Consider the following 57,671-nt stretch of genomic DNA (forward strand, 5'->3'; position numbering starts at 1 on the left):
AGATCTCATGTGACTTTCCCTGTTTAATATTGTGTTATGGTTATTTCTGCACCATCAGCAATCTGCTCGATGGAGAAGTTAGCACTGCCAAGTTGATTTAGATTAACCTGATTATTGTTTCCAACTTGCGTAATGGAAGCTTGGTTATCATCGCCAACTTGAATCAGTTCTACTTGATTATTCTTCCCATATTGAGCTACATCGGCCTCGTTGTTATCCCCTAACTGCAACAGATCGGTGTAGTTATGACTACCGAGTTGTATAATATGTGCAGTATTAAGGTTGCCTAGCTGGACTAGGTTAACGAGGTTTTCTCGCCCATTGCTTTCAAGAAGAGATTGTAGAGTGACAGGCAGTTCGTAGGTACTCGAGGTGTCTAGATCATCATCTGCCAACACCCAAGTGCTGAAACAAAGAGTGATAAACAGTAAGAATACAGAGTTAAGTATTGACACTTTAATACCCCTTTCTATTGATGATTATTAGGTTTTCTTGTTTTAAACCCAATCGAACTCGTTTTACTATCCCTAAGAGCTGCTGTCTTAAAGTTTGCGGCAACAGATCCAGATGAAGGTTCAAGTTACAGACATGTGAAAATGCCGCAATCGGAAGAAGGTCTATTTATCAAACTCTCACCAATAAAAAACTTTTAACAAGCTGTTTACTTTTTATCCATTTGTTTTTACTAGTTTTATTTGTTTTGGTTAGGTCGGGTTTTACTGTTTTTACTCTAGGTGATAAGGCAATGGGCGTAGTAGAAAGGTTGTAAAGCCCGTGAGCCAGCTTTCAAAACAGTGAGTGTTGTGGCAACAATCCTGATTGTGAAATGCACCGGAATTTACTTTGAGACTTTCTTGGGGAGAGGATTAATACCGACGAAAGGGTCTTAGTTGGATTTGGTTCCGGATGTTCCGGATATAGAATTTAGGGATAAAAAGGAAGTCAGAATATGTTTAATAAGATTTCACCGATTGCACTTGCCATTGCGGCAGCAATTACGGTCTCCGCAGCGCCAGTTCAGGCTAAAGTAACTCAACATGAATACGTCAAAGATTCGATTCTTGTTGTATATAAAGATAATGCCACTCAGTCTGAGCGCCTTTCTGCACAACGTTTAGTTCGCGGTTCAATCCGTGACGCTAATGCTGACGGTGTTGATGATAAGTTTGCCAATTTAATGAATGGCAAGCTAGCAAGTCTATCACTACGTTCAGGATCTGATGTATCAAAAGCAATTAAAATGATCAGTCAACATCCTGCGGTAAAATATGCTGAGCCAAACTATGTTATCAAGGCGCTAGGTACGCCTGATGATCCTCGTTACCCTGAAATGTGGGGACTTAATAATACCGGTCAAGATGGTGGTACTGCTGGTGCTGATATCAGCGCAGTAACGGCTTGGGACACTTCAACTGGTGACACCGATGTCATCGTTGCAGTTATCGATACCGGTGTTGATTACAACCATGAAGATCTCCAAGGTAATATTTGGACTAATCCGAATGAGATTGCCGGTAACGGTATAGATGATGATGGCAACGGCGTTATCGATGATGTCCATGGTTACAGTGCTATCGATGATGATGGTGACCCGATGGATGGTAACGGCCATGGTACTCACGTTTCTGGTACGATCGGAGCAAAAGGTAACAACGGTGTTGGTGTAGTCGGTGTTAACTGGGATGTGTCAATTATTGGTTGTCAGTTCCTCGATGCAGGAGGTTCAGGTTCTACTGAAGGGGCGATCGCGTGTATCGATTACTTGACTGATCTTAAAGTTAATCATGGTATTGATATCAAGGCGAGTAATAACTCGTGGGGTGGTGGTGCTTTCAGCCAAGCACTAAAAGATTCTATTGATGCCAGTGGTGATGAAGGCATTCTGTTTGTCGCTGCGGCAGGTAATTGTAGGAGTGGAGCACCTGCGCGTGATATCGATCAGGAGCCAAGCTACCCGGCTTCATACGACTCTGATGCCATTTTGGCTGTCTCCATGACTACCCGTAATGACGCTCTGGATAGCTGTTCTCATTGGGGGCCAACATCTGTGGATATGGGGGCACCGGGTAGCAGTATTCTGTCTACTACGCCGGGTAATAATTACTCTGTATTCAGCGGGACGTCCATGGCCAGTCCCCACGTTACCGGTGCTGCTGCATTAGTATGGTCAATTAATCCTGATCTTACGATTGATGAGATGAAGCAACTGCTGATGGATTCTGGTGATGCAAATGCAGATTTGGCGGGTAAGACCGTTTCTGGTGCTCGCTTGAACCTAGCAACTGCACTGGACATGGCTGATCCATCTCCAAGTTACCGCTTCACAGTCACACCATCTTCACAAACTATCATAGCGGGAGAGTCTGCTAGTTATGACTTTAGTGTTGGTAGTGTTGCTGGGTGGGATGAGTCTGTTGCGTTAAGTTTTGAAGTGACTCCAGCCCTTGCTGGTGTGTCTCTATCTGCTGACACAGTGATGGATGGCGATAGCTTTACACTTGATGTTATGACCGAAGGTTCAACTGCTTGGGGTGATTACAGCATTACCGTTTCTGGTGATGATGGCACTATTCAGAAGAGCAAGACTGTTTCATTAGGCGTATTGCCGCAGGGTATTGAAGATTATCCTTATGGCAACGATGACCCAATGGATATTCCAGATAATGATTCTGCTGGTATCGTAAGTACGATTGAAGTGACTGATGATGTTCAAATCTTCGGTGTTAATGCTGATGTAGACATTACTCATACTTGGAGTGGTGACCTTATCGTTACGCTTACATCTCCAGAAGGAACGGAAAGTGTACTACATAACCGTTCTGGCGGTAGTGCAGATGACGTAGTGATGAGCTGGGATCTTGCTGACTTTAATGGTGAGATGGCGATAGGAACTTGGACTCTGGCTGTTAGCGATAATGCTGCAGCGGATCTAGGAACACTAAACAGCTGGGGTATCGTTATCTCAGGTGTAGGTGAAGGTACGGGGCCTGAGGCGCCAGTTGCCGGTTTTGAATCTAGTGTTGATGGCTTGAGTGTTAGCTTCACTAATACAAGTACCGATGCCGACGATGATATCGTTAGCTATAGCTGGGACTTCGGTGATATGGGCACTTCAGCTGATATGAACCCTGCTCACACTTACGCATCAGCGGGTAGCTATGCCGTATCACTTACCGTGACAGATTCAGAAGGTAACACTGATACCGCTAGCATGAATGTTGATGTGTTTGATAACGTCATTACAGCTGAAATACTCCGCGCTAAGTTGTCTCGTCGTGGTAGTGCGTTAGTTGACCTCGCTTGGGATGGCGCAAATGGTAACTCAGTTGCTATTTACCGTGATGGAGAGATGGTCGCGACAACCAACAATGATGGTCGTTACCGTGACCGTTTCAGAGATGCACCTGCATCAGTTGTTTATACAATCTGTGAAGCTGGAACGAGCTTATGCTCAGATCCAATCACTGCACAGTTCTAAGTAATTAATATTACTTGTCATTAGTGGCCTTAGGGCCGCTTTTTTTTATCTCTGTAGAAAGCCATTTCAATATATCTTCATGCATTAACTGTTTTAGAACTGCGTTTATGTATACCAATCAGTAATAAGAAGTTGATCTACTCAGAGTGTGCTATGGCAAAAATTCTGACTTGAAATGCAACGGAATTTACTTTGAAACTTACACGGGAAAGGATGTTTGTTATGAATTCATTTACAAAAATTTCAGCGTTAGGCGTTTTACTGCCCCTGCTAACCGCCAGCACATTGGTAATTGCAGAGGAGAAGAAAGTATGGATAACCATAGGCAGTGATGCGCAGTACCAAGCTACTCAGGTCGGCGCTCAACTCGCTCCCGCATTGCAGTATTCCAAGATAGATAAATTGCCTGTTCTTATCTATCAAGCTAATGAAACACAACTGCAAAACTTGACGCACATTATGCATGAACAAAAGAATCGTTGTGGCGGTTATATCGTCCATAGCAGTTATCAAGAGGCGGTTGACGCCATGCAGGGACCGAAGCAGAAGTTGGCGTTTAATGCGCCGCCAATTCAGCATAGTGAGAAGGTCAATGCACTTCTTCCCCTAATCGAAGCGGGAAAGATCAAAACTACCATTCAATCTTTGAGTGGCTTTACAAATCGATACTATACCAGCAGTACAGGAAAGCAGGCTGCCGATTGGCTTGCAAGCCACTGGGCTCAGCTGGCCAGTCAACACGCTTGGGCCAGTGTAGAGTCTTATAACCACAGTGGTTGGGGTCAAGACTCAGTTATTTTGAAAATAACGGGCAGCCAGTATCCTGATGAAATATTGGTGATGGGCGGGCATCTTGACTCTACCGCTGGTTATGGAACTGGGGAGGGAACGGTGGCCCCTGGTGCAGATGATGATGCGTCGGGCATTGCGTCGCTTACCAATGTTGCCAGTGCTTTATTGGAGAGTGGTGAGCAACCCCAGCGTAGTATCCATATTATGGGTTATGCCGCCGAAGAGGTTGGATTAAGAGGTTCAAGTGAGATCGCAGCAGCTTATAAAGCGAGTGGCGCGCAAGTATTAGCGGCCCTTCAACTTGATATGACTAACTATCATGGCTCAACTGAAGATATTGTGTTTATGACTGATTATATCGACAGCAACTTTGCTCTTTATATGAAGCAACTACTCGATACTTATCAGCCACAAATCGTTTACGGTGATGATAGTTGTGGTTATGCCTGCTCCGATCACGCCTCTTGGTATGACCAAGGTTATCCAACCACGATGCCATTTGAATCTAATTTAAATGACTATAACCCCAATATTCACTCAAGACATGACACATTAGCAAACAGCGATTCAGAAGCCGAAAACTCGGTGCCTTTTGCCCGTTTAGCGTTGAGTTTTGCGATCGAAATGGGGAATCCAGATGCTGGCGGTACACCTATTGAACCCGTCGCTAGTTTTACGACTCAATGCAACGAACTGAGTTGCCAATTCGACTCTTCACCTTCTAGCGGGGAGATCTCCAGCTATCAATGGAGTTTTGGTGATGGTAATGAAAGTAGTGCTACTTCCCCTGTTCATGCTTATGGCGTTGGAGGGCAATATCAAGTGACGTTGACGGTGACAGACATCAATGACTTATCTGATAGTGACAGTCAGTCGGTTTCTGTTTCCGAAGGTTCTGCGACGCCAGTTGCCGGTTTTGAATCTAGTGTTGATGGGTTGAGTGTTAGCTTCACGAATACAAGTACTGATGCCGACGATGATATTGTTAGCTATAGCTGGAACTTCGGTGATACAGGCACTTCAGTTGATACGAACCCGACTCACTCTTACGCATCAGCGGGCAGCTATGCCGTATCACTTACCGTCACAGATTCTGAAAATAACACTGATACCGCTAACATGAATGTTGATGTGTTTAATGGCGACATTACAGCTGAAATACTTCGCGCTAAGTTGTCTCGTCGTGGTAGTGCGTTAGTAGACCTCGCTTGGGATGGCGCAAATGGTAACTCAGTTGCTATCTACCGTAATGGAGAGATCGTCGCGACAACCAACAATGATGGTCGTTACCGTGACCGTTTCAGAGATGCACCTGCATCGGTTGTTTATAAAATCTGTGAAGCTGGAACGAGCTTATGCTCAGATCCAATCAGTGTGCAGTTCTAAGTAATTAAAATGACTTGTCATTAGCGGCCTTAGGGCCGCTTTTTTTATATCTATAGAAAGTCATATTAAGATGCTTTTACTTTGTTTATCAATTTATTAATATTTTAAAAACTACATTTACTTAGTCCCTGTTGCTCTCGTTAAGCATTCATTTCTAAACTTTAAATAGACATAAAAAAGCGTTAGAGGAGAACCCCTAACGCTTAATTAAATCTCAATGAGTATTATTTTATCTCTGCTTGAACAGCCACTCCTGAGCTTGCCACTTCACTTTGTAGCGTGACGTAGTACCAACCTGTGGTGGGATGACTGACAGTGAAGCTCTCGTGAGTGTTGTCTGGATTAGTCGAGGCTGCACCGTAGCTAGTGGCGTTAGGCCAAGATGTGCCGCCATAGAGGCTAACATCTCCATTACCATAAGCTGAACTGACGATAAGCTCGCTTGTGCCCTCATCGATCCAAAGCGAATAGTAGTTGATACCATCTGCGGCACAAATGGCTGTACCTGACGTTAGGCGGCCATCACTGACCGGATTGAGCGTCTGACAGGCATCGGTTATCGTGCCAGAGCTTGGTGGCGTGACTGGCGGTGTTGTATTCGAACTCAGGTCGACAGTGACTGTCACGCCACTAAATTCACTCTCCGAATCGACAGTAATATAACGCCAGCCTCTGTTAGCCGTGACCTGTAAGGTTTCATTATTCCCTGTACTCATTGAGCTAGCCTGATGGTTGGTGCTACTGGCCCAACTGTCGGCATGGAAATAGAGATTAGCATCGCCGTTTCCGCCTGCGGTGGTGATGGTTAGCTGGGTATTATCTTCTTCAACAAAGACGTAAAGACTATTTTTACCTCCGCTGACACACTCACTTTTTCCCAGTGTGAGTTGTCCATAACTGATGGTTGCAGCCCCGCAATCTTCAACAGGTACAGGTGGTGTTCCTCCTCCATTATCACCACCTTGGGCTGGATCTGGGTCGGCGACCACTTCTGTTGTGCTCACTAGCATGTCGACGCCACCAAAATCACCTGAGAGGGTAATATAGTGCCAATATTCATTGGGATTCATGGTGACCTTAATCACCTCATGGTTACCATCTCCAATCCCGTAGCCTTCATTCGACTCACCGCTCGCCCAGCCTGTACTGCTGTAATAGATGTCAGCATCCCCCCAGCCTCCGCCAACCTTGATCCAGAGTTCCTGACTGGAATTGTCTATATTGGCGACGGCAAAACTGGCTCGTCCATTTTGCGAGTCGATACACTCCATGGGGATGTCGAGCTTAAGACTGGCATCCTTGCTATAGCGGTTAGCTTCGTCGGTGACAATGCAGGGGGAGTAATCGGTACTGATGCTCGACTTAGGACCAGCCCAGTTGCCATCAGTTCCACTTGGGATCGCATCGGCATCGGAGGGACCGCGATCTATGATGCCGTTTTCGGCAGTGCTTAATCCGCTGGTGAGCCAGCCTGTCCACTCGTTGTCATAACGTGTGCCGATACTGTCCATAAAGACTTGGTACTCCTCGTATTGATCGTTACGAAGATAGGCTAAGATCTGATCCACATCTGACCTATGATTTTCGAACATGAAGCGTACAGCTAGGTATCCCCAGCGGTAGATACGATCTTGACCCGAGTCATAGTTGTTTTTGAAGATAGTCGAAAGAGGGAACTCCGCTGTTTCTCCCATGGTGATAGCAGTGGTATTTGCATCGCGATAGGAGATATATTCAGCCAGTCCCTCTATCCACCAGATGGTGTTTGCTGAGATCCCGCGACCGAAGTCACCATGCAGATTATAACGACCATCGAGGTAGTGGACGTATTCATGTTGTAGGTTCCAAATATGGAAGTCAGGCTGACGCCACTGTGCTTCATAGGCGATAAATCGTGCTTGATTTTTAATGCCTGCAGGTGAGCCTTCAAGGTACATTCCGCCATTATTGGTGTTGATGCCAAAAAAGGTACCCGCATAGGATTGGTAGTCACTGGAACTATCAAAAACGACCAACTCAAGGGCGGCGTTATTATCGTTACTGACTGGTGTGTTATTTGTGCCTAGTTTACTGTGGAAGTAGGTCTCTTGGTTGCCGAGTACTTCACAGGCCCATTGAGCCTGACTTTGATAAAGTGCCTGCGCTCTCATGGTTAAAGTGTCTGAGCATTGCCAGTTAAAGCTGAGGGTATCGGCTTCAAGTTGGGCTTTAAAACCACAGATATCGTAAAAATTACAATTGGCTCTGTCGTAATAGTCAGCCATCCCTGCTGCGGCTAGCCAAATCACTTTGGACTCATCGTTTTTATTGCTGCTATCAAGTACGGCTTTGACCAAAGTCTTGACCTTGCTGGTCATTGATGGAATATGATACAGACGAGCCATTTCACGCACGCCATTAAGCAGTACATATTCAGCATCGGTTCCGACTAAGTGTCGATTATTGAGTTGAAAGTTATTGAGAGAGTCGAGAATGCTATGGTCGGTAGCAAACAGTGTCTTCATGGCATCGTCCCACTGAGCGCGAAATAGGGTGGTAAAGACAGCGTTTGCTGCACCATTCATGCCCCAACTGGCCTGCCAATCGGCATTATACTCACTCAATACTTGTTTAGTGACATGGTTAAAATCGGCACCTAAGCCAGCGGAGTCAATTAAGATTAATGACTCTTTTAAGACCCCTGAATTCTCCTCAGAAACAGTCCAAATATTCGCATTGTTGAAAATACCAGTGACTGCTGTTTTGATATTTTCTTTAACTGCACCGCTGTAGGCAGGCACATCTTCTGGGCTGTAAAATTGCACATAAAGGGCAGCGCGTTGAAAATAGATAAGTGACTCGACGCCAGTGCTATCAACTCCCGTATATTCAGGGGCACGGGAGTTGATTCCCGTTGCCACGCTGATCATATTTGCTTCACTAAACAGAGCGGTAGCATCACTGCCCTTAAGGTTATAAAGCGGGCTAACACATTGTGGTGATGAGCTTGCAAGCTCACTGACAAGCGCAGCACCGCTTAATCCAATAAAGGCGCTGCAATCGTTTACAGCAACAGGCCCATTGGGTCCAGTTAATCCAGGAGCTGCACTAATGAGTTGCTCTGTGTTCCAAGGTGAAAGTGTTTGAGTTAAAGCGTTGGTCGGTGTAGGGACTTGGGCTCTTAGGTTTCCTAAGTGATGATCTTGAACGATATTTGTCTTGCTTACAGCGTTAAAACCCGTAGATAAACTTATTGCGGCGACCAGATAGGTTAATTTCATGGTTTCTCCATTTGTGTTTTACCTTGTGGCGTCATGCTACAAGGGGTAAAGCGTCTGCTGAACAGATCTTATTAAGCTAAGCAATTGTGTGGCCTCGTTTTAACTCGATGCTCACCTTTCCTCAGGAGAAAGCTGCTTAACATAAATGTAACCATATAGTTGCTGAATAATATATACAATATAAAGCCGATCTTTTTTTGAACGTTTTTATGACCAGAGGTACAGAGCCCTTTAAAAATCTGGCTTACAGGTGATATCTGCTGAATTTTGATATTACTGACGAGTTATGGCGCTTTTTATGATTGATCTGTGACAGTTTGAGGTGTATTTATAGGGGTATATTAATCCCATAAAGTCATTACATATGCTTGGTTATTCACTTCCACTCGATTATGCCCATATTGCTTTTGACGCACCTGGCTTGCCGCAAGTCATGCATATAAAACGTTCTTCATTACCTGTACTTGAATCGGATCAAGTATTGATTCAGGTGAAGACTGCTGGCGTCAACGGCCCTGATGTGGCTCAGCGTAAAGGCGTTTATCCTGCACCTCAAGGAGCGAGTTCTATTTTAGGGTTAGAGGTTGCTGGTGAGGTGGTCGCAATTGGTGCTCAGGTGAGTCAGTGGAAGTTGGGGGATAAAGTCTGTGCTTTGGTTCCCGGTGGTGGTTATGGTGAATATGTGGCGACTTATGCAGATCATTGTTTACCGATCCCTGAAGGTTGGCGTTATCAAGAGGCTGGAGCCATTGTAGAGACCTTCTTTACAGTCTGGGGAAACCTGTTTATGCGCGCTGGATTAAAAGCGGGTGAAACGGTACTTATCCATGGCGGTTCGGGAGGGATAGGTAGTGCGGCTATCGTGTTGGCTAAAGCGTTTGGTGCTCGGGTTATCGCAACCTCTGGCAGTGATGAAAAATGTGATTATTGTCGTGGTTTAGGTGCGGATTTGGCCATCAATTACCATGAGAATTTTGTTAAGCAAGTCATGGAATATACCCAAGGTATTGGTGTTGAGGTCGTGCTTGATGTGGCCGGTGGCGATTTTATCAATGAGAACTTAAAAGCGTTAGCTGTCGATGGTCGTATGGTGTCAGTTGCTATGCAACGAGGCCCTAAAGCTGAGGTTGATATTTTTCGTATTATGGCCAAGCGGCTTACTTGGACGGGGTCTACATTAAGGCCACAGAATGTTGCTGCAAAAACAGAGATAGCTGCACAACTGTTAGCGAAAGTTTGGCCCCTGTTAGTGAGTGACTCTGAAAATAAGTATCAGCTCAAACCACATATTTTTGCAGAGTTTGCCCTGAGTGAGTGTGCGAAAGCTCATGATTTAATGGAGTCTGGAAGCCATAGGGGGAAGTTAGTACTAGTGATTTAGATAGATAAAGATATAAGACAGAGACGTAAACCTGCTTGTTTTAGCTTACATTTTCGCTGGCATTTCAGTGATATTTGAAAAGAGGAATCTGTGGTACTGAGGTCGTTTACTGGCCGCAGGTATCAAATCCTCTCTTATCAAATGGTTTAAATTAGTTTTATTGGATTATTGCTTCACATTTGTGGTTTTCAACGTGAAAACTTGAATAATTCATGCTTTGAACTAAATTCGATCTCAGTTCAGAAACACACTTTTCTTGAGTGCCTTAAGCTGGACTGTGATGAATATTTTGATGAGCTGGTGCACATCAGTCGATGTGGCCTAATTTGAAATAGCATAGGTTGGTACGGTCTCTGCTTGTGTTTGTTGACCTTGTATCCCACCTGTATGTGTTGATTTAAGGATATTGGCATATATGTATAATACAGCGAAAACACCTATTTGGTATGGCGAACTAAGAACTGCCCGTGGCAACGCGATCGTCATTTATGATAAGCAGTTTCCAGAGGCTTCAGCGGGGCGTATCTACCTTTATAATGCTCAAAGAGATTCGATAATCGAATATGCAGAAGAGATAGTGAGAAACAACCTTCACGATCTCGATAGCGCGTCGGTTAAGAAAGCTGAAGAGACTTATGGTACTGCTTGGAGTTGTGCACGTAGTAAGTTCATGAGCAAGCATGAGGGCTGGGTAGAGGCAAACTCCTCTACGCCGAGACCGTTAGTCAAAAATAAGCCCATGAAAAAAGAGACTGACAAAGAGAAAGTCACGGATGATCTAGACAGCGGTTCAGAAAGCTTGGACAGGGAGTTTGCAGATGGTTGGTCCGGTGGGCTCGAAGAGTAGTCTGTTTAGTACAGTTAATATAGGCCTTAGATGCACTAAGTTTTAGATGAACTAAGGCTTATATTAATTAACAGCTCCCAAATTGGTAGCGGCTTATATGGTGGTAAACTTGGCCGGGGTTTATCCATGGGTCGCTGACCAACTTGGTTTTGTTAGGTCCATCGGGGATCTGTTGCGGCTCAATGCAGATAGCTTGATGGCTCGCTAACACTTGACCATTTCTTCCCTTTTCTCCCTGTAAAAAATTAGCCCCATATATCTGCACGCTTGGCTGATTGGTGTATAAGGTCATCGTTCTGCCGGACTTAGGTGCGCTAAGCGCTCCAAAACGAGTCAATTCAGCATGGTTAGCATTGGTTAAGTAACAGTGGTCTATCCCACAAGTTGCGGAAAACGCTTCATCTTCCTGCACTGGGCCCAATAATTTAGCCTGCCTAAAATCGAGTAAATGACCCGCGACATGACTTGTCCCAGTCGGAAGCCCCAATTGATTGAGAGTGAGTAGAGTCTGACTGTCAATTTGCAGCTTGTGGTCTCGATTGGAGTTTGATTGTGGGCCTTCTAAATTAAAATAGCTGTGCTGAGTTAAGCTGATGGGACATGCCTTATCAGTGGAGGCAAAAATCTCCATATAAAGGTTATTTCCCACTAAGCGATAATCCAGTTGCAGGTTACAGTTGCCAGGAAACCCCATATCTCCATCTGGACTGGTTAAACTGAGTCTGACGCCATCGGGGAGTGCGCCAATATGCCAATGTTTGCGGTTGAAGCCTTCGCTACCGCCATGAAGGCAGTTGGTAGCTTGATTGACATCCAGTCGGTAGGATTCGCCTTGGTAGCTCATCTGGCCATTAGCAACTCTATTCGCATAACGTCCAGCAATCGCACCTAAGTGAGCGCCTTGAGCTAAGTAATCCTCAGCCGAGTCACAACCTAAAACAATATTGCCTCGTTCGCCATTTTTATCAGGAGTCCATAATGAACGAATGATCCCACCTAAACTCAGTACCTCTAATGCGATGATGCCGTTATCAATTCTGACACGTTCAATGTGGCCCCCTCGGGGATCTTCCCAAGGTTCTAACGTGCGAAAACGTACCATAAAAGCATCCTTTTCTTGTGTAGATATTCTGAGTTTACTATTTGGGGTTAATAAAAGTCTTCATCGACTCGCGCAGCACCATCGCATGCAGAACATAGGTAAACCGTTGCTTCTAAGCCTGTTTTATCAGGGTATTGGTTTTCAATAGCCTCGACGACCGCATCGGTGAGTTCATGATCGACTAACGCGACAACGCAGCCACCAAATCCACCGCCGGTCATTCTGACCCCTCCACGTTGGCCCACTACGGCAGAGATAATGTCGACAAGTGTGTCAATTTCAGGCACTGAGATTTCAAAATCATCACGCATAGATGCATGGGATTGCGCCATGAGTTCACTGAGCTTGGCAATGTTGCCAGCTTCCAGAGCATGAGCTGCATTTTGAGTGCGTCGGTTCTCGGTTAAGACATGTCTTGCACGTCGGTAACACTCATCGCTAAGTTCAGACTTTGATGCTTCTAGCTGCGTGAGATCTAGATGCCTCAAGGTATCTAGGCCAAAATGCTCGGCGACACTTTCACACTGCTCACGTCTATGATTATATTCAGACTCCACCAATCCACGTTGTACGTTGGAGTTGACGATGATAAGACTTAGGCTATCGGGGATAGAGACAGATTCACTGTCGTAATCTTCACAATCGATAAGTAGCGCGTGATCTTGCTGACCTAAGGCGCTGATCATTTGATCCATGATGCCGCAGGCGCAGTCTACATATTGGTTTTCACCGCGTTGGGACATTTGAGCAACGGCAAGGGGGGATAATCTTAATTGACTGCAATCGTTAACAGCGGTACCGAATGCAAGCTCTAATGCGGCAGATGAAGATAGACCCGCGCCTAAAGGAACCGTACTCACTACTGAGATGTCGAGCCCTTTCGCGGGCAGGCCAGATGCTGCCATGGCAGCCGTAAACCCTTTAAGATAGTTACTCCAGCCATCTTCTGGGCTCATCAGACCTTCGTTGCCAAATTCCCACTCTTTGATATCACCAGGGAAGGCCTCTGAAATGGCGCGAAATTGTGCGTCTTCACGACGCTTTACCGCGATAATGGTGTGGAAATTAATGGCAGCAGGAAGCACAAATCCGTCATTGTAATCTGTATGTTCACCGATTAAATTTACTCGGCCAGGTGCCATATAAAGCGCATCTGCGGTGGTACCAAAAGTTTGCACAAATAACTTGTTTGCGCGTTGAGCAGGATTCGACATGCTATAAAACTATCCTAAATTGTTTTGATTGAACTTTTTATAATATGACCATGATTTAATTTATATCATGAGTTCATACCAATCGATATAAGAAAGTGATCGACTCAGGGGGATTTTTGGCAAACGAATGCTCGGAAAATCAGAGATTAAATGGAAGTTGAACGATTCTGTCGCTATTTAACAAGGAAACAGGCGGCCGAAAACACGTCTTAAAGTTGAATTCTGGCGCACCTGTTATTATATTAATCCTTTGATATCAAAAGGACTACCTGTGTAGCTGCACCTCAGGCTTATCAGCATTAATGTTGTTTTTGGCGAGCAAATCTTTGACAACATGATCAACAAAACCCGCACCGGCTGCTTCGTAAAGGTTATAGACGCAATGTACGCCACTTTCTCTTAAAGACTGAGCATCTTCGCTGTATTTGACGATAGCGCTCAACTTACCTTTGTAGTTAAGTCTGTTGAGTTGCTCTACTGCAAACTGATTACCCACATGATGTGGCATCGCTAACAGGACCAGTTCCAGATTTGGTGCGTGATCGAGTTTTTCCCAAAAGTCAGTATCAGAGGCATCACCTTGCACAACATTACGCCCCTGACTTTGATGAAAGTCCGCGAGATCTTGTTTATGTTCTATGCCTAAAATCTCACCATCGAATTTAGCCTTGAGTTCATCGTATGCCCCACAACCAATCCGCCCCATCCCTAAGATAAGGAATCTTGGGTTACCAACCGGAATGGGTCTGTCTTCAGGGTGCAAGGGGTGTTTTTCAAGCTTAATCAAACGTCGCTGATACTTCTGATATAGCCTGCTCGATACTGCATTCAGTGGTGCGGCTAAGAGAAAACTCATGCTTAGAGCAACGGCAAGGATCACCATCCATTGAGAGGGAAGCCAGCCTTTACTTGTCGCTACCGCTGCCACAATTAAGCCAAACTCACTGTAGTTACCTAAGCTAAACGAGCTCATTAACGCAGTACGAGACCTGAGTTTGAAATGGGTCAATAAGTAGAGGAAAAGCAAGATTTTAATCGGAATGATGAGTACTAGAATGGTGGCCAATCCGATATCGGAAAAACTGGGTAATCCATTAAGTCCAACAGTCAGGAAGAAGGCAACGAGGAAAAGCTCTTTAAAGTAGAAGAGAGACTTAGCCAGTTCTGACGATTTAGGGTGTCCCGCCAACAATATGCCGATAATCAGCGCACCAAGATCCGGTTTCAGACCAACAACTTCGAACAACCAAGCGCCTAATACCAATGCCATTACTAAGCCAAACAGCACAAGTAGCTCACCATGACCGACTCGATCAAAGGCGCGGTAAATCAGTGGTTTTGCGAGCGGCAACAGCAGGAGTCCAAATGCCCAGACCGACGGGATATCACCTTTGGAAATGGTGAGGAAGGCCACGGCAAAGATATCTTGCATAATCAAGATACCGATGGCGACACGTCCGTAAAGGGACTGCATGTCGCCTTTATCTTCGAGCACTTTAACGGCAAAGATGGTACTGGAGAAACTCAAGGCAAATGCTAATAATGCTAGCTGATTAAATTCCAGACCCGTTAATTGCTCAAGCCCCAGCATTCCCAAGAGTTTAAGGAGCGGGATAAAGAACAGCATGGAGCCCATTAGATGGAGACTGGAACCCGCCCAAACCTCAGCTTTAAATAGACTTTTAATATCCAGTTTAAGGCCAATGGCAAACAGGAGTAGGGTGACGCCAAGTTCAGCTAGTTGCTCCAGCAATGGCAGACTTGACTCATCAATACCAAACAGGAATAACGCAAATCCTGCGACAAGATAGCCGATAAGAGGCGGTAGGCCTACTCGACTGACAAGCATGCCACAAGCTAGCGTGATAATAAGAATGGCGGGTTCCATGGGTCTCCAGTTCGGATTAAGTTAACTGCTGATTATTGTATAATATTTAGATTAATTATAAATAAAAATTAATTGAAAATAGGTGTCTTTTAACAAAAGAATGGGATAGGGAATCGCAGGGCTAACGGAAGGAAGAAACCTCCTTGCGGAGGTTTCTTTTATATTTTCAAACGGTCTATTTTGCCAACAACAGATCCAAGTGCTGAGCAAAAGGTTCAGGCTTCATAAAACCGGTGACTCTGAGCTCGTCACTCAGTTCACCTGAGCTATCAAACATGATGAGAGTTGGCAGACCTAACACGTCATAATGTTCTAATAGCTCGATATCCTGCATATCATTGTTAGTGACATCAGCTTGAAGGAAAACAATTTGCGACAAACGCTCTTGCACTTGTGGATCCTTAAACGTGATCGCTTCAAACTCTTTGCAGGCGACACACCAATCGGCATACAGATCTAACATTACTGGCTTACCTTGAGCGGCAGCATTGGCGACCTCAGTCTCTAAGTCGACGATAGTTTTAATGCGCTTATGGCCGTGTAATTGTACCTTTTCAGTCGTGTTATGACCTTGTACGCCAAGCTCAGTCATAACGGCTTGGAAGCCGTAGGAGAAACTGCCTAATAAACACAAGGTGAGCAGCACTGAGCGAGTCGACTGTTTCCAGCTAAATTCGGTCAGTTTGTTTTGGTGCATAAGGTAGCCTATTAGCGCAACGCCCCAAATTGACCACAAGATATCAGAGACCACACCTGGCCAGATTCGACCTATCATCACCACGGAAACGGCAATTAATAGGAAACCAAATATCGTCTTGATGATATCCATCCAGCTGCCAGCTCTTGGCAGTAGCTTGCCGCCAGAAGTGCCTATGATAAGCAGAGGTAAGCCCATGCCCATACTTAATACATATAATGCTAAGAAGCCCTGCAGAAGATCACCGGTTTGGGCGACATAAACAAGCGCTCCAGACAGTGGCGCAGTAGTACAAGGAGACGCGACTAAGCCTGAGATAATCCCCATCACGAAGACACCAATGACATTGCCTCCTTTCTGGTTATTGGAGAAGCGGTTCATCTTCTCCTGCCAACTAGCGGGTAGCTTGAGATCATACAAGCCGAACATCGACAGACTTAAGATAAAGAAGAGTATGGCCAAGACGATGAGAACTGCTGGATGTTGCAGTGCAGCTTGATATTTCATCCCCGCCGACGCCACCACGAGCCCTAATAGGGAATAGGTGATTGCCATACCTTGGACATACACCATCGATAGGGTAAAGGCTTTAGCGGTGGATAGCTTTTCACCTTGACCGACAATAATGCCAGACAGGATCGGATACATTGGGAAGACGCAAGGAGTCAGTGCTAGGCCTATGCCTAAACCGAAGAAGATCACTAAGGTCCAGAGTAAGCTGTCACCAGACAGCATCTGACTTAGGCTATCTTGCTGGGTTATTGGCGCTGAGGCTGCTTTGTTGTCTTCAGTATTGTCTATATCTTGAGTGGTTTGGCTTTGGACATGGTTGCCCAGTAAACCATCGTTAGCAGCAACTGCAGATAGCGGTACTTGTTTTTTTGTTGGTGGAAAGCACAGTTTACCTTCAGCGCAACCCATAAAGGTGACTGTGAGGTTACTTTGTTCATCGGCTTGCTTAATTGCTATTGGGATTTCGACGAAGGAGTAGTAAACCTCCTGCAGGCCGAAATATTCATCGTCATGGTTTTTGCCTTTAGGTAAGGCTATTTCACCGAGCTCGGCGCCCTTGGCTTCAAATTTTAGCTTGTCACGGTACATGTAGTAACCGTCAGCAATGACCCAGCTGATTTTGAGTTTATCCCCCTCTTGTTTGAAGTCGAAGACAAAGGCTTCATCAACTGGCATCAATGTCGGTTCGTTCTGAAGGAAGCTGAACTTACTGTTACTGAAAACCCCTTCGCTGTGTACGAATGGTGCCAAGAACAGTAGGGAGCTTGTGAGCACTAATGAAAGTGCCAGAGTTATTATTTTTTTCATGCTTATTTTGTTTCTTTATCCAATCAAAATCGGTGGCTGACCTGGATATTACGATGCCAAGCGCAAAGTAATAGATTCATTGCTGTTAACTTTATCTACTGGTTTCGCGAATCCACTTAAGGTATTCGGGGAGCCGATATTTGTGCACAGGCTGCCAGTCTACTTTCAACTAATAGCTTGGCTAAATCAGAGGCTACCTCATGGGTAGGGCAGCTGGTTATTACCAGCAAACATTCATCTTGCATCTTATTGCCATCTCATCCATTACATAGATTAATCAATTAAAATTGATTTAAGCTAAAGACTGTAAACTTACTGAGTCTGAGTATTGAAGCTACTTTACTTGAAAATAGACCCGAAAACCCCCATTTAGTTTTCATATTGGGTACAATTGTTTTTTCTATCCTAGAAGTTGTGAGGTTGATGTGTTTTTTGTTTTTATAGCCATTTTTATTCTAGTTCCTGTGATTGAGCTAAACGTATTGATCCGTGTTGGTGAATCCTTAGGTAGCTGGACGACGGTTGGACTTGTCTTTTTCACAGCAATTGTTGGTGTTTCTTTAGTGCGCAGTCAGGGAATAAGTACCTTGATGCAGGTTCAGCAAAAGCTGGCCCGTGGCGAAGCACCTGGACAGGAAATTGTTGAGGGTATGATGTTAGCACTGGCTGGATTGTTGTTATTGATACCGGGTTTTGTCACCGATGCCTTCGGGTTACTGTTATTGACACCTATTACTCGAACGCCTCTTGCCGGATTTCTCTACAAAAGAATGCAACTTAAAGCGGCTGCTAATGGCGGGTTTCAAGGAGGATTTCAAGGTGGGTTTAGACCTGGTGCTGGTTCCCCTTTTGGGCAAGACCCATTTAATCGAGACAGCCAAAACCCCCAAGGTGGCGATACTTTTGACGGCGACTTTGAACACAAGCAAGAGCCGAATGAACATAAAGTTGAGTATAAAGAGGATAACAAAGACGAGAAGCGGTAGACGCACCTGTTTGCTCTGCTGAATGGCACTTATGTCTAAGCATTCAAGTTACTTGGATTTGTTTTTCTTCGGATTTTTTGGGTAAAACCATTCATCTTTACTGTCAATATGGCTAAATCTACGGGTGTTTTTGTAGGGTAACTTCATAAATCCTGACACCCCTTTCCCCTGAATTTTATCCACATGAACTAAAATCCTATCTAGGCAGGCTCTAAACGCTGCCTGCTTTCTTGGGTTGAGTAATCTGAGATAGCTGTGCACCTTCATGTGGTTGGGTAACACTTCGAAGATGATACAGCCAGTGTGGTGGATCTTATTGATCCAGTTGAGTTCAGTCATGATCTCACGGGGGAGCTCGAGGTTTTCATCGGGATCTCGACCATCTTCGAAATAGGAGTGCAGGCGAGACTTATCCTCTAGCGAAGGCACACCACCCACTTCGAATGGCAATTGTTGATCCGGGTCAATCTGAAAAGGTTGGCTTGTGTCTTTTCGTTCGAGATGAAGCGTGTCTCTGGCATTGAAGAAGCAAGCCTTAAATACCCCTATCTTTTGGATGCCCCTAGCGAGTGTCACCATATTATTGACCGCTAAGGTTAGTGCTTCTTTCTCTTCACTGCGGTAAAGAGCAAGGTTAGAGTCGATAAAAACGCCAGTGTCTCGCCAATGTATTGCTAATCCTCCCACGATTGAATATTGACTAATACGGCCTACGGCGGCGATAAAGCCTTTTTCTGTATCGCCCATGCCTGCCATGAAGTTACGGTAATATTTCTCAAGCTGCAGATCATCCATCTTCTCGACAGGCGCTTCGCTTGTGTGCTCTTTGAGGAAAGATTTTCGTGAACTATAAATAACCGTTTCAACGTCTCGCTCACGGGTCAGTTCCCAAATCGGAATATCTTCGACGATAGGCGGCACAGGGATCACTGGCAGGTGTAATCTGTGGCTGTGGAGCATGCTTTTAAGGAAATAATCACCGGCCTGTTTTCTTTGTTCTGGATCATCGCTGAGCATGCCATCTAATGTTCTGGCAAGTTCCATGGGTAAACCAATGCTGGTGGCTTTAATGACTTTGCTGCCAAAGCGACTCGCTTGCCCTGATGCGATAGCGTAAAGCGTTGCGGCAGCTCCTTGTTCATCAAATCTTGTGTTTGAGAGCTCGCCATTAAGTTGCTCTTCACCGATAAAATAGACATCCCCCATTCTGGCATTGGTGTGTTGATGATCGCTTGAAAGCAGATCCATCACGTTACCGTTGACAGGCTTACCCTGTGCATCTCGTTGTGCAAAGACGGCAGAACCCCAGTCGATGAGTGAGAGGTGATCGGTTTCGACGTCATAAACTAAATTGGAAGGCTTGATGTCCCCATGAACTAAGGGGCGACCATGGTGCAGGTATTGAAGAATGTTGGCTAATTGCCTAGCAATATTCATCACCATATAAGTGGGGAGGGCGCCCATTTTTAGGCACAGTTGCTCAAGATCTTCACCTGGCGCCCTTGCCATAACTAAGATCCCTTGTTTTCCTCCATGGGCAAATTTAATCATTGGCGGTACGTTGGGATGCTTAACCTGAGACAACATGTAGGCCTCTTCTTCTAAGCGATCCTGAATATGCTGGGGTAAAGTGACACGAGAGAATTTAAATACATGAGCTTCACCGTTAGGATTGATACCAGAAAAGACGAATCCATAGGCGCCTTTACCCACTAAATCCAAGTCCACATAACCTAATTTAGCCAGCTGTTGTTTACATAAGCGGATCCAGGCTCGGTGTTTACGTGCATCGTAAGCTTTGAGTAGGTAGACAGACTGCTCTTCAGAGATATAGAAGTGTTGTATTTGAGGTTCTGGTTTAGTGCTTGCTGACGGTGAATGATCAGTAGTCTGTGTAAATGGCGGCAGAGAATTTGGCATATTGGGCAATTTACACTCGTGTTAGGGACTCTCTCTCATTAAATCAATAAGCTGAGCCTTATGCCAATACCTTTTTAATAAAACACTTTTGCGATTTTGTATGGTTATGCTGATCTCCTATAGTGAGTTTGTTTAGTTAGTGAATACGGATTCACAAAAAACCTAATATATCTATATGATTATAGTGAAAGTTAGCCCCTATCGAACCATATCGTCCATGACTTTGACCTATATCAATTCAATGACAAACTTTGACAGGTAATCTCATTAATAGGTCTAATCTGAGTGTCTTCTTGATTATGTTGTTGAAGGCACGCTCAAACAAAAGGAGGGCATATGACACAAGTTGATAAAGCCCTGTTAATTGAACTACTCGACTACCCAAGAAAGCGCATTGTTCAGTCGATGGAATTGAAGTTCTGCCCTCATGCTGGCTTTTTTAATTCCAATGACGATCAATGCCTGAGCTGCCATCAAGAGATGGAGTGCGTGTGGATGAACCACAACGATGAACTTGTCGCAGTGGAAGAAAAACCAATCCAAGAGATCAAACAACAGCTGTTAATCGCCGTTGATTTTATCGATTCAAGCTTGAGTCCTCATCATTTATCCAGAAGAAACTGTGAGTGTGAAAACTGTGTGTGGCTGCGAAAAGCCCAACAGGTACTAGCAATAGAATAATTTTCGAATGGGTGAACGAAGAAATGCTTTGCAACCAAAATCGGTTCCTATTAGCGTATGATGCTTTTAATGATAAGTGTTTTTCTCGACTCGGACTGAATAGGACAGATTTATGGAACCCAGTTTTTGGCACAGTAAATGGGATGCAAAGCAGATAGGTTTTCATCAACATGAGGTCAATCCTCTGTTGCTTAAATACTGGTCTAATCTAAATTTATCCCCCGATAGCGAGGTGTTTGTGCCTCTGTGTGGTAAAACGCTAGATATCTGTTATCTGGCTGAACTCGGGCATAAAGTATTGGGATGCGAGTTAAGTCAGGCTGCCGTTGAGCAGTTTTTTACAGAGAACAGTCTCGCATATTCAATGAGTTCAGTAACAGCGTCGGCAGGCAAACTTAATCAGTTTGATGCAGAGCAAGTTGTGATCTATCAAGGGGACATTTTCGCGTTAACAACGAATGAGCTTCCCGACGTCAAAGCCTTCTATGATAGAGCCGCCTTAATTGCATGGCCTGAGTCTATGCGTCTGGCATATGTTGAAAAGCTCGCTAAGCTAGTCCCACCAGAAAGTCTCGGTTTACTCATCACTTTGGATTATCCTCAGGAAGCATTGAAAGGCCCGCCCTTTGCTGTATCTAATGATTGGGTGGTGGCAAATATGAATGAGTTTTTCGACGTTGAACTTCTTAGCTGTGAAGACGTATTAAGTGATAATCCCCGCTTTGTGAATAAAGAGGTGCCTTGGTTAACCGAGTCTGTCTATAAACTTAAAAGAAAACATTAAAGAGGGTTCATGATAGCTTGAGGCTCAAAGTTTATTTTTTCCTCCTCTATTTCGAACACAAAAAAAGCGACCATTTGGTCGCTTTTTAGCTAAATTCAGCAAGTGAAATTAGAAGTTGTAGCGCATACCTACAGTGAATACGTTGTCGTCTTCTAGATCAATCTTAGCGCCAGCAATTTTGTAATCGCCAGTGTACATAGCGTAGTGGCCGTATACCATCGTTGATTTAGAGATCTTGTAGTCAGCACCAACAGTGATGTTTTGTACATTTACATCGCTAATAGAAGCTAGCATTGCGTTAGTTTCGTTAGCAGCAGTATCTGCATCGTTCGGGTTTAGTAAGCCGAATGAGTTAGTGAAGTACTTGCTTAGGCCTGACTCGTCAGCACCGTATTGAATTTTCAAGTTAACACCGTTTAGGTTGTAAACAGCGTTTACAAAGTAAGTGTTACCTTCTAGATTGTCATACTTTTGGCTTTCAGTGTCTTGGAAGAAACCACCAACTTTAAAGTCACCAAACTTAGCTTGAGCTACAGCGCGGTATGCATCAATGTTTGAAATGCCTTTGTTGTATGCTGCTGCGAAGTAGTAGTTTTGTGCTTTGAACTTCTTGTCACCAAGAGTTGCGCTTAATGCGTACTGAGCATCAGAGTCTGTACCAGCACCTTGGTTGTTGTCAGTCATTAGGTAAGTCGCGTTCAATGTTACTAGGTCAGCGATTTTTGGAGAGTAGTACCAGATACCATCTGCAGCACGAGTTTGACCAGCAACTAGACGGTCGATATCGGCGTTAGAGTTACCGAATGCATCGATGCCACCTTCAGCTTGCTTGAATACTGTGTCGTTACGACCAATAAGTACTGTACCAGCAACAGTTTTAAGACCTAGGAAAGTGTTACGTGCTTTGAATACGTCACCTTCGCTTGAGGTGTTTTCTACTTGGAATTCCATCTGGTAGATAATGTCGATATTGTTCGTTAGGCTTTCGCTGCCTTTAAGACCTACATGAGAGAAGTTATTTTCTAGGTAAGTTCCACTTTCGCCAACTGTTACACCGTTAGTTCCGCCTTGAAGGGTCGTGCTTTGATCTGAATTAGTTACAGCAAGATCAAGACGACCATAGAAGTTAGGGCCTTCGGCTAGCGCACCGAATGAAGCCAGAGTGAGTACAGATGCAACTGATGCAGAAATAAGTGTTTTTTTCATGTCTTTTTTTGCTCCCAAGAACGTAGGTTCTTATCCATTTATTAATGGTTGTTTATGATTCTCTAATTGTTTCAAGCATCCAGTCTTGTAACAAATATGAGGCCGAAGTTTATATATTTAATGTTAAAAAGAGTGTGGGCAAGATCAAACTTTTCCCTTCCCTTGCAGCTTAGTATTTGTTTATGTGACAAATACTAAGCTTTTTGTGCGAAAGCCGCTGCTTTGTTAACAAGCTTATTAACTCGTCTATATAGAGTCAGCGCTAATGGTTATTAGACGTAAGCTTTGCCATCTGAATGTATTCAAGTCGATTTTGTTTGGCTGAGTTTGTCATAAAAGTGGAACTTTGTTTTGTGATTATTGTCGCAAAACACTGATTGCATGAGGCTCTTATCATATCGATTACAAAAGCTTGTGTATTTATCACTGCAACATTAACAAGGTTTGTGATGTCGCATGTGGTTTGGTTTGTTGTTGTGATGTTTATTTACATGTGTGAGAAGAGGAGATAAGTGGAAACAAGTTTGAGTTATTAAGCTTGAAATAAGATAAAATCAGTTTAATTAATTTCTCATTCCTTAATCTCTGTCTAGATACCTAATACCCAATACTTAGGTTTCTAGTGCAATAGGGTTTAGGTATAAAGTTTGGAGTGTGTGTTGGAAGAAATGGTGCTTTCTGAAGCCTATATCAATCGCTTTGCCGGTATTGGCCGTTTATATGGTCAAAAAGCATTAGGGCAATTTGCGCAATCCCATGTTGCTGTTGTGGGCATTGGTGGCGTTGGAACTTGGGTCGCGGAGGCTTTAGCTAGAAGCGGGATCGGGGAGATAACACTTATCGATCTCGATGATATTTGTGTCACCAATACCAACCGTCAAATTCATGCCCTCAAAGAGACAATAGGGGAATCTAAAGTCGAAGTGATGGCGGAGCGTATTTTACAGATTAACCCAGATTGTAAAGTTAATCAGATTGAAGATTTCATTACTCCTGAGAATTTAGGTGACTACTTTATTGGGAGGAAGCAAGCTGGTGATTTAGATTTTGTGGTTGACTGTATTGATGCCGTAAAACCTAAAGCAGCATTGATTGCTTGGTGTAAACGACAAAAGCTTCCCATCGTTACCGTTGGTGGGGCTGGTGGACAGGTCGATCCCACTCAGGTTCAGGTGACTGATTTAGCCAAGACTTACCAAGATCCTTTGCTGGCTAAAGTGCGCAACATATTAAGACGCGAATATAATTTTTCTAAAAATCTACAACGACGTTTTAGTATCGAAGCGGTTTTCTCAACAGAACAGCTCGTTTACCCTCAAGCTGATGGTAGTGTGTGTAATACCAAGGCAAATGCCGATGGCAGCATGAGAATGGATTGTGCATCAGGTTTTGGTGCCGTCACGGTAGTCACTGGCACATTTGGCTTTATTGCTGCCAGCAGAGTGTTAATCAAGTTGGCTAGAAAAGCTGAATAAGCACCATTAAGGCGTAATAACACTTACGCCTTTTTACACCTTTCTAGTATCCGCACGTTAAACCACAATCACTTCTGATCTTATAAACTTTGATATAGGTCTAATGATTATCAGGATGGCCTTGTTAGAATCTGGCCTCTTTGTATTTTAGGTCACCCTCTTATGAGACAAGCATTATTAACGCGCTTTTTACGTTATATAAAGATTGATACTCAGTCTAATGAAAGTAACGCTCAGTCCCCAAGTACCGCTTCACAATTTGAATTTGCGAGTTTGCTAAAAGCGGAGCTTGAACAGCTCGGGTTTCAGAGCGTTGAATTAACCGAATCCGGTTATTTAACTGCGAGTGTGCCAAAGACCGTCAACGGGGTTCCGTGTATTGGTTTTATTGCTCACTTAGATACCGCTCCTGATTTTAACGGCGCTAATGTCAATCCTCAGATAATTGAAGATTATAATGGTGAAGATATCTTACTTGGAGAATGTGGTTTACTAAGTACAGAACAGTTCCCTAGTATGCTTAACTACATTGGTCAAACACTCATCACGACGGATGGGGAGAGTTTGCTGGGAGGAGATGATAAAGCGGGCATTGCTGAAATTATTACAGCTTTAGCTTACCTTTTGGAGCATCCAGAGATTTCACACGGCGAGATTAGATTGTGCTTTACGCCCGATGAAGAGATAGGGCGAGGTGCCGATCATTTTGATGTTCCTGGCTTCGGTGCACAATGGGCTTATACCATCGATGGTGGGCAGTTAGGTGAGCTAGAATTTGAGAATTTTAATGCAGCCACAGCCGTTATTCGAGCTAAAGGCAACAATTGTCATCCAGGAACCGCTTATGGGGTGATGGTGAATGCTCAGACTATGGTGGCTCGTTTTCACGCTAAGATGCCGTTGCAAGATACCCCTGAGGGAAGCAAAGATCGTGATGGTTTCTTTCACCTTGTGAACATGCAGGGCCAAACTGAAGAAGCTGAGCTGACCTATCTTATTCGTGATTTTGATATCGATACTTTCGAAAAGCGTAAGCAGTGGTTAACTGACAGGGTGAATAGCTATAACGCCGATTTAGTCGTGGGAAGCTTAGAGATAGAACTCACCGACAGTTACTTCAATATGAAAGAGCAGATATTACCCTATCCACATATTATAGAGATTGCTCAGCAGGTACTCATAAGCCAAGGTATTACACCGATTGTTAAGCCAATTAGGGGCGGCACTGACGGCGCTAGGCTCTCTTACATGAACCTGCCCTGTCCGAACATTTTTACCGGTGGGCATAACTTTCATGGCAAGCATGAGTACATCTGCCTTGAGTCTATGGAAAAAGCGGTTGATGTGATTATCGCAATTAGCAAGATGACTGGGCAGCAGTTTCTATCTAAATAATGAGTATGCTTGCAAGCCTTGTCGATGTAGACGAGGCTTTCTGCATCAATCACTGTGTTGATTGGTCTTACCTTGAATTGGAATTAGTTTAGGTTTTCGAAAAAAATGTCCGAATCAAGCTCTTCATCTTCAGACAGCTCGATTGGGAAATCGATATGAAAACATGCTCCTCCAAGTTTACATTCTGGAAGAAGCTTGATGCTTCCCTTTAATAAGGTTGTAGCGTTGAAAGCGGCTGAGAGCCCAAGACCAGTGCCACCTTTATTACGTGATGTGGTAAAGAAAGGTTCGAAAATACGGGTGATATTTTCTTCCGTTATTCCTGAGCCATTATCCTGAATCCAAATGTTAAGTTGTGTACCTTCAAGTTCAGCTTTAATGTTGATAATAGGGTGACTAACTTGCTTAAATGCGTGAGCGTAGGCGTTTGAGAGCACATTGGTGGTGATCTGTTTCAGCAAGTTATAATTCGTTTTAACTGATAACATTGGGTCGATTTCGAATTGTAAGTCTACATCGATGCCTTTAAATAAGGCTTTGATGGATTCGTGACTATCTATTAGCTCTTGTTGAAGGTTAAAGCTTCGTTTCTCTTCTTGGCTTTGCTGTGCGGCGACAGTCTTAAACTTCTGGATCAGGCTACTTGCCCGGGTAATATTATTGACGATGAGCTCACAACTTAATTGGTACTCTTCTAAGATGGTATTGATCTCTTCCAGCGTCGCATTCTCGCTGTGAATCACTTTTATCAGCTCATCGATATGGTTCAGTTGCGAGCTGGCAGCGGTTAAACAAATCCCAATAGGGGTATTTATTTCGTGGGCCACGCCGGAAACCAAGCCGCCTAACGCTGCCATTTTTTCCTGTTCTACTAAGACTTCTTGAGCACGTTTAAGCACCAGTAATGACTGTTCGAGCTCCTGAGTTTGCTCTTTTACTTGGCTGGAGAGCTCTTCTTTATAACTGGTTTCAAGTGCTAATAGTCTTTCTCGGTCGGTTAATGCATCTAACAGTTCCTGTTTGGATCGCTTGATATCTGCGAAAGAGGCTCTTAGCTGTTGCTGCATGGTATTGATGGCATGGGAGACTTGATGGAACTCATCATCTTTATTTTCATTCTGATCGAAATTTAACGGCACGAAAGGGGAGTCGAGATCGATTTTTTGACAGTACAGACTTAAACGATGCAGATGACGAGTGACCATATACCAGATCAAAAACAGAATAAACCCAGCCACAATGAAGGTTTTTATGGCATTGGAAAATAAGATAATAATTATACGATCCAAAAGCTTATCGTAAACAGCTTTGAGATCTGCTTGAATGAGTAAAGTGCCGACTGGAATGAGGTCGTTGCCTGAGCTGTATGATAGTTCGAAGGATTTTTCTATGGTATTTTCTGGTGAAGGTTCACCGGCAATCCATTCTTGGCCACTGTCATCATTAATGGAAATATAAGTGATATCGGGTAGTTGAATAAGGCCATGGATTTGAGTATTAATGAGACGATCGTCAATGACCCAGATACTGGCTGCCAGCACATCTAGGTTTACTTTTTCTATATTATTAAATTGTCGTTCGATCCTGTCGACATCACCTTTATAGTCGCTAACGAGTTGAAAGCCTGTTGTTAATATTGTAATTAACGAGCTAAAAATAACAATTGATAGCGTCAGCTTAAAACCGATAGGACTATTGATGAGCTGGCTAGTAAATGTCTGCATTAATCCTTTCTTATGTGACTAAAGAGATACCTTAACTCAATATTCCATACTTATTCTGATTGTGCTAATTTTTCTTGTTATAAGCATAGACGGATAATAAGACTGTTGACGGTGAAAGTTAAATATCAATAAGAAAAATAAGAACCTATGTGTTACTTTTTGTCAGTATTTATGGCATCGATATTGCAGAGTATTTGTTCTGTTCAGTTTATTGACACTAGGTCTGTATATGCAGAAGATCAAAACTAAAAAAATTAAGCTTTCAAGCTCTAAGCAATTGAGCTTTAACTTAATGTTGTGGGTAGTCATCGTCAGTGGTGGCCTTCTTTTTATGCCAGAACCTCTATTGCTAATGCTCAATTTGGATGCATCAGTGGCGGCTTATTCTCACTTTATTGGTTTAGGCCTCATTATTGGTGTTGCTTACCTGTTGACTCAAATTTTGAATTACTTTCTTGATGAAGCGATCACTTATTTTAAAGGTAAACGCATAATCGAAGTGATAGAAGAGAAAGTAAGGTTACTGGATCCTGCGGAGCGGGCACTGTTAAGAGAGTTTTTTTTACAGGGAGAAACTATCTTAACTCTGCCACAAGATGAACCGGCTGTTAGAAGTTTACTTACAACGAATATCATTGAAAACCTAGGCAATCAAAAGCACTATGCTATCCAGGGCCCAACAGCTGATTATAAAATATCAATGAGGGCTAGAATTTACTTGAATCGTCAAGTGTTAAGACTGCCAACGGGTGAGCCAAGCGAAGATGAGATGAAGAACCTGATTAAGGCCAGACCGCACTTCGTGAATAACATTGTCAATCCGCGTAAGCATGCAGCTTAATGTGCGTTAAGACTCTTTGCAGAGCAACAGAGTAGAGATCGAAAATAGGGGGATTCATCCCCCTATTAGCGTTACCAATCGAAACGATTATTCCTTATCACCAAGATTACCGTTTCAGGTAATGTTTGCTGAACTCTGCTGAACTCTGCTGAAAACGTGTCGTGGTCATTATTCAGGTTTTGATTTTTGAATAAACATCCACATCAGATACGACATAATACCTATCGTACAAAAGATAACGATCATTGATAGAAGTCCTATCGGATTGCCAAACATTAAATCTAGCCAGAAAAGCATGTGTGAAGTCCTTTTTTAAATATTCGCTTTTCACTAAATTAGCTTTGTTTAGATTGAGATAAGATGATCTTGATCAATAAAATGAACGTAACTGTTGCAAAAATGAAGCTCTAACATTAAAAGTTTGAACTGCATCGTATTTTGCTTATTTATGAATTAACTCAAGAGTGAAATGTGCGTTTTTATAGCGGCGATTATCTGTTTAAAAAGAGCTCATTGTGAATGCATTATCATCAAACGTGAATGCTTGAGTGTGAAAAGTGCTCAGTTAGACTATTTATGGCTTTTTTGGGCTTGCCATTATTAGCCGCAAAGGTATAATCGCCATCACTTACTAAGGTCCTCGGATGTTAGTAAGGCTATTTAATGATGCCGGTGTGGTGGAATTGGTAGACACGACGGATTCAAAATCCGTTGCTTTCGAGCGTGACGGTTCAAGTCCGTCCTCCGGTACCAATTAAAATAGAAAAGCCTGCCTTCGAGCAGGTTTTTTTATGTCTGTGATTTAGTATGAACTAGGGCTGCACTGTTTTAGGCGGTCAACTCTTTTGAATTAAGTAGCGTCGACTACGTCCTTCTCCAATCGGAACTAAGATCTCTTTTTCAACCAAATCTCCTATATCTCTCGCCGCAGTTGCATCGGTTGTTTTAGCTAAAGCTTTATATTTTTTCCGTGAAATACCCTCGCTAAAATCCGTTGTTTCTAATAGCTTGGTAATCACTTTTCTTTGTCTAGTATTAAATACAGTTAATTGGTTCTTTTGCCAAAAGCGAGTTGTTTGCATGACTCGTTCAAATTCTTTCTTGGCATCTATTGCAGCAATCTCCAGCATTGATAAAAACCAAACTATCCATGCGGTTAAATCGAGGTTATTTTTTTCATCTACAATTTTTTCATTGCTTCCTAACTCACAACGCTGATGGCTTTCTAACAGTTGATAGTATTCATTGCGGTGACTTTCAAAAGCTGATGATAAAGAAAATAAACGCAGGTTAATATGCTCTGCCTCAGCTAAGCAGCGCTCTGCAATGATCCGAGATAAACGGCCGTTACCATCATCAAACGGATGAATAGTGACAAACCAAAACTTAGCGATTGCAGCCCTGATAAAGGTGGATTCGTTTGATGAGGCATTTAGCCAGTCAAAAAATAACTCCATCTCTTGTTCTACTTCGCTATTTACTGCACCTGGTGCTTCAAAGTGAACTTGTTGCTTACCGTATCGCCCCGAAACTATCTGCATAGTGTCATCACGGTAATCACCGATAGTCATGGGTGTGATGATTGGTGCAACTGGGAAAAGCATTTGATGCCACTGCTTTATGACATCATGATTGACTTGTTGCTCTGTCGTACGGATTGCAGATAATAAAAGCTCAACCATTGCATCACTTTGCTGGTTAAACTTATTACCTTTACCAATACCTAATTTATTGACGATGCTAGAACGAACTGAATCTCGATCATATAGCTCACCTTCAATTTTGGCGGAGGCTAGCGTTTCATCAAGTAATATCGCAGCTTCCCAATCTAAACGTTGCTCAAGTGATAGAAACTCACTCAATTGCTTTAATGGCGACACGGCTTGTATGCATGACTCTAGCTTGGGGATAACGATGGTCTTATCATAAGTAAAGTTAGGCCAGTCTTTCAGTTGCCAAATCCACATAATGTCTCTCTGAGTTGTTTAGAACGGATAATCATCTCAAATTATGAGTCGATTAAAGGGGTTAATCAACTCATTTATCTTTTTCTCATAGGAAGAGCAAAATTTACTGAGACAATTCTTTATGCAAAGAATTTGCAAAGGTGATTTTTGTTGTTTTACCTATTGATATTGTTGAGTATTTTTAGTGGCGTCCTTTTCAAAATCCGTTGCTTTCGAGCGTGACGGTTCAAGTCCGTCCTCCGGTACCAATTAAAATACTCTCTTTAAGAGATGCTCTCATTCGAGAGAGGAAACCTGCCTTTGAGCAGGTTTTTTTATGTCTGCAATTTGATGAAGCGCATAGAGCATTTTCTACTTCTTTGATCCATTATCTAAATAATCAGTGTGAAATTAACGTGAGAAGTACTCAATGGATACTTTACGAGCCTTCATTTAAAGGCTCGTTTGGCAGAGGGGTAGGTAAGTTTATTAACTTTGCAGGATCTGTAAGGGCAGAGCTAACATATCATCGCCAGTTCCGGCTAGATGCCAGATAATACCAATTAGGGCTCCGACTGTTAGTAGGTACCAAGCGGTTGAGAATATTTGGCCATACCTGTCCAGTGGAAGTAAGTGGCTTTGATGACGAGTTTTCCATTCAAAGACAATTTCTGCGCTGCCTATCAAGAGTAAAAACCCTAATAATGCCAACCCTAAGGTGTAACTTATGTATACGCCTATTGCAGCACCAGCCACGCAAGCCGCTAAGCCCATTACGCTGTTCATGGAGAAGCTTACGCTCTTTAATATATGTCCACCATCTAACGGGAGAATAGGGAGCAGATTGAACAGGTTTAACAGAGCGTTAAACGCAGCTAAACCAGCAAAGAAAGGGTTTTCGGTGATCCAAAAAGCCACTAATGCCATGATGGACATCAAGAGACCAAATGTTGGCCCCATGATGGATATCACCACATCTTGCCAGCGGGTGTTGATCTTCTCATCGCTGAGCGCAAGCCCTCCCATGAAGGGGATAAGGTAGATCCCTTTGGTTTTCATGCCGAAGTACTTCATCGCTTTGATATGCCCATATTCATGAAATACTAAACAGGCGATAAGGGCGAGTGCAAACTGAAAAGAGAACAACCAAGAATAAGCGGCGACGCTGGCTCCGGCTAAAACCACTTTAATGACTTTGGCACTTTTGAGTAGTTTGAAGCCAAGTGATGCAAGCCCTACCATACTAAACTGTCGTTTTACTTCAACTGGCGTCACTGGGATTTGACGCTCAATATCCTTGGTGTTTCTGCTGCCTTCAGTAACAAGAGTATCATCGACAGTCAAACGATAATCCAGATTAAAAGGTTGCCAGACTAAGTTTGTCTCAAGGTTCACATTGATGGTTTTTACATTAACTTGTTCAGTAGATGCTGAAGAATCTGGGACTGTTGCTGGGTCATTATGGGGATTAGTGAGCTGTGTTTTGAGCTCAAATTGATGACTTTTAAGACCTTCATTATCAGCAGATGCTTGTATCACTGAAACGGGTTCACCGCCCCAAAACAGCTGCTGCCAGCCAGCCATTGAACCTTCTAACCTTAGCTCTTTTCCTAAACAATCAATTTTTAATAGTTCCACTATGTTCTCTTAGCGTGATGAGATTTCTAATATAGCAGAGAAATATACATCGAAAGAGGGGGTGATGCGAGAATAAAGCGAGTAGAGCACTTAAGCGAGTTAAGTACTCTATTTTACATGACATTGCTAATGTTTAGTCTCGTAATCGAATTTCAACTCTTTGCCTTGATTGAAGACCATACACGTTCCGTGTTCGCGTTGGGTACGATTAAAAGCTTGCCCGATATGTAGCTCTACATTCGCAAAAATATGCTTATGTGCTTCAATATGAAAATCTTGGTAGTAGTTAACGACTTGATGTTGAACCCTTTCATATTCAGCTTCTTCGCTGGCGCGTTGAGCGGTGAGTTCACTTTTTTCATCGAGCATCATCTGCACTTGCTCTACCATCATCTCATCATTTTGCCATTCACTTTTTGGTGGTAGCTTTCGTAATCTTGCTTCTACATCTAGACCTGTAACAACCATAGATTTAATGCTTTTATCTAACTCTTTGGCTTGTTGTTTTAGCTTGTCTTGTTTCATGGCACAGAATACTTCAGTTTTGGTTCCTGCTGTGGCACCGATGACTACAGCGATGACACCGTTGTCGGCTTTAACGATGCCGCCAACCAAGTCGCCGCGTCGTCCGTTGGCATCACTCACTGTTAATTTCTGCTTTGTCTTGGTATAGCTATGCAGTAACTGTTTAGTCACTAAAATTTCGCCTTCAGCTTCTAAATCAGAATATTGAATGAATTGAGCACAAATTTGCCCTTTGGCGCGAATTTTGGTGGATAACTCTTTCTCTTTTAGCTGCCTGCCGATGATCCCTTTGCTGACAATGACATCCCCTTCGGCAATTAAAGTGCCCGAATCGACAAAGCCCATGACGGTGATGTCACCGCTACTTTTGACGACCATACCTTCATGAACATCACCAGTGACTAAAATACTGCCTTTAAAATCGACATTGCCATAACCCACGTCGACATCTTTTATGTTGAGTACATCATCGACCTGCATGCCGGTTTTGGTCTCTACAGGTTGACCTGAAACGGTCGCAATAAGATGATTTGGGTTGTTGCTGGAGAACTCTGTGCCATTACCAGCGGTGATTAAAATGTCTTTACCTGGAACAGGGGCTAAAATTTCACCGTGAATATTGTAGCCGCTGGTTCCCTCTGTCGCTGGATGCTTAACCAGAAGAAGATCATTTGGATCGACCATGATGATGGCGCCCAGATTATGCATGTCGACGGTACCATCTTCACGTTCTTGTGGTTGTAATAATCGCTCACGGGCAAGAGGAACTTTTCGTTCAGTTGATGCATTGATACCGTTTACGCATTGTTTACCTGAGGCGATAACGCATTCACATGCTTCACCTGCTTGTTTTCTTGAAAGCTCTTTGAGTAATGCTTGGATCTTAACTTTGCTTAATCCCATGCAGACATTGCTGGCTTTAAGTGCTTTCAGAATACCTTGAATAGTGACTTTCTCTCCACCCCAAGGAGCAGTGAGTTCCATCTGTGCCGACATTCTATCTTCGGCTACCTTGACGTTAATCTGACCGTCGATTCGCTCTGCAATCTTGAAAAACTGCTCAAATTGTCCGTCGTCTTGGCCACTGAGTTTATTGACTTGTGCCACTGCTTTTTGAATCATTATTTCTAATGGATGCAGCTGACTAAATTCCGGTAGTTCCAGCAGTGCCATAACGGCGCTTTCTGTAATTGGCCCGTGGGTATTTGGGATCACCTTAAATTCAACAAACTCTTTATCAATACTTAATTCAATGAGTTCCGGAGCCAACATAGTAAATTCCATTTCTGATGATTCGTTATTATATTATTTTTATCATTTGAGTATAACAGCATAAAGTTTGGCCATAGAAGAGCCAGAGAGCCGAAAAGTGACCGAGCTAACCTGTTTATTTATAATAGAAGTATTGTGCGAGGATGGAGATAAAAAATTGTAAGCGGCATTGAAATCTAATGCCGCTCACAAGATTAGTTTGATCAACTGAGGTTGGTTTATTTGTTCGAGTAAACTTTGTATTTGTTGTTTTCTGCTAGTGTATTAACCTGGTCGAAAAATTCAGAAATAGTGTCGCTATAAGGTAGATGTCGGTTAGCAACAATATGCCAGCAACCTCCATTTGCGAGTTTTTGTACACTTTCTCTTACAAAGGTCTTAGCAATCTCTGTCGTGCTCTTCAAGCCATCATGAAATGGAGGATTTGAAATAATGCCATTGAAGTGACCTTGAGTTTGAGATAACCCATCAGAGGGGTAAGTCTTAGCTGTAAAATTGTTGGCTTCTAGGGTTAATTCACAAGATTTTAGCGCCATGGCATTAATATCAACACACTCTAGCTTGAGTTCTGGCTGAGCTTTGAGCAGCGCAGCCGCAATGACACCTGCTCCACAGCCAAAATCTAACACTCTGCCTGATAACTTAGGTAGATGTGATAAGAGTAATTTAGTCCCTTCATCGAGGCGCTTCTCACTGAATACGCCGACTAAGTTACAAATGGTGATCTCACCTTGCGGTGTATCAAGTTGATACTGACTCACCCAGTCAGTCAGCTTAATGGCCGGTGCTTTTTTGATAAGCTGGCTGATGAATAATAAGCAGTGTCGTGCATTGTCTCGCTTAAATGGCGCGTCGAAATAATCGGGTACTTGTTTAGCGATTGAACGAATACCTCCTTTATTTTCACCCACAACAACAAGATTACCATCAGCGCGTAGATGTTGCCCTGCGAGGTTAAGCAGGTATGAGGCTAAAGCCTTCGCTTTTGGGTAATAGATAATCACGCTATCAAACATTTCATCATTGGTTGGGAGCTGATGGCCGAAATGTAGAGTCAAATTTGCCGCGCTGTGATTACTCATTATCAAATGATGATTATAGTCGAGCGCTAAAGCGGTAACACTCGCCGCACTCTCAAGCAGTTGTTTCGGTAACAGGTCGCCTTCATAGTTGAGAACTAATACATTTTCATTGGTAAAAAGATCACTATTTTTAAGGATAAGTTGAGATGGATTAGTTAGCACAGACGATCACAGTTAAAAAATTTGGTAGCAATTATATCGTAAAAGTAAGCGTGTACAGTAGTTGATTTGTGTTCGAGCGGGGTTTTATTTGGAAGAACTCGTGGCTGCTTACCTGCACAAAAGGGCGATAATATGACTTGGCGCTACTGCTTTTTGAATCTAATGCTATGGTTTTGAAAAACTAAACTGCTTTGAATAGCACTTATGGGCGTAAAACCTATGACTGATTATGTAAATATTAAGGCGATGTAGAATTTCTTTGCCTAAGCTGTAATTGAGCGTGGCTCTGTTGTCACGTCAGTTTATGTAATAGCAAATTGCGCCACTGGTTTAGTGGTGAACATCGTTGAGAGAAGGAGTTCCTTAGATGCGCTTGGTGGCTACATGGATGTTATTGTCTTACCTGTTTTGTGCCCATTCTACAGCGGCGCAGGTTATTGTGAATGACTCGGCTGTTGAATTTCCCCTTCCAGTACAAGAACTGCGCCTTATTTTCTCTATGCAGAAAACCTATTGGCCAGATGGCAATAAAATTCATGTTTTCATTCTCTCCCCAAGTTCAGAGTTACATAAAGAGTTCTGTTTTCAACAACTGGATATGATGCCCTATATGTTGCAAAGGCGATGGGATCGTCTGGTCTTTTCTGGTACTGGTGAAAGGCCGGAAATATTAAGCTCTGAAGCTGAAATGAAAATGCTTATTTCACAAACCCCAGGTGCGATTGGCTACATCAGTCACAGAACCTCTTTAACGGGAGATGTATATGTCTATGCTCGTTAAATTAAAGTCCATTGTTATGCTATCAATCCTCTCTTCAAGCTTATTGGCGACGGAACTGCAGTTGAGCGGTTTTATCGGACAAGGCTATGTTGCTGCTGATGATAGCCAGTTCATTGTCGGTGATAACGATCATGCCTTTGATATTACTGAAGCGGCTTTTGCTGTTTCATGGAAGCCAATTGAACATGTCAGAGTTGCTAGTGCGTTAAGTTATCGGCAATGGGGGACGCTTTACGATTCAGCGGTGAAGTTTGATTACCTCTTTGCTGAGTACACGTATCAGTTTGGTGAACAGAATTTCGGTGCGCGCGCAGGTTTATTTAAGAGTGAAATCGGCTTCTATTCCAGCACCCGCGATGTGCCTTTTACTCGCCCCAGTATCATGTTGCCTCAATCCATTTACAGTGACTATTTTCGTGATGCTCAGCTGCATGTTGAAGGTGGAGATGTGTTTGGAATGCATCCACTGTTTGATGGCATGCTCGATTGGCGACTCACTGTGGGTAAGGTTGATATCACCGATGATTTTGACCGAAATATATTAGGAAGAACCGACTTCGGGGAGTTTGATTCAGAACATTATTACGCTGCAGATGTCGAGTTTCAAAATAACAACATTAGGTTGGGGCTGACTTATTATGACGCGGAGGTAAGCTATAGCCCTTCAGCAATTGGAGGCTATTCACCTGGGGATATTCAATTAGTTAATTGGGTCTTTTCAGGCCAATTCAGGTATAAGAATTTCGAATTGACAGGTGAGTATTTAACTGGCGATAAAATGATTAACGGTCTGATGTTTCCCGTTGAATTTGGAGGATTTAAGGAGCCAAGCTTAGGTTATTACTTAGATTTACGAACTTACCTTCCTTATGAAGTGGAGCTGTTTATTCGATTTGATAAGCACATCGACAATACAGATGATAAAGATGGGCAAGCATATGAGATGAGATTCGGTTCTCCCGCTTATTTTGCCTATTCTGATGATTGGACATTTGGGGCCCGCTGGTTCGCTAGCCATGATTGGCTATTGGCGGTCGAGTATCACCAAGTTGAAGGCGCATCGTGGGTCACTCCTCTTGTGTCGCCGACTCCATCGGTGCAAGCAAAGGAATGGTCGATGTTTGCCATGCAAGTCTCATATCGGTTCCAGTGGTAAGCCAATGATGGTCTCCGATAAAAAAAGCATCTTTATCAGTTTAAAGTGGAAGCTTTTGATAGTGATGCTTGTGATGCTAACTATCTTAGGTGGAGTTTTGGGTGGGTTTACTTTTAAGCAACTCATTAATCAACAAGATTACCTGCTTGAGTCTCAACGTAATCAATTGTCTCAACATTTGGACAGTGCAATTTCATTAACCGTCGATAACTCCCTCGTCGCTGCTGAGCAAATAGCGCTATTGATTAATGAGCAGAAGAATGTGACACCAGATATGAGCCAATACCAATTGATGTTGGATAAACGCTGGCCAGATATTCAGCTCTATTGGAAGTTGGGTTCAATGACTCTGATGACGCCATCTTGGGAGGTGTTAGCTCATGCTGGGAAATCAATTAATGTGGATGACCTTCAGTGGTTTGAAACTGATCGAGTCAATGGAGAACCGCGTTGGCAAATCGTGTGTCACCAAGAGTGTGTGATTCAAGTTTTGGTGCCCAATTTAATTAATGGCCAGCCTTTTCTGCTTTTCCTTGAGTTGGGACTAACCGATATATTATCAATTTTCCGGGTTAATCAAACCTTTGAACTTGCGGTTTTAGGGCCAAAGGTCGAAGACTCTGTAGGTCAATATTATTGGGGGAGGGAGTTATACGGGCTAAGTAATAAGCGCACCAGTTTACCTTTGCTGGAACAGGCTGCTGATAATTTCTCATGGGACCATATTGCCAATAACGGCGGAGGGTATGAGGTCAATAATGAGTATTCAGCAATCTGGATTTTCCCTTTATCTGACGAGGTTAACTCTCCCGTCATACTCGTGATTAATAATATTAATAACTGGCAGTTACTCTTGAATGAGTTTCAAGAGAGCATGCTCGGCACTTTGTTAATCACGCTATTGTTATCTGGAGGATTAGTTATTTTAGTGGCTTGGGCACCTGTGGTTAGTCTAAGTCGACACGCAAACTTGTTACCTTTACTTGCCGAGCATGATTTTGAGACGTTAAAATTGCGGTCACCTAAAACGGCTTCATTGATTGTTGATGAAGTCGACCTGATCCATCATGCGACTCATCAGCTTGCCGATAAACTCCAGTGCCTTGAATTAGAGATCGATGAATATACTGCAGAGTTGGAACGATTAGCCATGTTAGATGCGCTGACTGGTCTGCCGAATAAAGCGATGTTAATGCACGAGTTGAACAAGGCGATAGCCTGTGTGGGAAGTACCCATGTTCAAGTTGCTTTGATGTACCTAGACCTCGATGAATTTAAACGAATCAATGACACCCTTGGTCACACTCTAGGAGACGATTTACTCAAAATCGTAGCCACCAGATTAAACAATAGTGTTAGGGCTATGGATACCGTATTTAGACAAGGTGGAGATGAATTTCTTATCTTGCTGCGAGGAATACGCTCTGATCAAGATGTTCGTAAGGTGATCCATAAGATTTTCTCCTCCTTGCAGCAACCTGTAGCACTTGGAAATCATAAATTGATCGTCACAACCAGTATCGGGGTTGCTTACTGTAAGAGCATGAATTTGAGGGCTGATGAACTCATTAAGTATGCGGATCTCGCGATGTATCAAGCTAAGGGTGCTGGTCGTAGTAACTACCGAGTATTTACCGAAGACATGCTGCAAAAAGCCAATAATAAATTGATGATTGAGCAAGATATTGGCGCAGCAATCGAGCAGAGACAGTTATCGCTATTTCTTCAGCCAATAGTGGCTCTGCCTGACGCAAAATTGAAAGGGTTTGAGGCGCTTATACGCTGGTTCCATCCTGAACGAGGCTTGATCATGCCGGGGGATTTTATTCCGGATATTGAAAATAGTGAGGCTATTATTCAAGTCGGCAATTACGTATTAGAAGAGGGCGGGGCAATACTATCTCGCTTAAGAAAGCAGGGGTGGGATGATCTCTATTTAGCGGTAAACCTGTCAGCCAAGCACTATATGGATCCAGGTCTTATTCCACTGGTTCAGCACATTCTATCTAAATACGATCTTCCTCCTGAGAGTTTGTTATTGGAGGTGACAGAAGAGAGTGTAATAGAACATGTGGAGTTGGCGATGGCGTCGATGACATCACTCAAGCAGTTAGGTGTTCGAATCGCTATTGATGATTTTGGCACTGGTTATTCATCCTTAAGCTACCTTAAACAACTACCTTTTGATGTGCTGAAAATCGATAGGTGTTTTACCTCTGAAGTGCTCAATGAAAGTACAGACTCTCATATTGTCAGCACGGTTATCGATCTCGCGCATAATTTAGGCCGTACCGTAGTGGCTGAAGGGATTGAAGTGCAGGAGCAAGGAGATTACTTGGCGAGATTAGGCTGCGAATTGGCCCAAGGCTACCTTTATGCTAAACCATTAAATGAAGAGAGAGTCATGACGATATTGAACACGATAGGAGAGGATAGAATATGGCCTGTAGAACACGCTCCCCAATTTGGTAAACTGGGGAGTTAGATTCATTAGTTTATATTGGTTTCCCAAGAGTGACAGTATCACTGCTTGGTTCTTTTAATTCAGGCGTTGCTATGGCTTTCGTTGCCATAGATTTACTCTTCTCACTCTTAATCACGACAGGCTTGATTTGTAAAGGTTGAGCTTCGAGAGACGGAGCTGCTGCAGGTTTAGTTGCTGCTGATTTAGATGTTGCTGGCGCGATCGCTTTAGGTTTACTTGCCACTTTAGGTTTCTTTGGTAGCAGGCTCATCAGCTTATTGGCGATGTCGGTGTTATCTTGATAACCATTAAATAGGGTCGATGCAGGACCTGAAGTAAAAACTTGTACATCAACGCCTGTATGACCACCTGTTGTCCAGCCGGTATAGGATCTAAGATCAATGATCTTTTTAATTGCCGTAGTCATCACCTCCACACCTTGCATACGCGCCAGAGAAAGTTGAATGGCCTCTTCAGGGCTAAGCTCGAAACCAAGTTTAGCGTTAACTTGTGACTGCCAATCACCATCAGCAAGTGCGAGTGAAGCTATCGCATCTGGGCTATTTGATACGCCGTTAATGATATCGGTCTTCCAGATATACTCCCCATTCGCACCAATACTCAAGCCACCCGTATTATGATCGGCAGTGACGACCATTAAGGTATCCTTGTGTTGGCGTACATACTGCTCAACAACTTCTATCGCATTGGCAAACTCATCCATCTCTGCCATGGCGGTTACGATGTCATTATTGTGACCCGCCCAATCGATAAGGCTTCCTTCCACTAAGAGTACAAATCCGTCTTGATTTTGAGACAGTAACTCCAATGCTTTGCTGGTCATTTTACTCAGCTTATGTGCGTCTTTGTCATTGATAGCCCAAGGAAGCTGAATATCTGCAAATAGGCCGATAACCTTCGGTTCTGTCACGGTATCTAATTGGGCGAAATCTGAGATATGTTGATAGCCCTTAGCTTCAAATTTTTTGAGCAGCTTAGGAGGGAAGTAGCGTTGGCCGCCACCTAACATCACGTCGGTATCGGTATTTAGAAAGCTGTTTGCTATTTCATCATAATTACGACGACTCTCATTATGAGTCAGAAAAGCGGCTGGCGTGGCATGATTTATCTGAGAGGTGACAGCGACGCCGGTGGCAAGCCCCAATTGCTTGGCTTTTTCCATAATGGTGGTGAGAGGTTGTTTTTGTGTATCAACAGATACCGCACCATTGTATGACTTAACGCCAGTGGCTAAAGCCGTTGCTGCGGCAGCTGAATCAGTCACGTAACCACTGATTTTAGCGGGGTAGGTACTGGCAGAGCCGACTAATAACCTGTCGAATACGGTTTGTTCAACCTCTTCAGTATCTGGGTTATTTTTATAATATCGATAAGCGCTGGTATAGGCAGGCCCCATACCATCGCCAATCATAATGACGATATTCTTAGGAACACTGGGTGTCGTCCCCATCATCGTTAGGCTGGGACTATCGCTATTTGCTTGTGCAAGGCTAAATAGGCTACCAGATAGAAGCAGCAAACCGCTAAAGAGGGAACGAGTTAGTGTCATTGAATATGCCTTTATGCCGATTTAATACGAGATTCGATTGCATCCATTAGCATGCCAGTAATATCGACATCAAAGGCTGCTTGTATCTCTTTGATACAGGTTGGACTGGTCACATTAATCTCGGTGAGTTTGTCACCAATGACATCCAGTCCGACAAAAATCAGTCCACGCTTTTTGAGTTCAGGTCCGATAGCTCGGGCTATCTTCCAATCACTTTCAGACAGTGGCTGAGCGACACCGCGTCCGCCAGCTGCCAAATTACCACGTGTTTCGCCTTTTTGAGGGATACGGGCTAATGAATAAGGTACTGGCTGGCCATCGACGACTAAAATACGTTTGTCGCCGGAGGTGATATCAGGAATAAAAGCCTGAACCATCGTATATTGCTGACCATGATTGGTTAAGGTCTCAATAATCACACCTAAGTTAGGATCGTTTTCCTTAACCCTGAAGATTGAACTGCCACCCATGCCATCTAATGGCTTAATGATGACGTCTTTCTTCTCTTGGTGGAAATGGCGGATCCGCTTCTCATCTCGAGTGACGATAGTTTCAGGCGTGAATTCAGAGAACCAAGCCGTGAAGAGTTTTTCGTTAGCGTCGCGAAGGCTTTGAGGCTTATTGACGATAAGTACGCCTTCCTCTTCGGCTCTTTCAAGCATATAAGTTGCGTAGATGAACTCAGTATCAAATGGAGGATCTTTACGCATTAAGATAACATCGAGATCGGCAAGAGGCGTATCGATGACTTCACCGAGTTCGAACCAATTGCTCTCGTTCTGCTGAACGCTCAGTGAGCGCATTGTTGCCATGGCTTTACCATTAACCATCGCCAGATCCTGCATCTCCATATAGAAAAGCTGGTAGCCGCGGCTTTGAGCTGCAAGTAACATCGCGAAGCTTGAGTCTTTCTTAATGTTGATATCAGTGATCGGGTCCATCACTATGCCGAGTTTTATCATTAATTCGTTTCCTTGTGCCATCAGATTCTATGGTCTTAAATTGGGTTCATTAAAGGTGAGACGGGTGTTATCCCATGTCTCCAAATTTTAATTGCAGTGCACTAATCGCTGTTAGTGCAGCTGTCTCTGTTCTTAATACTCGAGGGCCAAGCAGAACATCGGTAAAGTGATGTTGCTCTGTCATCATGATTTCGGTTTCAGAAAGGCCACCTTCAGGTCCTATTAACAACCTGACTTTAGGGGATACTAACGATAAACCGCCTATGCCATGAGCAGCTCTAGGGTGCAGGTTTAATTTAACGGAATCTGTTTGCTCAGCGCTCCATGCTTCAAGTGTCATCGCTGGTCTTATTTTAGGGACTCGACTGCGACCAGATTGCTCACAAGCGCCGATCACTATCTTTTGCCATTGCTGTATTTTCTTCTCCAATCGTTCACCGGAGAGCTTCACGCCACAACGTTCAGAAAATAGCGGTGTGATAGTGTTAACCCCTAGTTCGACAGATTTCTGTATGGTGAAATCCATGCGATCTCCACGAGAGATCACTTGTCCCAGATGAAGATGAAGCGGTGACTCGCTAAGGTTAAGACTCGAAGATAGGACCTTGACGGAGACATTTTTCTTACTGGCGGAGATGATCTCTGACAGGTATTCTTCACCGTCACCATTAAACAGGCTGATCTGTTCGCCAGTATTCATGCGTAGTACGCGACCGATATGCGATGCGGGCTCGTCATCAAGCTCGACGACATGACCAACTGCTAAGGGCGATGCCTGATATATTCTTGGGATTCTCATCTATTTCCTACTCCGCAATGGATTGCGTTATTGCTCGTGCGTCACAATTGTTTTTTACAAAGGGATTATGATTACCTTGAGTCTGGGCTATCTCTTTATCCCTTTTGCACTCAATAGTATCAACTGGATAAGTTTTATCCCATGCCTTAAATAGCTTTAATTGGCTTTTGGCTATTTTTAAATCGTATGCCTGCTGCATATAGAGGTATGTTCGTGCAATTTGACCTCGAGTATAACTGGGAGGCTCGGCTTTTCTCGATTTAAAATCAATGATCATGTCACATTGACCATATTGTTCTGGTGTTGCGTTCCACTGGCTGAATCGATAGTTACTTCTATCACCATTCACTTCGCCGATGGCAGGTACTAAATTATGAAGATCAGATTCCATTTTCTTGAACAACTTATCTTTTTTACCACAGTTTTTTCGTCCACCCTCTTGCCAACATAGACGTTGATGACCAAATTCCCAGGCAGGTACGATATGTTCCCATTCGATACGCGCTGCGCGTTTCTCTTGTTTTCTGACGAGATAACCACAACTTGAAAAGTCAGTTTGCCACTTTTTTCCGTTAATCTTGATGTCACAACCACAATAGAAACTGGTGGTCGGTAAAGAGCTTGAATAGATCTCTTTTGCGCGTTTCTTTGCTTGATAAAAGCTGGTTGGATGAGAGGCATAAGCAGATGCTGAAAATAGCAAGGATAGCCCTAAACCTATGGCTAAGGTTGAGCAAAGTCTAAATGGCGATTTCAATTTAAATCCCTAAAAGAGCGATGAGAACATCACTTTAAATGCTGGTGGCAGAGCTAGTGTCTGCCTTGGTCGGGATTTTACGGGATGAAAAGAGGAAAGCAAAGCGGCAAGCTTTGAAAGCGAGTGTAAAGGATGAACGTAAGAGAGCTGTGACGGATTTTAGGTGAGGTTTACTGCAGGTGAAAGAGCTTTCTTGCAGCGTCGACAACGGTATTGAGTTTCACCTCTAACCACCTTGTTATGACGTCGAATACTCAAGCTTACCGGGCCACAATCACATTGATAAGAGAAATGCTGGCCCGCAACAGATTGGGTGTTCATGCTGTGGGTAGTGCTTGGTGTTAGCTTAAAGACCCGTATCATTAAGGCTTGCCATTCCTGCCCATGGGGTTTGACTCTGCCGTACATCTGGTGTGCCAGCAGGTGGCAAATCTCATGGGGGATCACTTCGTTAAAGAAGGCATCTTGGTTTTCAGCGAGCAAGATTGCATTAAACCTGAGTAGGTTCTGATGTAGATGAGCGGTGCCAGCGCTTTTACCTCTAAGTTTAAAGTTGATTTCAGGTCGAGGAAAAATACGTTTGAGTTGTTCTTCGGCTAGGCAATAGCACTCGATAACTCGTCGAGTTACTTGATTGTGCAACTTAGACTCAAATTTATGCTCCAGATTAAAATACTGAGTTTGCGAGGCATTAGAACGGGTTGTTGAGGTTTTGGTATTAGAGCGAAATAAGTTAAACATAGCGCCGTTTCAATGGAAAATTAATGCGCCCGAAAAGCGGGCGCGAAAAAATAGATTATAAGCTTTCTGCCGCAGCGATGACCATCGCTTTTACTTGTTCTAAGATTTGAGCTTCGGTGTTAGCATCATAACCCGCGACTCTTGGCGTATGGATATGACCGACTGGGATCTTGCTATTTAGCTGCTGCCCTAGTAAGACGGCACGATAAGATATCTCATTTGAAAGATAACCCCCGCCAGATCCTTCAACCGATGTAGAGCCTTGTAGTTCGACTAATGAACTTGCCTCAAAAGCCCCTTTGGCTAAGGTGGTGACGCCATGGTTATCATTGACTTTCCACTTGCCTTCAACGGCTTGCATTGCTTTAACAGGCAATGAAAACTCGACAAACTCTGGACCGTTTAAGCTTTTTTCTTCAAATAGGGGGGCGATGGGGGCTTGTTTGTTAGCACCAGTCAGTATATTGAGGTTATCAGGTGCTGCAGCACTTCGATTACGGCCTGGGAAGCGCTCAAGGTCAAAATCATCGCGTCCCATACTGACGGTAAATATCATGTCGACACTGTTGTCGCGATAGATAGGCGTGAGAAGAGACTCAATCAGACCTTGATCAAAATCAGCAAAACGAACTGGGATCATCACCGTCTCTATTTGGGCTTTTTTGCCTTCGACGGTGAACTTGAATCCATCCAGCGCTAAGGCGACTAAACCTGAGGGGTTACTTTGGCCGATATTTCGGTCGAGGAAGAAGGGATCGAAACCGCTGAGTAAAATCTTAACTTGAACGTCATCATCAAACTGAATATTACTAAAGCCTCGAGATGACTTTTCAACCGCGTTGATAAGTACCTCTTGTTGCCATTGGACAATATCGAATGCGGGTTTAGTGGTTTTCAACTCTTTAAGCATGGCAAGACGGCTCCAGTACAGCGGCCTGTCATCTATAGTGCCTGACTGAACATCTCTAACAGCTTGCTGCCATAAACGCTCACCTTGTCTGGCTGCAAGTTGAGTGACTCCAAGCTCATCGTTATTTTGACTGTATTGCGAGGTTAAATTGTCTACTAGGCCTTGGTAACGGGAGACGACATCAGGCAGTGAAATTGCAGCGTTATCAAGTCGTAGCTCTTCAACATCAAGTTCAACTTGTGCATTCGCACTGGGTAGAAGGCTTAATAGGCCAGTGAAAAGGAGTGCACTGCTTGCTCTGTTCATAGGAGGTCCATTGGTGAGTTATCGGTTATGAGTCTTAAGGAAAGCGAACAAGGCTGTAATACTTTTAACCTAATATCATTTCCTGTTAATCAGTATGCAACACCAAACCTTGTATGAAAAGCCGACGATGGATGATAGTGCTTAATGGGGGGGATTCTTTACATTGAACAGCTTGATTGCGGGATAGTATGTTAGGTGACATATTCTCTGACAACGGGCTCAATAGCTGTCGGTTTTCAGCGCGGCACAGACCCATTAATGGCTAATTGAGCCTACACCATCATAGATTGCAGAGATTCATGGCTGTTGAATCGTTTAGTAAAGAAGTCTAAAAACACGCTGATGTTGGTTGCGAGCTGTCTTCTGCTTGAGTAAACGCCATAAACTTTGAGAGGTTCAATAGGCCACTCTTGCAATAATGGCACTAATGAGCCACTTGCCAGCTCATTTTTACAGACTGAGTTAGATAGCATGGCGATGCCAAAGTCATCTTGAACTAGCTGTTTGACCATGATGGCGCTGTTGACCCTGACTTTACGTTTAAAGCTCACCATGGTTTTTCTGGCCCCTTTGCCTAAAGGCCAAATGGGAGCTGAGCGTGACGTACCCAGTAAAATACCACTGTGTTCCATTAAATCTTGTGGGGTTGCGGGCGTGCCGTTGGTTTTAAGATAACCGGGGCTGGCCACTAAAATTGGCTGACGCTCCAGTAATAGTCGCGCAACAAGGTCTGAGGATTGTAACGGCCCGTACTTAATCGCAATATCGTAGCCTTCTCCTACCAGACCGACTTCTCTGTCGGTAAATTGAACATCTAATTCGACATTGGGATAAAGGCGCATAAAGCTGCTGCAGAGGTTGGCAATCAGCTCCTGACTAAATGACACGGGAATGGCGATTCGTAATGAACCAGAGACATCATTGTGCGTGTTTTCTATCGTAGCCTTAGCCGCTTCAATCTCGTCACTGATACTATTACAGTGTTGAAAAAAGAGCGCTCCTACCTGAGTGAGACTCAAATTTCGAGTGTCTCGCTGCAGTAATCGCACTCCAAGTTGCTCCTCAAGCTGGGCAACTTTACGACTTATGGTTGATTTTGGCATGCCTATTTCACGGGCGGCTTGTGAGAAGCCTTTGGCTCTAACAACCGCTGCAAACAGCATCATACCGTTAAGATCTGGCATATTTTAGTCACTGTCTCAAATATGGAACAAAGCGTCTAGGCTAGTTTAATGGTATTTGACACCGTAACAAAGTTATATTTACTGGCTAAAAATTTTAGAGGCTAAGCAGAGGATCAATTGATGACCAGCAACAATAAGCCCACAAACATGACTCAAGCTCAATCAGCCGATCCGCTTTTTCTTAAAGCTGAACACTTGGCGCAAGATTTTTCACTGTTTCCTGAACACAGTAAACAGAGTCTATCTGAAGAGATCAAAGGTCTCTTAGGTGACGACGCTATCCAGTCAAACCTTAAAGAACTGGAGCAGCTAGATGTAGATGGTTATGTCACACGAGTGATACAACCGACGTTAGATAAGAGCCGTCTTGGTGCTAAGCGTGTCATTGCCGATCTTAAAGGCAAGTTAATTGCCGAAAACCACATGGGTCCATTTTACAGTGCTGAAATTGAACTTAACTTCGGTACTCGTACACGTCGTTTAGGCTTTATCGCCCAAGAACGTACAACAAGCAACGGTGCATGGTTGCCTGAGCATCACCTCGAAGCATGTAAGGCTATTCGTAAGTTCGCTGAACTGGCAATGCCTATCATCTATCTTATCGACACCCCTGGTGCCGATGCTGGTGAAATAGCTAACAGCCAAAACCAAGCGCACACGATTTCAAAAGCCATTGCAGAAAGTGTCAACGTTGACGTACCAACAGTGGGTATCGTTATTGGTGCTGGTTATTCTGGTGGCGCAATTCCATTAGCTGCCGCTAACATTTTACTGTCACTGCGTGACGGTATCTTCAACACTATTCAGCCACAAGGCTTGCAGAGCATTGCGCGTAAGTACAACTTGTCTTGGCAGGAATGTGCTAAATCAGTGGGTGTGTCTCCTGAAGAGCTATACACGTCAGGTTGTATCGACGGTATTATCGATTTCTCTCCTTCAGATAAAGATGAGCGTCAACATAACCTTCGTCGCGCTATTATCAGCAGCGTTGAAGCCGTTGAGCATGCTGCTATTCAGTTCGTACGTGAATCAGAAGATCTACGTGAGCATTATGACCGCAGTTTGAGCCGTTTCTTAACGCCTTCTACAAATCTTGCAGCACTTGAAGATCATGCTGAACTTGCTGTCGCAAACAACCCGACGATGCACCTTAACCTATTTGGTAGTGCTTACCGTTACCTGCGTTATTTGACACTTCGTAGCCGTATTCACTCAATCTCTCAAGAGCAGTATGGTCGTTTATCTAAGGTCAGCGTACCTGAAGGTGATCTACTTGCTCGTATCGCACAAGAGCAAGATCGTGTCTTTCAGTCTTGGTTATCAAGCCCTGATAAACTGGTTTACGATGAAGAGCTAAACAAACTTTGGAGCAACTTCACCACTAAGCGTGATGATGTTTCTACTGAACGTAACATGCTGACTCGTTTGATTTTGGGTGAACCAAAAGAGAACTATAAGAAAGCACGTAAAGCACTGTTATTTAACATCGGTTGGTCTCTATACCACCGCTGGAAAGGCAATGCAGAGAATAACTTCAAAGGCCTGATCCAGTACCTTGAAACTTTGCCTCCAGAAGTCACTCAAGTTGATTGGCCTGAGCTGAACCAACTGACTGTACTTGATGTGGTTATTCACGACGAGCTACGTGAAGACTTTATCTGGCAGTGTCACAACATTCTTATCTTCAACGCATTGTATGACAATGTCGTGGGCAACTTAGCGTCAATCGCTAAAGAGGCCATGATGTCGAAGAGTTTGTCCCGTGCATCTGTCGATAACTTGCTTCATGATTCAATCGATCGCGCGTTATCGACTCAAGATACTGCAAACGATAAAGGTAAGTTCTACAAGTGGCTGAAGTTCTTTATGTCTCAGTCAAACCGTGCAGAGTTACTGACCAAAACTGAGCAGTGGAAGAGTGTTGGTTTCCCTCAGTTAAACGATAGCCTTTTCGTTATCCTGACTTATTTCTTCGAGCGTTTACTGCCTGAATATTTCGACAGTGAAAATGAGAACCATGAGTACACTGGTGCGATTAACCCTGTTCGTATTGGTCGCCGTAAAGATTTCTGGAACCGTCTCACCATGGGTTATCAGGATCTGTTGATCCAGAAAGTGCTTCGTGATGAGAAGCGTAGCGGTAAGATGGGTTGGGAAAATATCACCAATAAATTCTTCACCGATTTCGAAGAGTTAAATGGCGACAAAATGTCAGCTAACTTGCTTAACTTCCCAGGTTTCCGTCTTTCTATTGAAGATGCACTTGATAAAGGCATTCGCCCTTGTGGTTTAATCACTGGTGTTGCTGATTTTGAGCAAGATGGTCAACAGATTAAAGTTGGTCTTGCGGTGTCTAACACAGCATTCCAAGCTGGCGCTTTTGATATGGCCAGTGCTGAGAAATTCTCTGCGCTACTGATTGAATGTGCTAAGCGTAAGCTGCCTGTTATCTGCTTCATCAGTTCTGGTGGTATGCAGACTAAAGAAGGTGCTGCAGCACTGTTCTCTATGGCTGTGGTCAACGACCGTATCACGCGCTTTATTCGTGATAACGAGTTGCCTGTATTAATGTTTGGTTATGGCGATTGTACTGGTGGTGCTCAGGCGAGTTTCGTGACGCATCCTCTCGTGCAGACTTACTACCTATCGGGTACTAATATGCCGTTTGCAGGCCAAATGGTTGTACCGGCTTACCTGCCTTCGACTGCGACATTATCAAACTACTTGTCGAAAGTGCCGGGTGCGATGGACGCCTTGGTGATCAATCCATTTAGCGACACGATTGATGACCAGTTGTCAGGTATCGATCCGTTAATGCCTAAGCCTACCGCTAAGATTGAAGAGGTAATTGGCAAAGCACTATCAACATTGGTTCCTGAGATGTTGGTTGCTGATGAAGAGATTGTCCAAGACGATCCTCGTCAGCTAATGAAGCCAATCAATAAAGTATTGATCCATGCCCGTGGTTGTACTGCGGTTAAGCTTATCCGTAAGGCACATGACAATAATATCAATGTCGTGTTGGTTGCATCGGATCCGGATATGACTTCAGTCCCTGCTGATATGCTAAAAGAGGGTGATAAGTTAGTCTGTATTGGTGGTAACACATCAGATGAAAGTTACCTTAACGCCTATTCAGTATTGAAAGTGGCCGAGTACGAGAATGTCGACGCACTTCACCCTGGTATCGGTTTCCTATCAGAAAGCCCACAGTTTGCCGCACTATGTGTCAACAATGGCGTTAACTTTGTAGGCCCAAGTGTACACAGCATGACGACCATGGGTAACAAGTCGAATGCGATTAAGACCTCTCAGGTCAATGGTGTCCCAGTTGTTCCTGGTAGCCACGGTATTTTGAGCAATGCAGAGCAAGCGGTAAACGTAGCGAATGACATTGGTTATCCTGTACTGCTTAAAGCTGTACAAGGTGGTGGCGGTAAAGGTATTCAGGTTGTAGAGCGTTCATCTGATATGATCAGTTTGTTCCAACAGACTTCTACTGAGGCCGCAGCAGCGTTTGGTAACGGTGATCTTTATCTCGAGAAATACGTAACGTCATTACGTCATATTGAAGTTCAGTTGCTACGTGACCAGTTTGGTAACACCAAAGTATTGGGTATTCGAGACTGTTCAGTTCAGCGTAATAATCAGAAGGTTGTAGAAGAGTCGGGTTCGACAATGCTACCACCTGAGCTGAAAGAGAAAGTGCTTGAGTACACTCGTGCATTGGGTAATGCGACCGATTATATGGGCGCCGGTACTGTTGAATTTATCTATAACTTAGACGCGAACGAAGTCTACTTTATGGAGATGAATACACGTCTACAGGTTGAGCATCCAGTAACTGAAGCAACGTCAGGTATTGATATTGTGAGCGCAGGCTTTGATATTGCAGCAGGACGTTCGATTGAAGACTTAGAGCCTCAAGATATTGGTTATGCGATTGAAGTGCGTGTGACTGCTGAGAAAGCTGCACTGGACAGCAATGGTATTCTGCAGTTATTGCCACACCCTGGCTTGATCACTGAGTACAAAATGCCTGAGCGTGATGATATCGAAATCATCTCTATTGCGGGTGAAGGTAAAGAGGTTTCACCTTACTACGATAGCTTAATCGCACAGATAATCTGTCGTGGTGAGAGCCGTGAAGATGTGATCACTAAACTGCATGACTACTTAGCAAACAGTGCTGTGATCAAAGGTATTGCCACTAACATTCCTTTGCTTACGCGCATCTTGAAAGATGGCACTTTCAACGAAGGTGTTTACGATACTAACTACCTACCTCGTCTAATGGCTGAGCTTGATATTCCTGAGCTGATTGCAGAGATGGAAGCGGCGGCAGAGATGGTCGGTGTTGACACTGAATCATTACGTGTTGGTGAGAGTAATGAGCTTAAAGTAATGGCACAAGGTGCAGGTATTTTCTATACCTCTCCAGCGCCAGGTCAGCCTGACTTTGTTAAAGAAGGCGATATTGTTACAGCAGATCAGACTTTAGCGCTTACAGAAGCAATGAAGATGTTCTCTCAGTTAAACCTAGCTACTTATAACCGTAAAGATGCCGTACTTTATCCAGAAGATAAGAAGTACCGTATCGAGCGAGTACTTAACAGTAACGGTCAGCAAGTATCTCAAGGTGATTTGTTGTTTGTTGTATCGCCAATCGAGGCTTAATCTAAACGAGTGCCTAATTTGATGTGGTCCAGCGCCTGTTAATTTAGATACAACTTAAGTATTAACTCCTAAAAATACCTATCATATTGATGGGTATTTTTTTGCCTGCAATTTACTTTAAAGCGTGTTTTTCGTGCAATTAATTGCGTTCGCAATACAAAAAGTAATGGGTAACTTCAATTTGATAGCAAGATAAATAGTCTAATTGTTTGAAAATAATAGTTTTATATTTATTAGAAATAATATCTTTATAAAAATCGAAAACAGGTGTATTTTTTGCTTTTAATTAGGCTATTCATGTAGAAAAAATATGAGTAATAAAATCATTGTCGGTAGTGAAGAGTGGTGTGCTTTACCTGGTTTAGGTATTAAGGCAGTTAAGGCCCGTGTAGATTCCGGTGCTAAGACTTCCGCTATCCACGCTATCAATATTTCAACTTCAAAGCGCGAAGATGGCACTTGGGTGAGTTATGAAGTTCATCCTCTGCAAGGCAGTCGTAAAATTGCCTTAGTGTGTGAGTCTAAACTCATCGATCGACGCGTGATCAAGAGTTCAAATGGCGAAACAGAGAAGCGCTATGTTGTGCGCGAACTGTTACAGCTGGGTGAGCAGTCTTGGGAGATTGAACTGACATTGACTAACCGTGCCAACATGGGCTATCGCATGCTGTTAGGGCGTGAAGCTATGGGCGATAAAGTCTTAGTCGATCCATCAACGACTTGCTGTTTAGGCGAGATGACTGATGAAGATGCTAAAACACTTTATGGTCATGTTGAGATCCCAAGTAGCGGCCTAAAGATAGGCTTGCTTGCGAGCAATCCAAATCTATACAGTAATAAACGTATTATTGAGGCTGGCCAGCAACGCGGCCACGAAATGTACTTTTTCGATATCAAGCAGTGCTACATGAAGCTAGATGCCTCTCAGCCTGAAGTCCATTACCGTGATGGCAGGGTGTTAAACGATCTTGATGCCGTGATCCCGCGTGTTCGTCCAAGTATTACGTTTTACGGTTGCGCACTGACGCGTCACTTTGAAAGCCTAGGTGTTATGGCGCTCAATAGCTCTGAAGCGATCACTCGCTCAAGAGATAAGTTGTTCTCTTTGCAGTTGCTACAGAAGAATAATTTGAATATTCCGACCAGTGGTTTCGCTAATTCACCTGCTGATACCACCGATCTGATCGACATGGTTGGCGGCGCGCCATTGATTGTTAAATTGCTCGAGGGTACACAAGGTAAAGGCGTAGTTCTGGCCGAAACCCGTAAAGCTGCTGAGAGTGTGATCAATGCGTTTAAATCCTTGAAAGCTAACTTGCTAGTGCAGGAGTTCATCAAGGAAGCTGATGGTAAAGATCTACGTTGTTTCGTTATCGACGGTAAGATTGTTGCATCGATTGAGCGTACAGCCGCGCCTGGCGAGTTTAGAGCTAACATCCACCAAGGTGGCACTGCATCTCTGGTTCAGATCTCTCCAGATGAGAGAAAACTTGCCATTAAAGCGGCTAAAACCATGGGACTTGAAGTCGCGGGAGTCGACATTATTCGTTCAAGCAAGGGGCCGCTATTGTTAGAGATTAACTCTTCGCCTGGTCTTGAAGGCATCGAAACTGCTACTGGTATCGATGTTGCCTCAGCGATGATCGATTCAATTGAGAAGAGATTAGGCTGGAAGAAGTAAACTAAGCCTGATTGGTTCGAGATGTACCTTTTAAGCAGTGATGAGAACCATTTCTCATTGCTGCTTTTTTGTTTCCGCTGAATCAACGGGGCTCTAATTCGCAGGAGATTTAAATTTGTTTTGAAGCAAAGGGAAAGGCGTCATCTGAGCACCTCCCAATGTTACAAGCTAGACTAGTTCAATAACTCATGTTCTGGAGGAAGCTGACGGGTGATCCATAACACCAGCTTGTGTTTCATATTTGGGCCATCTTCTTTGTCTTTTGCGAGGGGTTGAATCAGCTTATCTGTGACCAATAATCGATAGATACACTCGACCTTATCTTTAGGTGAGATCCCCTTATCAAAGTCAGCAAACCCTCTTTTCTTTGCATATCCAACACCAATTTCCATCGCGAGCTTTAACAGTTGTGCGTCGTGTTTACCTTGCTTCATATAAGGTTCCTTAATTGGTGTTTTAATCAAATTACCTTAATTCGATGAGATAGCAATAGTCATAATATCGATTGTTGAACGAGGTGGTTATTAAATGAACACATTATGGCGTAGAGATTAAAAGTTACTTCTGTTTACGGTATTGCAGGGGGGATTTCTGGTACCAGCGCTTAAATGCACGGGTGAAATTACTTGGATCTTTGAAGCCTAATCGAAAAGATATTTCAATAATTGCAACTTCAGAATTCAGTATGTATTTCAATGCCAGATCCTTGCGGACGCGATCTAACAGTTCACTGAAGCTGGTCTGTTCATATTTTAGCTTTCGCTGGAGGTTTCGACTGCTCATATGGAATGTTTTAGCTATGCTTTCTCGCTCAGGATTACCTAGGCTCATGGCGATAACGATCTCTTTAGCAACTTTGCTGCTGAAGGATTGAGTCGAGAGCTGAGCTAGGTACTCCTCAACGGCAAGATCATTTTTCAGTGCTAGTGCCCTGTTAGCTGAGGGAAATGGGATGTTAAGTGCTTCATTGGTAAAATAGATACGATTACCATCAGCATTGAATTCGATTGGACAGAGGAACAGCGAGTGAAAGGTACTAGGGTCTGTGGGAGCGGCTCGCTCAAGTTCGAGTTTACTCGGTTGCAGTTGTCCATGACTTATCTGTTGCGATATAGAGAGGTTTGTTGCCATAAAGGCATCTATCGCTTCATCGGCATAGTGTTTTTCGGGTAAACGAATAAAGCAGAGTGCGGACTCTTTTTCGCCTCTCTCGATTTTCATCTCTAGCACATTGCTGATGATCTCATAGTAGCGTTTTATCCGCTCCCAAGCATCAAGTAGTGACTCACTGACTAGTAGCGAAAAGCTTAAGGCGTTAAAACTGGTTGGCTGAACAAAATTAGCCACCTTTAGCCCTATGGATTCATCTCCGGTCGTTACCACCGCTAGGTGCCAAAGTTGTGTGACTAGCTTTGTTGGTATGCGAGCATTGGGGTCTTGAAGTAGTGTGGGGTTAATACCAACTTGTTGCAGTAATTTACTACTTTCGACGCCGTAGCTGTCTATGGTTCGACAGATGGCAAGGGCCCAGGAAGACAAGGTTGTTGCCTCAGTCGGTACTGTTAACTTGTCTTCTAAAGTCATAAATCTGTCCCGATGTAACCATTAATTCACTCCCAGATAAGCTAGGTTACAAATAAACAGGCTTGATCTCAAACCCACTCAGATAACTTTGAGTATTAACAGAGCACTGATTTAGTAGTACCTCTAGGGGCAAGCTTAATAAAAATGATAAATAGATGGGGAAGGGTATATGGATATGAATAGCTTAAATTGGTTAGGAGGAAAGCGCTTCACACTTGCTGTAATCTGCGTTTCTTTATCAGCAGTGCTGCTGAATGGTTGTGATGATAGCACCCAAGAGGTGGTTCAAAAAGAGGTGACACCGAGTCCATGTTTTTGGGTCGGTCCTTACAATATCGATCATCCCGATCGTAACTTTGCCTACCCAGATACTGGTGCTAACTACTGGCATGCGGGCTACAAACTGCCTAGTGGCGCTAAGTTAACACTTAATGGCCAGTATCCCTATGCTAGGTATATATCGCTAAACAGTTATCGTCTAGATACTTCTCCGGCATCATCTTTAACCGATCAGGATATCGCACCAGATCAAGGGTCGTTTAATCCTTTTTTGCAAGGCGGAGATCGCCAGCACAGATCAAGAGACTTTACCATTGAGGTCGCCCAAGGTGAACCTGATGGAGAGGAGGCGCCAAATACCCTCTATGACTATGTTGGATCAGGTGATAAGTCAGTACTTCTTTATCGTATTTATGTCACCGATGAGGGCCGAGATGGGCTTGGAGATGTCCCGCTTCCCGCTGTTGAATTGACTCTTGAGTCTGGAGAGATACTTGTAGGTGAGCAAGCCTGTAGTGCCCTACAGGTTGATATCGATAACTTATCTATTCCTCTGGTTCCAGCGGGAACTTATCAGCAGGTTAGAGCTAATCCGGCTGTAGAACCTGCCCATAACCCCGCTGTTTGGAGAGCGGCTTATAATGGCACATTCGGCTTTCAATGTAGCTTCTTAGGGCGCTGTGACGGTATGCCTGAAAGACAGGTCACTTTCTATGCTAATGCTGATAATCAATATGTCAGTACCTTCCTTAATAACGATTTTGGGGCGGTGGCAGTGACACGAGGAAAGCTCCCCTCATTGCCTAAAACCTTAGCATCTGTGCCAATTTATGATGAGGAGGGTTCCCAGTTAAGGTACTGGTCTATTTGTCAAAACGAGTACTACTCTCAGGCTGTTACCGCTTGTCTGTTTGATGAGGAATTAACGCTGGATGACGATGGCTACTACACTGTTGTGACGAGTTTATTAGCCGACAAACCAACTAATGCGACAAACGAATGTGGACATAACTATCTGCCTTGGACTGAGCAAGGTGATGGTTTTGGGCGTGTGATTGAGGGAGGAGAGAGCCGCTTAAATGAAGCGTTACTTATCGTCAGAAACATGTTGCCGAAAGAGGACTTTTCACAAGCGATTCAGAATACCTCTACGCCTGGTGACGAGTACGCTGTGATGGGGGACTACCTGCCAACTACAGAGTATATGTCGACTGAAGAGTTTGAGAGTTTAGGTTGCAAGTGATAATCATCAACATGCCTTAAGATAAAACCACCTGAAAGGTGGTTTTATCTTAAATATCTAATTAATTCATCGGCTTGAATTGTTTTTGCTCTTTGTCAGATATGAATGTCATATTCGATGTAATGGATAATTTTTACAGTTTGCGTTTATAGCCATTTTTATCTGGAGTTGACTGGCGTTAGACTCACTATTAGTGTTTGATTATATATTTAGACATCTTCTTTGAACCGGATAATGATGAGCCAGAACAGTACTGTGTTAAGAGCTAAGTTACTTGAGGATGCTTTGGAACAATCCTCTGGAAATACAGTGCTGTTGATCGCGCCCGTAGGGTTTGGCAAGACAAGTTTGATATTGCAGCACCAGCAAGAGTATCAGAATGATAACCAAGCACTAGATTACTGCATTAGCGGCAAAGACGGTCAGTGGCTGGAGCACCTTGAATCAATCCTAGATAAAGTGACTTCCTTAGACACTGTTTATCTGGATGATTGGGATGACATCGAGCCTGCGCTGTGGCAAAAGCTGCATCCTTTATTTACCTTAGAACAGTGTCGACTCGTATTGGCTGGCCGTAATATTAACGGCCTCAATCGCTTGTCTGCTTCTTTGTTGCAAACCTGTACTTTACTCGGTCCAGATGCGCTTGCTTTTTCCTATAGCGATATCGAATCTCTGAGTCCTTCAAATTATGTAGTTTCCGCTTCTCAATTGTTTAGCATGACATTGGGTTGCCCTTTTCTAGTTATGTTAGCCATCTCAGAATCCAATGTGACCAGCTCGATTGAGCAGCTTGAACTGAAGTTAATACAGCATCCTGTCTTACATCAGTTATTGTTTCAGGAAGTGCTGAGCAACCTAAATGAGTTTGATAGCAGCAAAGTTCGTTTGTTGTGCATTGACCCACTGTTAGCCAAACGACTTTTTACCGAGTTTGAACAGCTCGCAATGAGTGAGTTAGTTGAGCGAGTGTTTTCTGGCTTAAATCTAAAGTCTGACACTGATTGGGCTCTACTGCCGGTGGTGCAACAAGTGATGCAAAGCTTATGGCTTCGCGAGGATGCTGCTGCTTTTCACAATGCTTATCTGATACTTGCAGAGCAGTACGCGGCACAAGGGGATGTTGTTAACGCGATACGCTTAATGATGGCTTGCGGTGAAGTGAGGTTGGCCGTGTCGTTACTTCGACAGCAAGGTGGCTTACTGCAATGGATCCGCCACGGTTTAGGCAATCTAGAGTCAATTCTATTGCAGTTCTCTCCTCAAGAGTGGCTGGCTTTTGATGAGATTGCTTGGCTTGCGTGTATCGTGAGTTTAAAACGAGGAGATGTGGATAAAGCGAGAAAGCTGATCAATCGACACTACCGTGATGACTCTTTCGATTGGTCCGTGGCTGATGCATTTGTGTGCCTCTATGAAGGATTAAACTTGAGCCAAAAACAGCGAGACTTTTTTATTCGTCTGCAAATAGATAGCTCCGAAAAGTTAAGCGGAAATAATATTTTAACCGATGATGGTCTTGGCTCTTTTGCTGGTGCACTGATTAATAATATCCTTCTGTTGATTGCAATACAG

At 43.6% G+C, this 57,671-nt stretch carries 42 protein-coding genes, 1 tRNA gene and 1 pseudogene (2 of these 44 running past the window's edge); 19 read left to right on the plus strand and 25 right to left on the minus strand.

Annotation, left to right across the window (positions count from 1 at the left end; all coding sequences use genetic code 11):
• Together FN961_RS00690 and FN961_RS00695 are read right to left on the minus strand one after the other, a co-directional pair.
• Nucleotides 1-9: the start of a curlin gene (locus FN961_RS00690; RefSeq protein WP_143562626.1), read on the minus strand. The gene continues 1,503 nt to the left of window position 1, outside the view; the window shows 9 of its 1,512 coding nt (coding positions 1-9); its start codon is at nucleotides 7-9; its stop codon lies off the left edge, out of view.
• A gap of 14 nt (nucleotides 10-23) precedes the next feature.
• A complete protein-coding gene (locus FN961_RS00695; RefSeq protein ID WP_373293338.1) occupies nucleotides 24-398 on the minus strand; it encodes a curlin repeat-containing protein in 375 nt (124 codons plus the stop codon).
• A 551-nt stretch (nucleotides 399-949) separates the two neighbouring features.
• Between FN961_RS00695 and FN961_RS00700 the strand changes: the two genes are divergently transcribed.
• Together FN961_RS00700 and FN961_RS00705 are read left to right on the plus strand one after the other, a co-directional pair.
• Entirely contained in the window at nucleotides 950-3,478 is a 2,529-nt protein-coding gene (locus FN961_RS00700; RefSeq protein WP_143562628.1) for a S8 family serine peptidase, read from the plus strand.
• A 222-nt stretch (nucleotides 3,479-3,700) separates the two neighbouring features.
• Nucleotides 3,701-5,656: a M20/M25/M40 family metallo-hydrolase gene (locus FN961_RS00705; RefSeq protein WP_143562629.1), complete on the plus strand. Its 1,956-nt coding sequence runs from the start codon at nucleotides 3,701-3,703 to the stop codon at nucleotides 5,654-5,656.
• A gap of 224 nt (nucleotides 5,657-5,880) precedes the next feature.
• Here FN961_RS00705 and FN961_RS00710 read toward each other — a convergent pair whose 3' ends face one another.
• The gene (locus FN961_RS00710) at nucleotides 5,881-8,916 is read right to left on the minus strand and encodes a M9 family metallopeptidase (protein ID WP_143562630.1); all 3,036 of its coding nucleotides are present in this window, start codon (nucleotides 8,914-8,916) and stop codon (nucleotides 5,881-5,883) included.
• 364 nt (nucleotides 8,917-9,280) lie between these two features.
• On the opposite strand from FN961_RS00710, the gene FN961_RS00715 reads away from it, so the two are divergent.
• Both FN961_RS00715 and FN961_RS00720 read left to right on the plus strand, forming a co-directional pair.
• Nucleotides 9,281-10,297 (plus strand): NAD(P)H-quinone oxidoreductase, encoded by a 1,017-nt coding sequence (locus FN961_RS00715; RefSeq protein ID WP_143562631.1) that lies wholly within the window; start codon nucleotides 9,281-9,283, stop codon nucleotides 10,295-10,297.
• A 415-nt stretch (nucleotides 10,298-10,712) separates the two neighbouring features.
• Nucleotides 10,713-11,144 (plus strand): hypothetical protein, encoded by a 432-nt coding sequence (locus FN961_RS00720; RefSeq protein WP_143562632.1) that lies wholly within the window; start codon nucleotides 10,713-10,715, stop codon nucleotides 11,142-11,144.
• Between the two features lie 67 nt (nucleotides 11,145-11,211).
• Here the strand turns inward: FN961_RS00720 and FN961_RS00725 are convergent, their stop codons facing one another.
• From FN961_RS00725 to cutA, 5 genes are all read right to left on the minus strand, one after another.
• The gene (locus FN961_RS00725) at nucleotides 11,212-12,246 is read right to left on the minus strand and encodes an aldose epimerase family protein (RefSeq protein WP_143562633.1); all 1,035 of its coding nucleotides are present in this window, start codon (nucleotides 12,244-12,246) and stop codon (nucleotides 11,212-11,214) included.
• A 47-nt stretch (nucleotides 12,247-12,293) separates the two neighbouring features.
• Complete coding sequence (galK, locus tag FN961_RS00730) at nucleotides 12,294-13,460, minus strand: galactokinase (RefSeq protein WP_143562634.1); 1,167 nt, start codon at nucleotides 13,458-13,460, stop codon at nucleotides 12,294-12,296.
• Between the two features lie 265 nt (nucleotides 13,461-13,725).
• Nucleotides 13,726-15,348 (minus strand): cation:proton antiporter family protein, encoded by a 1,623-nt coding sequence (locus tag FN961_RS00735; RefSeq protein ID WP_143562635.1) that lies wholly within the window; start codon nucleotides 15,346-15,348, stop codon nucleotides 13,726-13,728.
• A gap of 175 nt (nucleotides 15,349-15,523) precedes the next feature.
• Complete coding sequence (locus tag FN961_RS00740) at nucleotides 15,524-17,365, minus strand: protein-disulfide reductase DsbD (RefSeq protein ID WP_143562636.1); 1,842 nt, start codon at nucleotides 17,363-17,365, stop codon at nucleotides 15,524-15,526.
• Between the two features lie 116 nt (nucleotides 17,366-17,481).
• Entirely contained in the window at nucleotides 17,482-17,610 is a 129-nt protein-coding gene (gene cutA, locus FN961_RS26110; RefSeq protein ID WP_143562637.1) for a divalent cation tolerance protein CutA, read from the minus strand.
• Nucleotides 17,611-17,790: 180 nt separating this feature from the next.
• Between cutA and FN961_RS00750 the strand changes: the two genes are divergently transcribed.
• Nucleotides 17,791-18,351 carry an FxsA family protein gene (locus FN961_RS00750; protein ID WP_143562638.1) on the plus strand — a complete coding sequence of 187 codons (561 nt, stop codon included), beginning with the start codon at nucleotides 17,791-17,793 and terminating at the stop codon, nucleotides 18,349-18,351.
• 48 nt (nucleotides 18,352-18,399) lie between these two features.
• On the opposite strand, the gene FN961_RS00755 is transcribed toward FN961_RS00750, so the two are convergent.
• Complete coding sequence (locus FN961_RS00755) at nucleotides 18,400-20,271, minus strand: protein kinase domain-containing protein (protein WP_143562639.1); 1,872 nt, start codon at nucleotides 20,269-20,271, stop codon at nucleotides 18,400-18,402.
• Nucleotides 20,272-20,607: 336 nt separating this feature from the next.
• On the opposite strand from FN961_RS00755, the gene FN961_RS00760 reads away from it, so the two are divergent.
• Both FN961_RS00760 and FN961_RS00765 read left to right on the plus strand, forming a co-directional pair.
• On the plus strand, nucleotides 20,608-20,952 hold the full coding sequence (locus tag FN961_RS00760) for a hypothetical protein (protein WP_143562640.1): 345 nt from the start codon (nucleotides 20,608-20,610) through the stop codon (nucleotides 20,950-20,952).
• Between the two features lie 112 nt (nucleotides 20,953-21,064).
• The gene (locus tag FN961_RS00765) at nucleotides 21,065-21,736 is read left to right on the plus strand and encodes a thiopurine S-methyltransferase (RefSeq protein ID WP_143562641.1); all 672 of its coding nucleotides are present in this window, start codon (nucleotides 21,065-21,067) and stop codon (nucleotides 21,734-21,736) included.
• A 108-nt stretch (nucleotides 21,737-21,844) separates the two neighbouring features.
• On the opposite strand, the gene FN961_RS00770 is transcribed toward FN961_RS00765, so the two are convergent.
• The gene (locus tag FN961_RS00770; RefSeq protein WP_143562642.1) at nucleotides 21,845-22,942 is read right to left on the minus strand and encodes a porin; all 1,098 of its coding nucleotides are present in this window, start codon (nucleotides 22,940-22,942) and stop codon (nucleotides 21,845-21,847) included.
• Nucleotides 22,943-23,610: 668 nt separating this feature from the next.
• On the opposite strand from FN961_RS00770, the gene tcdA reads away from it, so the two are divergent.
• Nucleotides 23,611-24,417: a tRNA cyclic N6-threonylcarbamoyladenosine(37) synthase TcdA gene (tcdA, locus tag FN961_RS00775; RefSeq protein WP_143562839.1), complete on the plus strand. Its 807-nt coding sequence runs from the start codon at nucleotides 23,611-23,613 to the stop codon at nucleotides 24,415-24,417.
• A 162-nt stretch (nucleotides 24,418-24,579) separates the two neighbouring features.
• Nucleotides 24,580-25,812 carry a peptidase T gene (gene pepT / locus FN961_RS00780; protein WP_143562643.1) on the plus strand — a complete coding sequence of 411 codons (1,233 nt, stop codon included), beginning with the start codon at nucleotides 24,580-24,582 and terminating at the stop codon, nucleotides 25,810-25,812.
• An 83-nt stretch (nucleotides 25,813-25,895) separates the two neighbouring features.
• Here the strand turns inward: pepT and FN961_RS00785 are convergent, their stop codons facing one another.
• On the minus strand, nucleotides 25,896-27,536 hold the full coding sequence (locus FN961_RS00785) for a sensor histidine kinase (RefSeq protein WP_143562644.1): 1,641 nt from the start codon (nucleotides 27,534-27,536) through the stop codon (nucleotides 25,896-25,898).
• Nucleotides 27,537-27,765: 229 nt separating this feature from the next.
• Between FN961_RS00785 and FN961_RS00790 the strand changes: the two genes are divergently transcribed.
• The gene (locus FN961_RS00790) at nucleotides 27,766-28,377 is read left to right on the plus strand and encodes a superinfection exclusion B family protein (RefSeq protein WP_143562645.1); all 612 of its coding nucleotides are present in this window, start codon (nucleotides 27,766-27,768) and stop codon (nucleotides 28,375-28,377) included.
• 168 nt (nucleotides 28,378-28,545) lie between these two features.
• Here the strand turns inward: FN961_RS00790 and FN961_RS00795 are convergent, their stop codons facing one another.
• On the minus strand, nucleotides 28,546-28,674 hold the full coding sequence (locus FN961_RS00795) for a DUF3149 domain-containing protein (RefSeq protein ID WP_143562646.1): 129 nt from the start codon (nucleotides 28,672-28,674) through the stop codon (nucleotides 28,546-28,548).
• A 371-nt stretch (nucleotides 28,675-29,045) separates the two neighbouring features.
• On the opposite strand from FN961_RS00795, the gene FN961_RS00800 reads away from it, so the two are divergent.
• Nucleotides 29,046-29,130: transfer RNA gene (locus tag FN961_RS00800), tRNA-Leu, on the plus strand.
• Nucleotides 29,131-29,213: 83 nt separating this feature from the next.
• On the opposite strand, the gene FN961_RS00805 is transcribed toward FN961_RS00800, so the two are convergent.
• The 4 genes from FN961_RS00805 to FN961_RS00820 form a co-directional block, all read right to left on the minus strand.
• Entirely contained in the window at nucleotides 29,214-30,344 is a 1,131-nt protein-coding gene (locus FN961_RS00805; protein ID WP_143562647.1) for a Fic family protein, read from the minus strand.
• A 468-nt stretch (nucleotides 30,345-30,812) separates the two neighbouring features.
• Nucleotides 30,813-31,961: a site-2 protease family protein gene (locus tag FN961_RS00810; RefSeq protein ID WP_143562648.1), complete on the minus strand. Its 1,149-nt coding sequence runs from the start codon at nucleotides 31,959-31,961 to the stop codon at nucleotides 30,813-30,815.
• 126 nt (nucleotides 31,962-32,087) lie between these two features.
• A complete protein-coding gene (locus FN961_RS00815; protein ID WP_143562649.1) occupies nucleotides 32,088-33,758 on the minus strand; it encodes a flagellar assembly protein A in 1,671 nt (556 codons plus the stop codon).
• A gap of 218 nt (nucleotides 33,759-33,976) precedes the next feature.
• A complete protein-coding gene (locus tag FN961_RS00820; protein WP_143562650.1) occupies nucleotides 33,977-35,002 on the minus strand; it encodes a methyltransferase in 1,026 nt (341 codons plus the stop codon).
• A gap of 367 nt (nucleotides 35,003-35,369) precedes the next feature.
• Between FN961_RS00820 and FN961_RS00825 the strand changes: the two genes are divergently transcribed.
• From FN961_RS00825 to FN961_RS00835, 3 genes are read left to right on the plus strand one after another with little or no spacing between them, the layout of a single operon-like run.
• A complete protein-coding gene (locus FN961_RS00825) occupies nucleotides 35,370-35,783 on the plus strand; it encodes a type 2 periplasmic-binding domain-containing protein (RefSeq protein WP_143562651.1) in 414 nt (137 codons plus the stop codon).
• On the plus strand, nucleotides 35,767-36,939 hold the full coding sequence (locus FN961_RS00830) for a hypothetical protein (RefSeq protein WP_143562652.1): 1,173 nt from the start codon (nucleotides 35,767-35,769) through the stop codon (nucleotides 36,937-36,939). Before FN961_RS00825 ends, FN961_RS00830 begins: the two co-directional genes overlap by 17 nt.
• Entirely contained in the window at nucleotides 36,905-39,424 is a 2,520-nt protein-coding gene (locus FN961_RS00835) for a putative bifunctional diguanylate cyclase/phosphodiesterase (RefSeq protein WP_229814585.1), read from the plus strand. The genes FN961_RS00830 and FN961_RS00835 overlap by 35 nt, the downstream gene beginning before the upstream one ends.
• 10 nt (nucleotides 39,425-39,434) lie before the next feature.
• Here the strand turns inward: FN961_RS00835 and FN961_RS00840 are convergent, their stop codons facing one another.
• The 7 genes from FN961_RS00840 to FN961_RS00870 form a co-directional block, all read right to left on the minus strand.
• A complete protein-coding gene (locus FN961_RS00840; RefSeq protein WP_143562653.1) occupies nucleotides 39,435-40,973 on the minus strand; it encodes an alkaline phosphatase in 1,539 nt (512 codons plus the stop codon).
• An 11-nt stretch (nucleotides 40,974-40,984) separates the two neighbouring features.
• The gene (gene gshB / locus FN961_RS00845) at nucleotides 40,985-41,935 is read right to left on the minus strand and encodes a glutathione synthase (RefSeq protein WP_143562654.1); all 951 of its coding nucleotides are present in this window, start codon (nucleotides 41,933-41,935) and stop codon (nucleotides 40,985-40,987) included.
• 67 nt (nucleotides 41,936-42,002) lie between these two features.
• A complete protein-coding gene (rsmE, locus tag FN961_RS00850; protein WP_143562655.1) occupies nucleotides 42,003-42,734 on the minus strand; it encodes a 16S rRNA (uracil(1498)-N(3))-methyltransferase in 732 nt (243 codons plus the stop codon).
• Nucleotides 42,735-42,741: 7 nt separating this feature from the next.
• Nucleotides 42,742-43,455, minus strand: a complete 714-nt coding sequence (locus FN961_RS00855; protein ID WP_229814600.1) for an endonuclease — start codon at nucleotides 43,453-43,455, stop codon at nucleotides 42,742-42,744.
• Between the two features lie 195 nt (nucleotides 43,456-43,650).
• Nucleotides 43,651-44,232: a SprT family zinc-dependent metalloprotease gene (locus tag FN961_RS00860; protein WP_143562657.1), complete on the minus strand. Its 582-nt coding sequence runs from the start codon at nucleotides 44,230-44,232 to the stop codon at nucleotides 43,651-43,653.
• Nucleotides 44,233-44,287: 55 nt separating this feature from the next.
• Nucleotides 44,288-45,448, minus strand: coding sequence for a hypothetical protein (locus FN961_RS00865; RefSeq protein WP_143562658.1), 1,161 nt, complete (start codon nucleotides 45,446-45,448; stop codon nucleotides 44,288-44,290).
• 272 nt (nucleotides 45,449-45,720) lie between these two features.
• A complete protein-coding gene (locus FN961_RS00870) occupies nucleotides 45,721-46,632 on the minus strand; it encodes a LysR family transcriptional regulator (RefSeq protein WP_143562659.1) in 912 nt (303 codons plus the stop codon).
• 120 nt (nucleotides 46,633-46,752) lie between these two features.
• On the opposite strand from FN961_RS00870, the gene FN961_RS00875 reads away from it, so the two are divergent.
• The 3 genes and pseudogenes from FN961_RS00875 (at nucleotide 46,753) to rimK (ending at nucleotide 52,990) form a co-directional block, all read left to right on the plus strand.
• Entirely contained in the window at nucleotides 46,753-51,309 is a 4,557-nt protein-coding gene (locus FN961_RS00875; protein ID WP_143562660.1) for an ATP-binding protein, read from the plus strand.
• A 310-nt stretch (nucleotides 51,310-51,619) separates the two neighbouring features.
• Nucleotides 51,620-52,018: pseudogene (locus FN961_RS25990) on the plus strand (ATP-dependent zinc protease family protein); the annotation flags it as partial.
• Between the two features lie 27 nt (nucleotides 52,019-52,045).
• Nucleotides 52,046-52,990 carry a 30S ribosomal protein S6--L-glutamate ligase gene (rimK, locus tag FN961_RS00880; protein WP_229814602.1) on the plus strand — a complete coding sequence of 315 codons (945 nt, stop codon included), beginning with the start codon at nucleotides 52,046-52,048 and terminating at the stop codon, nucleotides 52,988-52,990.
• 173 nt (nucleotides 52,991-53,163) lie between these two features.
• On the opposite strand, the gene FN961_RS00885 is transcribed toward rimK, so the two are convergent.
• Together FN961_RS00885 and FN961_RS00890 are read right to left on the minus strand one after the other, a co-directional pair.
• Complete coding sequence (locus FN961_RS00885) at nucleotides 53,164-53,424, minus strand: DUF5062 family protein (RefSeq protein WP_143562662.1); 261 nt, start codon at nucleotides 53,422-53,424, stop codon at nucleotides 53,164-53,166.
• A gap of 124 nt (nucleotides 53,425-53,548) precedes the next feature.
• Entirely contained in the window at nucleotides 53,549-54,574 is a 1,026-nt protein-coding gene (locus tag FN961_RS00890) for an AraC family transcriptional regulator (protein WP_143562663.1), read from the minus strand.
• A 175-nt stretch (nucleotides 54,575-54,749) separates the two neighbouring features.
• On the opposite strand from FN961_RS00890, the gene FN961_RS00895 reads away from it, so the two are divergent.
• Nucleotides 54,750-56,096: a hypothetical protein gene (locus FN961_RS00895; protein ID WP_229814586.1), complete on the plus strand. Its 1,347-nt coding sequence runs from the start codon at nucleotides 54,750-54,752 to the stop codon at nucleotides 56,094-56,096.
• A gap of 234 nt (nucleotides 56,097-56,330) precedes the next feature.
• Nucleotides 56,331-57,671 carry the 5' portion of a helix-turn-helix transcriptional regulator gene (locus FN961_RS25995; RefSeq protein WP_143562665.1) on the plus strand. 1,083 nt of this gene lie beyond the right edge of the window, so the window shows 1,341 of its 2,424 coding nt (coding positions 1-1,341); its start codon is at nucleotides 56,331-56,333; the stop codon falls past the right edge of the window.

This window comes from Shewanella hanedai (genome assembly GCF_007197645.1).
Taxonomy (GTDB): Bacteria; Pseudomonadota; Gammaproteobacteria; order Enterobacterales; family Shewanellaceae; genus Shewanella; species Shewanella hanedai.

Excerpts from the sequence above, each read along its gene's own strand:
- FN961_RS00700 (WP_143562628.1), top strand. The coding sequence starts at position 950 with ATGTTTAATAAGATTTCACCGATTGCACTTGCCATTGCGGCAGCAATT.
- FN961_RS00705 (WP_143562629.1), top strand. The coding sequence starts at position 3,701 with ATGAATTCATTTACAAAAATTTCAGCGTTAGGCGTTTTACTGCCCCTG.
- FN961_RS00710 (WP_143562630.1), bottom strand. The coding sequence starts at position 8,916 with ATGAAATTAACCTATCTGGTCGCCGCAATAAGTTTATCTACGGGTTTT.
- FN961_RS00715 (WP_143562631.1), top strand. The coding sequence starts at position 9,281 with ATGCTTGGTTATTCACTTCCACTCGATTATGCCCATATTGCTTTTGAC.
- FN961_RS00720 (WP_143562632.1), top strand. The coding sequence starts at position 10,713 with ATGTATAATACAGCGAAAACACCTATTTGGTATGGCGAACTAAGAACT.
- FN961_RS00725 (WP_143562633.1), bottom strand. The coding sequence starts at position 12,246 with ATGGTACGTTTTCGCACGTTAGAACCTTGGGAAGATCCCCGAGGGGGC.
- galK (WP_143562634.1), bottom strand. The coding sequence starts at position 13,460 with ATGTCGAATCCTGCTCAACGCGCAAACAAGTTATTTGTGCAAACTTTT.
- FN961_RS00735 (WP_143562635.1), bottom strand. The coding sequence starts at position 15,348 with ATGGAACCCGCCATTCTTATTATCACGCTAGCTTGTGGCATGCTTGTC.
- FN961_RS00740 (WP_143562636.1), bottom strand. The coding sequence starts at position 17,365 with ATGAAAAAAATAATAACTCTGGCACTTTCATTAGTGCTCACAAGCTCC.
- cutA (WP_143562637.1), bottom strand. The coding sequence starts at position 17,610 with ATGCAAGATGAATGTTTGCTGGTAATAACCAGCTGCCCTACCCATGAG.
- FN961_RS00755 (WP_143562639.1), bottom strand. The coding sequence starts at position 20,271 with ATGCCAAATTCTCTGCCGCCATTTACACAGACTACTGATCATTCACCG.
- FN961_RS00760 (WP_143562640.1), top strand. The coding sequence starts at position 20,608 with ATGACACAAGTTGATAAAGCCCTGTTAATTGAACTACTCGACTACCCA.
- FN961_RS00765 (WP_143562641.1), top strand. The coding sequence starts at position 21,065 with ATGGAACCCAGTTTTTGGCACAGTAAATGGGATGCAAAGCAGATAGGT.
- FN961_RS00770 (WP_143562642.1), bottom strand. The coding sequence starts at position 22,942 with ATGAAAAAAACACTTATTTCTGCATCAGTTGCATCTGTACTCACTCTG.
- tcdA (WP_143562839.1), top strand. The coding sequence starts at position 23,611 with ATGGTGCTTTCTGAAGCCTATATCAATCGCTTTGCCGGTATTGGCCGT.
- pepT (WP_143562643.1), top strand. The coding sequence starts at position 24,580 with ATGAGACAAGCATTATTAACGCGCTTTTTACGTTATATAAAGATTGAT.
- FN961_RS00785 (WP_143562644.1), bottom strand. The coding sequence starts at position 27,536 with ATGCAGACATTTACTAGCCAGCTCATCAATAGTCCTATCGGTTTTAAG.
- FN961_RS00790 (WP_143562645.1), top strand. The coding sequence starts at position 27,766 with ATGCAGAAGATCAAAACTAAAAAAATTAAGCTTTCAAGCTCTAAGCAA.
- FN961_RS00795 (WP_143562646.1), bottom strand. The coding sequence starts at position 28,674 with ATGCTTTTCTGGCTAGATTTAATGTTTGGCAATCCGATAGGACTTCTA.
- FN961_RS00805 (WP_143562647.1), bottom strand. The coding sequence starts at position 30,344 with ATGTGGATTTGGCAACTGAAAGACTGGCCTAACTTTACTTATGATAAG.
- FN961_RS00815 (WP_143562649.1), bottom strand. The coding sequence starts at position 33,758 with ATGTTGGCTCCGGAACTCATTGAATTAAGTATTGATAAAGAGTTTGTT.
- FN961_RS00825 (WP_143562651.1), top strand. The coding sequence starts at position 35,370 with ATGCGCTTGGTGGCTACATGGATGTTATTGTCTTACCTGTTTTGTGCC.
- FN961_RS00830 (WP_143562652.1), top strand. The coding sequence starts at position 35,767 with ATGTCTATGCTCGTTAAATTAAAGTCCATTGTTATGCTATCAATCCTC.
- FN961_RS00840 (WP_143562653.1), bottom strand. The coding sequence starts at position 40,973 with ATGACACTAACTCGTTCCCTCTTTAGCGGTTTGCTGCTTCTATCTGGT.
- gshB (WP_143562654.1), bottom strand. The coding sequence starts at position 41,935 with ATGATAAAACTCGGCATAGTGATGGACCCGATCACTGATATCAACATT.
- rsmE (WP_143562655.1), bottom strand. The coding sequence starts at position 42,734 with ATGAGAATCCCAAGAATATATCAGGCATCGCCCTTAGCAGTTGGTCAT.
- FN961_RS00860 (WP_143562657.1), bottom strand. The coding sequence starts at position 44,232 with ATGTTTAACTTATTTCGCTCTAATACCAAAACCTCAACAACCCGTTCT.
- FN961_RS00865 (WP_143562658.1), bottom strand. The coding sequence starts at position 45,448 with ATGAACAGAGCAAGCAGTGCACTCCTTTTCACTGGCCTATTAAGCCTT.
- FN961_RS00870 (WP_143562659.1), bottom strand. The coding sequence starts at position 46,632 with ATGCCAGATCTTAACGGTATGATGCTGTTTGCAGCGGTTGTTAGAGCC.
- FN961_RS00875 (WP_143562660.1), top strand. The coding sequence starts at position 46,753 with ATGACCAGCAACAATAAGCCCACAAACATGACTCAAGCTCAATCAGCC.
- rimK (WP_229814602.1), top strand. The coding sequence starts at position 52,046 with ATGACTGATGAAGATGCTAAAACACTTTATGGTCATGTTGAGATCCCA.
- FN961_RS00885 (WP_143562662.1), bottom strand. The coding sequence starts at position 53,424 with ATGAAGCAAGGTAAACACGACGCACAACTGTTAAAGCTCGCGATGGAA.
- FN961_RS00890 (WP_143562663.1), bottom strand. The coding sequence starts at position 54,574 with ATGACTTTAGAAGACAAGTTAACAGTACCGACTGAGGCAACAACCTTG.
- FN961_RS00895 (WP_229814586.1), top strand. The coding sequence starts at position 54,750 with ATGAATAGCTTAAATTGGTTAGGAGGAAAGCGCTTCACACTTGCTGTA.